The organism is Phenylobacterium sp. (genome assembly GCF_036677185.1).
Lineage (GTDB): Bacteria > Pseudomonadota > Alphaproteobacteria > Caulobacterales > Caulobacteraceae > Phenylobacterium.
Map to the genome: position 1 here is coordinate 110,328 of NZ_JAKFEN010000019.1, position 57,164 is coordinate 167,491.

At 68.8% G+C, this 57,164-nt stretch carries 49 protein-coding genes and 2 tRNA genes (2 of these 51 cut by a window edge); 14 read left to right on the forward strand and 37 right to left on the reverse strand.

What is annotated here, in order from left to right; all coding sequences use genetic code 11:
• A protein-coding gene (locus tag V6M51_RS10050; RefSeq protein ID WP_332766792.1) for a M20/M25/M40 family metallo-hydrolase crosses the window boundary here: on the forward strand, positions 1–433 show its 3' end. It extends 977 nt beyond the left edge of the window; only the last 433 of its 1,410 coding nucleotides appear in the window; the start codon falls outside the window, past its left edge; its stop codon occupies positions 431–433.
• Between the two features lie 62 nt (positions 434–495).
• Here V6M51_RS10050 and V6M51_RS10055 read toward each other — a convergent pair whose 3' ends face one another.
• From V6M51_RS10055 to V6M51_RS10140, 18 genes are all read right to left on the reverse strand, one after another.
• On the reverse strand, positions 496–1,755 hold the full coding sequence (locus tag V6M51_RS10055) for an amino acid permease (RefSeq protein WP_332766794.1): 1,260 nt from the start codon (positions 1,753–1,755) through the stop codon (positions 496–498).
• Entirely contained in the window at positions 1,752–3,362 is a 1,611-nt protein-coding gene (locus tag V6M51_RS10060; protein WP_332766796.1) for a phytoene desaturase family protein, read from the reverse strand. The genes V6M51_RS10055 and V6M51_RS10060 overlap by 4 nt, the downstream gene beginning before the upstream one ends.
• Before the next feature lies 1 nt (position 3,363).
• Positions 3,364–4,491 (reverse strand): aromatic ring-hydroxylating oxygenase subunit alpha, encoded by a 1,128-nt coding sequence (locus V6M51_RS10065; protein ID WP_332766798.1) that lies wholly within the window; start codon positions 4,489–4,491, stop codon positions 3,364–3,366.
• A 60-nt stretch (positions 4,492–4,551) separates the two neighbouring features.
• Positions 4,552–5,247: a transcriptional regulator BetI gene (gene betI, locus V6M51_RS10070; RefSeq protein WP_332766800.1), complete on the reverse strand. Its 696-nt coding sequence runs from the start codon at positions 5,245–5,247 to the stop codon at positions 4,552–4,554.
• Positions 5,163–7,466, reverse strand: a complete 2,304-nt coding sequence (locus V6M51_RS10075; RefSeq protein ID WP_332766802.1) for a TonB-dependent receptor — start codon at positions 7,464–7,466, stop codon at positions 5,163–5,165. Before V6M51_RS10075 ends, betI begins: the two co-directional genes overlap by 85 nt.
• Before the next feature lie 25 nt (positions 7,467–7,491).
• Entirely contained in the window at positions 7,492–9,507 is a 2,016-nt protein-coding gene (locus V6M51_RS10080; protein WP_332766804.1) for a tetratricopeptide repeat-containing sulfotransferase family protein, read from the reverse strand.
• Positions 9,508–9,721: 214 nt separating this feature from the next.
• Positions 9,722–9,797 (reverse strand) — tRNA-Phe (locus V6M51_RS10085).
• A 65-nt stretch (positions 9,798–9,862) separates the two neighbouring features.
• The gene (locus tag V6M51_RS10090) at positions 9,863–10,027 is read right to left on the reverse strand and encodes a DNA gyrase inhibitor YacG (RefSeq protein WP_305674828.1); all 165 of its coding nucleotides are present in this window, start codon (positions 10,025–10,027) and stop codon (positions 9,863–9,865) included.
• On the reverse strand, positions 10,024–11,061 hold the full coding sequence (locus V6M51_RS10095; RefSeq protein WP_332766807.1) for a ribonuclease E/G: 1,038 nt from the start codon (positions 11,059–11,061) through the stop codon (positions 10,024–10,026). The genes V6M51_RS10090 and V6M51_RS10095 overlap by 4 nt, the downstream gene beginning before the upstream one ends.
• Positions 11,058–11,639, reverse strand: a complete 582-nt coding sequence (locus tag V6M51_RS10100; RefSeq protein ID WP_332766809.1) for a Maf family protein — start codon at positions 11,637–11,639, stop codon at positions 11,058–11,060. Before V6M51_RS10100 ends, V6M51_RS10095 begins: the two co-directional genes overlap by 4 nt.
• Positions 11,640–11,655: 16 nt before the next feature.
• Entirely contained in the window at positions 11,656–11,874 is a 219-nt protein-coding gene (gene infA, locus V6M51_RS10105) for a translation initiation factor IF-1 (RefSeq protein WP_305674831.1), read from the reverse strand.
• A 133-nt stretch (positions 11,875–12,007) separates the two neighbouring features.
• On the reverse strand, positions 12,008–12,469 hold the full coding sequence (locus tag V6M51_RS10110) for an arsenate-mycothiol transferase ArsC (protein ID WP_332766811.1): 462 nt from the start codon (positions 12,467–12,469) through the stop codon (positions 12,008–12,010).
• 6 nt (positions 12,470–12,475) lie between these two features.
• Positions 12,476–12,955 (reverse strand): UPF0262 family protein, encoded by a 480-nt coding sequence (locus V6M51_RS10115; RefSeq protein ID WP_305674833.1) that lies wholly within the window; start codon positions 12,953–12,955, stop codon positions 12,476–12,478.
• A 149-nt stretch (positions 12,956–13,104) separates the two neighbouring features.
• Entirely contained in the window at positions 13,105–13,758 is a 654-nt protein-coding gene (locus V6M51_RS10120; protein WP_332766814.1) for an SH3 domain-containing protein, read from the reverse strand.
• Between the two features lie 124 nt (positions 13,759–13,882).
• Positions 13,883–15,166 carry a histidinol dehydrogenase gene (gene hisD, locus V6M51_RS10125; RefSeq protein ID WP_332766816.1) on the reverse strand — a complete coding sequence of 428 codons (1,284 nt, stop codon included), beginning with the start codon at positions 15,164–15,166 and terminating at the stop codon, positions 13,883–13,885.
• 44 nt (positions 15,167–15,210) lie between these two features.
• On the reverse strand, positions 15,211–15,642 hold the full coding sequence (locus V6M51_RS10130; RefSeq protein ID WP_332766818.1) for a DUF2948 family protein: 432 nt from the start codon (positions 15,640–15,642) through the stop codon (positions 15,211–15,213).
• Between the two features lie 2 nt (positions 15,643–15,644).
• Positions 15,645–16,934, reverse strand: a complete 1,290-nt coding sequence (murA, locus tag V6M51_RS10135) for a UDP-N-acetylglucosamine 1-carboxyvinyltransferase (RefSeq protein WP_332766819.1) — start codon at positions 16,932–16,934, stop codon at positions 15,645–15,647.
• Between the two features lie 94 nt (positions 16,935–17,028).
• A complete protein-coding gene (locus tag V6M51_RS10140) occupies positions 17,029–17,169 on the reverse strand; it encodes a hypothetical protein (protein ID WP_332766821.1) in 141 nt (46 codons plus the stop codon).
• Positions 17,170–17,275: 106 nt separating this feature from the next.
• Here V6M51_RS10140 and V6M51_RS10145 point away from each other — a divergent pair.
• A tRNA-Thr gene (locus V6M51_RS10145) sits at positions 17,276–17,350 on the forward strand.
• A 96-nt stretch (positions 17,351–17,446) separates the two neighbouring features.
• Here V6M51_RS10145 and V6M51_RS10150 read toward each other — a convergent pair.
• Positions 17,447–18,559 carry a ferritin-like domain-containing protein gene (locus V6M51_RS10150; RefSeq protein ID WP_332766822.1) on the reverse strand — a complete coding sequence of 371 codons (1,113 nt, stop codon included), beginning with the start codon at positions 18,557–18,559 and terminating at the stop codon, positions 17,447–17,449.
• A gap of 245 nt (positions 18,560–18,804) precedes the next feature.
• Between V6M51_RS10150 and V6M51_RS10155 the strand changes: the two genes are divergently transcribed.
• The 4 genes from V6M51_RS10155 (at position 18,805) to acs (ending at position 24,098) form a co-directional block, all read left to right on the forward strand.
• Positions 18,805–19,770 (forward strand): GAF domain-containing protein, encoded by a 966-nt coding sequence (locus V6M51_RS10155; RefSeq protein WP_332766824.1) that lies wholly within the window; start codon positions 18,805–18,807, stop codon positions 19,768–19,770.
• Between the two features lie 130 nt (positions 19,771–19,900).
• Positions 19,901–21,418 carry an aldehyde dehydrogenase gene (gene adh, locus V6M51_RS10160; RefSeq protein WP_332766826.1) on the forward strand — a complete coding sequence of 506 codons (1,518 nt, stop codon included), beginning with the start codon at positions 19,901–19,903 and terminating at the stop codon, positions 21,416–21,418.
• A gap of 119 nt (positions 21,419–21,537) precedes the next feature.
• A complete protein-coding gene (locus V6M51_RS10165; protein ID WP_332766828.1) occupies positions 21,538–22,212 on the forward strand; it encodes a TorF family putative porin in 675 nt (224 codons plus the stop codon).
• A 2-nt stretch (positions 22,213–22,214) separates the two neighbouring features.
• On the forward strand, positions 22,215–24,098 hold the full coding sequence (gene acs, locus V6M51_RS10170; RefSeq protein ID WP_332766830.1) for an acetate--CoA ligase: 1,884 nt from the start codon (positions 22,215–22,217) through the stop codon (positions 24,096–24,098).
• A gap of 31 nt (positions 24,099–24,129) precedes the next feature.
• On the opposite strand, the gene V6M51_RS10175 is transcribed toward acs, so the two are convergent.
• The 10 genes from V6M51_RS10175 to V6M51_RS10220 form a co-directional block, all read right to left on the reverse strand.
• Positions 24,130–25,404, reverse strand: a complete 1,275-nt coding sequence (locus V6M51_RS10175) for an acyl-CoA dehydrogenase family protein (RefSeq protein WP_332766832.1) — start codon at positions 25,402–25,404, stop codon at positions 24,130–24,132.
• Positions 25,405–25,469: 65 nt separating this feature from the next.
• A complete protein-coding gene (locus V6M51_RS10180; RefSeq protein WP_332766834.1) occupies positions 25,470–26,048 on the reverse strand; it encodes a hemerythrin domain-containing protein in 579 nt (192 codons plus the stop codon).
• Between the two features lie 17 nt (positions 26,049–26,065).
• Positions 26,066–27,253, reverse strand: a complete 1,188-nt coding sequence (locus tag V6M51_RS10185) for a hypothetical protein (RefSeq protein WP_332766836.1) — start codon at positions 27,251–27,253, stop codon at positions 26,066–26,068.
• A gap of 2 nt (positions 27,254–27,255) precedes the next feature.
• On the reverse strand, positions 27,256–28,374 hold the full coding sequence (locus V6M51_RS10190; RefSeq protein ID WP_332766838.1) for a peptidylprolyl isomerase: 1,119 nt from the start codon (positions 28,372–28,374) through the stop codon (positions 27,256–27,258).
• 4 nt (positions 28,375–28,378) lie between these two features.
• A complete protein-coding gene (gene narI, locus V6M51_RS10195; protein WP_332766839.1) occupies positions 28,379–29,170 on the reverse strand; it encodes a respiratory nitrate reductase subunit gamma in 792 nt (263 codons plus the stop codon).
• A gap of 8 nt (positions 29,171–29,178) precedes the next feature.
• Entirely contained in the window at positions 29,179–29,886 is a 708-nt protein-coding gene (narJ, locus tag V6M51_RS10200; RefSeq protein ID WP_332766840.1) for a nitrate reductase molybdenum cofactor assembly chaperone, read from the reverse strand.
• 3 nt (positions 29,887–29,889) lie between these two features.
• Positions 29,890–31,413 carry a nitrate reductase subunit beta gene (gene narH / locus V6M51_RS10205; RefSeq protein WP_332766842.1) on the reverse strand — a complete coding sequence of 508 codons (1,524 nt, stop codon included), beginning with the start codon at positions 31,411–31,413 and terminating at the stop codon, positions 29,890–29,892.
• On the reverse strand, positions 31,410–35,141 hold the full coding sequence (locus tag V6M51_RS10210; RefSeq protein ID WP_332766844.1) for a nitrate reductase subunit alpha: 3,732 nt from the start codon (positions 35,139–35,141) through the stop codon (positions 31,410–31,412). The genes narH and V6M51_RS10210 overlap by 4 nt, the downstream gene beginning before the upstream one ends.
• On the reverse strand, positions 35,138–36,553 hold the full coding sequence (locus V6M51_RS10215) for an MFS transporter (protein WP_332766846.1): 1,416 nt from the start codon (positions 36,551–36,553) through the stop codon (positions 35,138–35,140). The genes V6M51_RS10210 and V6M51_RS10215 overlap by 4 nt, the downstream gene beginning before the upstream one ends.
• A gap of 23 nt (positions 36,554–36,576) precedes the next feature.
• A complete protein-coding gene (locus V6M51_RS10220; protein ID WP_332766848.1) occupies positions 36,577–37,929 on the reverse strand; it encodes an MFS transporter in 1,353 nt (450 codons plus the stop codon).
• A 291-nt stretch (positions 37,930–38,220) separates the two neighbouring features.
• Here V6M51_RS10220 and ftrB point away from each other — a divergent pair, with 291 nt between their 5' ends.
• Positions 38,221–38,991, forward strand: coding sequence for a transcriptional activator FtrB (ftrB, locus tag V6M51_RS10225; RefSeq protein WP_332766850.1), 771 nt, complete (start codon positions 38,221–38,223; stop codon positions 38,989–38,991).
• Positions 38,992–39,028: 37 nt separating this feature from the next.
• Here ftrB and moaA read toward each other — a convergent pair whose 3' ends face one another.
• Genes moaA through V6M51_RS10240 form a run of 3 tightly spaced genes read right to left on the reverse strand, consistent with a single transcriptional unit; the run spans position 39,029 to position 43,488 of the window.
• Entirely contained in the window at positions 39,029–40,006 is a 978-nt protein-coding gene (moaA, locus tag V6M51_RS10230; protein WP_332766852.1) for a GTP 3',8-cyclase MoaA, read from the reverse strand.
• A gap of 41 nt (positions 40,007–40,047) precedes the next feature.
• Positions 40,048–41,223 (reverse strand): NnrS family protein, encoded by a 1,176-nt coding sequence (locus V6M51_RS10235; RefSeq protein ID WP_332766854.1) that lies wholly within the window; start codon positions 41,221–41,223, stop codon positions 40,048–40,050.
• Between the two features lie 54 nt (positions 41,224–41,277).
• Positions 41,278–43,488, reverse strand: a complete 2,211-nt coding sequence (locus V6M51_RS10240) for an adenosylcobalamin-dependent ribonucleoside-diphosphate reductase (RefSeq protein ID WP_332766856.1) — start codon at positions 43,486–43,488, stop codon at positions 41,278–41,280.
• 292 nt (positions 43,489–43,780) lie between these two features.
• Between V6M51_RS10240 and V6M51_RS10245 the strand changes: the two genes are divergently transcribed.
• Positions 43,781–44,218, forward strand: a complete 438-nt coding sequence (locus V6M51_RS10245) for a hemerythrin domain-containing protein (protein ID WP_332766858.1) — start codon at positions 43,781–43,783, stop codon at positions 44,216–44,218.
• A gap of 22 nt (positions 44,219–44,240) precedes the next feature.
• Here the strand turns inward: V6M51_RS10245 and V6M51_RS10250 are convergent, their stop codons facing one another.
• The 3 genes from V6M51_RS10250 to V6M51_RS10260 are packed head-to-tail and all read right to left on the reverse strand — an operon-like array spanning position 44,241 to position 46,142.
• Positions 44,241–45,431 (reverse strand): molybdopterin molybdotransferase MoeA, encoded by a 1,191-nt coding sequence (locus V6M51_RS10250; protein ID WP_332766860.1) that lies wholly within the window; start codon positions 45,429–45,431, stop codon positions 44,241–44,243.
• Complete coding sequence (gene moaB / locus V6M51_RS10255; RefSeq protein WP_332766861.1) at positions 45,428–45,997, reverse strand: molybdenum cofactor biosynthesis protein B; 570 nt, start codon at positions 45,995–45,997, stop codon at positions 45,428–45,430. Before moaB ends, V6M51_RS10250 begins: the two co-directional genes overlap by 4 nt.
• Before the next feature lie 4 nt (positions 45,998–46,001).
• Positions 46,002–46,142, reverse strand: a complete 141-nt coding sequence (locus tag V6M51_RS10260) for a hypothetical protein (protein ID WP_332766863.1) — start codon at positions 46,140–46,142, stop codon at positions 46,002–46,004.
• A gap of 303 nt (positions 46,143–46,445) precedes the next feature.
• Here V6M51_RS10260 and V6M51_RS10265 point away from each other — a divergent pair, with 303 nt between their 5' ends.
• On the forward strand, positions 46,446–47,507 hold the full coding sequence (locus V6M51_RS10265; RefSeq protein WP_332766864.1) for an AI-2E family transporter: 1,062 nt from the start codon (positions 46,446–46,448) through the stop codon (positions 47,505–47,507).
• A gap of 19 nt (positions 47,508–47,526) precedes the next feature.
• Here V6M51_RS10265 and V6M51_RS10270 read toward each other — a convergent pair whose 3' ends face one another.
• A complete protein-coding gene (locus V6M51_RS10270; RefSeq protein ID WP_332766865.1) occupies positions 47,527–48,798 on the reverse strand; it encodes an MgtC/SapB family protein in 1,272 nt (423 codons plus the stop codon).
• Positions 48,799–49,230: 432 nt separating this feature from the next.
• Here V6M51_RS10270 and V6M51_RS10275 point away from each other — a divergent pair, with 432 nt between their 5' ends.
• The 5 genes from V6M51_RS10275 (at position 49,231) to V6M51_RS10295 (ending at position 54,973) form a co-directional block, all read left to right on the forward strand.
• Positions 49,231–49,593, forward strand: coding sequence for a rhodanese-like domain-containing protein (locus V6M51_RS10275; RefSeq protein ID WP_332766867.1), 363 nt, complete (start codon positions 49,231–49,233; stop codon positions 49,591–49,593).
• A gap of 19 nt (positions 49,594–49,612) precedes the next feature.
• Positions 49,613–50,641 carry an efflux RND transporter periplasmic adaptor subunit gene (locus V6M51_RS10280; RefSeq protein WP_332766868.1) on the forward strand — a complete coding sequence of 343 codons (1,029 nt, stop codon included), beginning with the start codon at positions 49,613–49,615 and terminating at the stop codon, positions 50,639–50,641.
• Entirely contained in the window at positions 50,638–53,895 is a 3,258-nt protein-coding gene (locus V6M51_RS10285) for an efflux RND transporter permease subunit (protein ID WP_332766870.1), read from the forward strand. The genes V6M51_RS10280 and V6M51_RS10285 overlap by 4 nt, the downstream gene beginning before the upstream one ends.
• Before the next feature lie 42 nt (positions 53,896–53,937).
• Positions 53,938–54,300 carry an ArsR/SmtB family transcription factor gene (locus V6M51_RS10290; RefSeq protein WP_442957850.1) on the forward strand — a complete coding sequence of 121 codons (363 nt, stop codon included), beginning with the start codon at positions 53,938–53,940 and terminating at the stop codon, positions 54,298–54,300.
• A 148-nt stretch (positions 54,301–54,448) separates the two neighbouring features.
• Positions 54,449–54,973, forward strand: a complete 525-nt coding sequence (locus tag V6M51_RS10295) for a pyridoxamine 5'-phosphate oxidase family protein (RefSeq protein ID WP_332766874.1) — start codon at positions 54,449–54,451, stop codon at positions 54,971–54,973.
• On the opposite strand, the gene V6M51_RS10300 is transcribed toward V6M51_RS10295, so the two are convergent.
• Positions 54,898–57,164 carry the 3' portion of a cation-translocating P-type ATPase gene (locus V6M51_RS10300; RefSeq protein WP_332766876.1) on the reverse strand. Its footprint extends 328 nt past the window's final position, so 2,267 of the gene's 2,595 nt are visible here — the last part of the coding sequence; the start codon falls outside the window, past its right edge; its stop codon occupies positions 54,898–54,900. The two genes, V6M51_RS10295 and V6M51_RS10300, sit on opposite strands and share 76 nt — an antisense overlap.

Sequence of the window (57,164 nt, forward strand, 5' to 3'; positions counted from 1 at the left end):
CCATGCCGAGAACGCCCTGCCCCAGCGCGCCCGGGCGGTCATCCAGTGCCGGATGATCCCCACCGACAGCGAAGCGGTGGTGCGGGCCAAGTTGGTCGAGGTGGTGGCCGATCCCGGAATTGAGATCAGCGTCATCGCCCCGGCCGCCGCAGCGCAGGATTCGCCCTACAATGCCGCGCTGATGGCCCGCTTCACCAAGGTGGTGCAGGGCATGTGGCCCGGTGTGCCGGTGGCGCCGCACATGGACCTGGGCGCGACGGACAGCCTCTATACCCGCGCCGCGGGCATGCCGAGCTATGCGGTGAGCGCGATCTGGGGCGACATAGACGACAACCGCGCCCACGGCCGCGACGAGCGGATATCCGCCAAGGCCTTCAGCGAGGCGGTGGAGTTCGACTATCGGCTGATCAAGAGCGTGGCGGCGGCGCGTTAGGCGCCGACTACCGTTCACCCTCGCCTTCGCGGGGATGAACGGAATTTGGGGAGCATCGCGCCTTAGAGCGAAGCGACGATCATCCAGACGCAGAAGGCCGCGGCCACGAGGCCGATGAGGCGGGTGACCCATCTGCGCGCGGGGTCCTCGATGCCCGACGCGAACCGGGCGAGCGCCAACGCGCAGAGGATATAGACCAGCAGGATCAGCAGGACCGAGGCGTTGATCAGCGCGTTGAACTGCTTGGTCAGGGTCGGCGACAAGGTCGCGAGGGCCGCCAGGGACATGAGCACGGCCACCAGCAGGATGTCGCGAACCGGGGTGGCGCGGACCCCCCGGGTGGAGAGCGCCTTGGGGAGATAGCCGCTGGCGGCGCCCACCCGACCGGCCTCGGCGGCGACCAGCACCCACCCGCCCAGCGTGCCCAGGGTCTTGGCGAGCGCGCAGGCGGCCACCACGGCGCCCGCGATGGGGCCCGCGGCGATGGCGACCATGTCGGCGAAAGGCGCGGTGGAGGCGGCCAGCCGTTCGGCCGGGATCACCCCCATCACCGCGGCGGTAGCGGTGGTGTAGACCAGGGAGGCCAGGGCCACGCCGCCCAGGGCCGCGATCGGCAGGTTGCGGCGGGGATTGTCGACGGCGGCGGCGGCCACGCTGGCGCTCTCCAGCCCCATGAAGGCCCAGAAGATCATCACCAGCGACCCGGGCACCACCTTGCTCAAGGGTTGCCCACTGACGTTCCAGGAGCCCCAGAAGATGTCGGGGTCGAAGTGCAGGACCCCCAGGCCGATGGCGGCGAGGATGGGGATCAGCCCGATCATCAGGGTGGAGGCGGCCAGCCAGACCACCACCCGCGGCCCCCAGAGATTGGCCGCCACCAAGGCCCATATGATGACCAGGGTGGTCACAAGGGTCGCGACCGGCCCGATCAGGCCGGGCAGGAAGACCGCGAGATAGCCGACGGCGGCGATGGCGATGGCGACATTGCCGACCCAGGAGGCCACCCAGTACGAGATCCAGGACACGAAGCCGAAGATCGGATGCAGGCCGTCGGCGGGGTAGCGCACCAGGCCGTTCACGTCCGGCCGCATGATCCCCAGCAGGGCGAAGACCAGGGCCAGGACCAGGCCGCCCACCGAGGCCACGGCCCAGCCGATGACGCTGGCGCTGCCGATGGCGGCCAGCGAGGCCGGCAATAGGAAGACGCCGGAGCCGATCATATTGCCGGCCACCAGGAAGGTCGCCGCGAAGGGGCCGAGGCCACGCGCCGCGGCCGTGTCAGAGGGGGCGTCGGCCGCCACGCCGCCCGCCCGCTGGCTCATGCGGTCCTGAGCCGTCCGCGGCGGGCGTCCCTGACGATCTCGCGCGCGGCGTTGTGGCCGGGCGCCCCGGTGACGCCGCCGCCGGGATGGGTCCCCGCCCCGCACTGGTAGAGGCCGGCGATGGGGGTGCGGTAGTCGCCCGCGCCCAGAACCGGGCGCGCTGAGAACATCTGATCCAGGCTGAGATTGCCGTGCATGATGTCGCCCCCGCTCAGGCCGAAGGTGCGCTCAAGATCGAGCGGCGACAAGACCTGGCGGCCGACCACCGAGGCCGCGAAGCCGGGAGCCTGGGCCTCGACCGTGGCGATCATCAGGTCGGCCACCTCCTCGCGGTGGTCGTCCCAGGAGCGGCCGCCGGAGAGGGTCGGCGCCACGTGCTGGCAGAACAGGCTCGCCACGTGCTGGCCGGCCGGCGCCAGGCTGTCGTCCAGGGTGGACGGGATCAACATCTCGACGATGGGCGCCTTGGACCAGCCGTGGGCGCGGGCGTCGGCATAGGCCTGCTCCATATAGGCCAGGCTGGGGGCGATGATGATACCGGCGGTGAGGTGATCGCCCGGCCCCGGCAGGCAGGAGAAGTCGGGCAGCTTGGAGAGCGCCACGTTCATCCGGAACGTGCCCGAGCCGCTGCGATAGCGGTCGATGCGCTCGGCGAAGTCCACCGGCTGGTACGAGCGGTCCACGAGCTTGCCGAACAGCAGCTTGGGATTGAGGTTGGAGACCACGGCGCGGCCGCGGATGGTCTCGCCCTTCTCGGTGACCACGCCGACGGCCCGGCCCTTCTCCACCAGGATCTCGGCGATGGGGACGTCGGTGCGAATCTCCACGCCGCGCTCGCGGCAGCAGGCGGCCATGGCCTGGGTGATGGCGCCCATGCCGCCGATGGCGTGACCCCAGGCGCCCTTCTTGCCGTTCACCTCGCCAAAGACGTGGTGCAGCAGGACATAGGCCGAGCCCGGCGTGTAGGGACTGGCATAGTTCCCCACCACGCCGTCGAAGCCGTAGACAGCCTTGATCGGGTCGCTCTCGAACCAGCCGTCCAGCCAGTCGCCGGCCGACTGGGCGAACAGGGCCAGCAGGTCGCGCTTGGCGGTCAGGTTCAGGTGGCCCAGCTTGCGGCCGAGACTGGCGCTCTTCAGCAGCTCGGGAATGGCCTGGACCAGACCCCCCTCCACCAGGTTGGGCGGGGTCTGCAGGACCAGGTCGCGCAGGACGTCGGCGATGGCCTCCAGGCGGTCGCCATAGGCGTCGAGACGATCGGCGTCCTTCTGCGAGAACTTGGCGACCTCCGACTTGGTGCGGCCGTCGCCGGTGGCCAGGTAGCCGCCGGGCACGGGCAGGAAGTTCGACACCTTGCGCTCGACGATCTTCAGGCCGTGGCGATGCAGGCCGAGGTCGGCGATGACCTTCGGATTGAGCAGGGAGACGGTGTAGCTGGCCACCGAGTTGCGGAAGCCGGGATGGAATTCCTCGGTCACCGCCGCGCCGCCGACCACGCTCCGGCGCTCCAGCACCGTAACCTTGAGGCCCGCCGCAGCGAGATAGGCCGCGCAGACCAGGCCGTTATGACCGCCGCCGACGATCAGGATGTCGCGTTCGCTCGCCATGTCAGGCCGCCTTGGCAGGAGGATGCGGGAGGCCCGCTTCGGGGATGTCGGCCTTCAGCCGCCGCGCGAAGCTCGCCAGGCAGACCTCATCGGGCGACAGGGGGCCGCTGACATAGGACGAGGAGCCCATGCCGTCCTGGACCCGCTGGATCAGCACCGTGTCCTCGGCGTTGACCTGGCGGTTGATGCGCCAGTTGAGGTAGCGCGCGGCGCGGGCTTCCCGCCGGCTGTCGGGCCGGGCGTAAGAGATCTCGCGGATCAGGGTCTCGGTCGGCGAGACCGGGATGAACTGCATGAAGTCCACCTGATCGGGATAGACGTCGAAGGCGAGGTTCGGCCAGAGCTTGTAGTAGCTCCAGCGACGACGCTGCTCGGCCGGCAGGTGGTCGAACACCGGCATCAGGGCCTGATAGCCGCGCTCGGACCAGTTGGACGACGGCGTCTCGGCGACCTCGCCCCACAGCTTGTCGACCCAGGGCTGGGCCTCCATGGCGTAGCTGGGGCCGAACAGGCGCGTGAGGCCCGGATGGGCCACCGGGATATGTAGGCCGTCGGCATAGTTGTCGGCGACGTTCTTCCAGTTGACCGAACGAGGCCGCAGGGTGACCCGCCCCTGGGGAACCAGGGTCTCGAAGCCGTGGGGCGCTAGTTCGTCCAGATAGGGCGACATCATCTGGGCCACGCTGGGCAGACCGGGCGCGAAGCGGACGAAGACGAAGCCCAGAAAGATCTCTTGCTCCACCGGCGCCAGGCCGTGCTGGCTGAGATCCAGGTCGCCGAAGCCCTGCCAGGGCGGGGTGCGCAGCAGAGCGCCGTCCAGGCCGTAGCTCCAGGCGTGATAGGGGCAGACCAGGCGGTGGCCACAATTGCCGTGCGAGCCGTCGGCCAGCCGCGCGGCGCGGTGACGGCAGGCGTTGTGGAAGCTGCGCACCACGCCGTCGTTCCCGCGCAGGACCAGCACCTGCTCGCCCAGGAAGTCGAGGGTCTGGTAGTCGCCGGCGTTCGGCACGTCGTTGACGTGGCACACCACCTGCCAGGCGCTGCGGAAGACGCTCTCGCGCTCGCGCTCGAAGAAGCCGGGATCGCTGTAGATCCAGGCCGGCAGACTGCGTTCGATCTCAGGACTCATAGCGGCGACCCCACATCGACGTTGCTATACACTCGTATAACAAGAGATGGGACACAAGCGCTAGACCGCGTCTCCGCCCTGGAGGAAGCGCGCGGTCCAGTCGGCGGCCAGCCGGGTGGCCTCGGCCGGGGTGAAGGTGGCGGGATCCAGGCAGAGTTCGAGCCATAAGCCGTCCAGCATGGCCGCCAGGCCAAGCGCGCCGGCGCGCACGTCGACCGCCCTGCCCCGCGCCTCCGCGGCGGCGGCCAGCAGGACTTCGATCCGCCCGCGATAGGCGCCGTAGGTCTCGGCATGCAGGCGCGCGGCCTCGGGATCGGTGCGGACCAGGCCCCAGAAGCCCAGCCAGGCCGAGAGCAGGTCGCGATCGACGATGGTCGGCGAGAAGCTGGCCGCGATGAAAGCCGCCAGCCGGCGATCGGGATCCTCGCCAGCCTCGGCCATTGTGGTGTCGATATGGTCGTCCACCCGCTGGACCACATGGCGGTAGGCCTCCACCAGCAGGGCGCCGAAACTGCCGAAATGATGGCGTACGAGGCCGGGCGAGACGCCGGCGCGGACGGCGACGTCGCGCACCGACACCGCGCCGAGGCCCCGGGCGGCGAGGCTCGCGAGCGTCGCCTCGATCAGCGCCTGACGGCGGACCGGGGCGAGCTCGCGAGAGAACCGTCCGCTCAGAACGACTGGCCGAAACGGAAGCCGATGGTCCGGGGCCGGATCGGGATCGTGTAGACGCGGCTGCAGACCGACGAGGTGCACTGGACGAACTTGTTCAGCGCGCCGTCCTCGTCGAAGAGGTTCTTCACATAGGCCTCGACGCGCCACGAACCCCGCTCGAGACCGGTCGTCAGGTCGACGGTCGTGTAGGACGGGATCTTCCCCACCACCGCGCGGTCGTCGATCGTCAGGTCCGGATAGTTCGATCCGGTATAGGCCAGGGCCCCCTGCACGTGGGCGTCCATCTCGCCGATCGGCCACTCGTAGCGGGCCACGAGGTTGGCCTTGAACTTGGGCGTGATCGGCAGGGTCGTCCCCTTCAGGGCCTCCGGCGGGGCGCTGGGGTCGGGGATGTAGTCCTCGTCCAGCTCGGCCTTGGTATAGGCCGCCGATCCGGTGAGGGTCAGCCCCTCGGTCACGAGCCAGTTGACGTCGGATTCGACGCCGCGCATCTTGGCCTTGCCGGCGTTGCGGATCTCGGTCAGCCCGTTGGCGCCCAGGAACGAGAACTGGAAGTCATCCCATTTCTCGGAATAGACCGCGCCGTTCCAGCGCAACATGCCGCCCAGCCAGGTCGTCTTCCAGCCAGCCTCCAGGTTCTTCAGGTAGTCGGACTTGTACGGGGGAAGCGTGCCGCGCCGATTGATGCCGCCCGGCCGGAAGCCGGTCGAATAGGTCGCGTAGACCATCTTGTCTTCGTCGATCTTGTACTGGGCGTTCACCCGGTAGGTCTCACCGGTCTCCTTGGTGGACTTGTCGACATTGGTGCAGGGTCCGCCCTCGACGATCGCCGGGCCGAAGCAGGCCGCGACGCCGGTGCGTGAGGAATAGCCCGTGCCGAAGCCGAAGAAGCCCTCCAGCGAGTTGTTCGACTTGAAGAAGCGAATGCCACCGGTCACCGACAACTGGTCGGTCACGTCGAAGGTGCCGTCGACGAAGGCGGCGTAGTCGCGGTCGGTGCGAAGCTGCTTGGTCAGCCACAGGGTGTCGGGCCAGCCGGGAACCTCGGTGGCCGTCGCGAGCCGATCGACCCGATAGCGCTGCTGAATGTTGTGGGTCTGCTTCTGGTAGAACAGGCCCGCCACCCCGTGCAGTCGATAATCGGTGGGAGTCGCCAGCCGGAGTTCGTGGCTCTGCTTGGTGTAGTAGTCCTTGCCCTGGATGTACTGCGTCGTGTCGATGAAGTTGCCGCCGTCGTCGGTCAGGTAGGCGCCGTAACCGAACAGGGTGTCGTAGAAGTAGGAGTAGTCCGAATAGTCGGACTCGGTGTCGACCCAGCGCTTCATGTAGGCGCCGGCATAGGTGAGATCGAGATTGGAAACCTTGCCCTCGACGGTCAGCGAGGCCTGGAACCACTTGTCGTCCGATTGTTCAGGCCGGAAGCGGCTGTTCTTGAACTTGCCGAGCGCGGGATTGATGGCGAAACCACCATCGGCCTGGGTCCGTTGCCCCATCAGGGTGGGGGTGACGGTCCAGTTATCATTCAGATCGATCTTCAGCGCCGCCCGGGCGCCGGCCGTGTCGACCTCGTTATAGTTGCCTTCCACAAACGCGGCGTTGTTCACCGTGATGTTGCCGGTCGGATAGGTGAACGACCCGGGGACATTGTCGATATAGCCGCCGTCGTGCACCGCCCAGCCGACCAGGCGCACGGCCGCGCGGTCGCCCAGCGGCTGGTTGACGAAGCCCTCGGCCGAGCTGCCATAGGCGCCGTGGCTCAGGTGGTTGACCTCGAGGTCGTACCCGGCCTCGAAGCCGGCGGCGGACGGCTTGTTGGTGATGATGCGGATGGTGCCGGCCTGGGAGCTGGCGCCATAGAGCGTCCCCTGGGGTCCGGCCAGGACCTCGACCCGGGCGATGTCGTAGACGTGGATGTCGAGCGGGCCGGTGATGGTCGTCACCGGCTGTTCGTCGAGATAGACGCCGACGCTGGGCAGCGGACCGGAGTGGTTGTTGTTCTCGCCCGACGCCACGCCGCGCATGTAGACGGTGCTGAAGCCCGGCCCGCTCGACTTGATGGTCACGCTGGGCAGGAACTTCACATAGTCGGCGAAGTCCGAGACCTGCAGCTCGTCCAGCTTCTCGGTTCCCAGCGCCTGGATGCTGATCGGAACGTCCTGGAGGTTCTCCGACCGCTTCTGGGCGGTGACGACCACCTCCTCCAGGGCTGTCTGCGCGAACGCCGGAGCCGCCAGGCCGGTCAACATGGTCGTGGCCAGCAGGGCCGCCGGCAACGCCCTTGGCGATGTTCTCAGTCTCATGGTCACCCCTCGATTGCCCCGCGCCTCATGGCGCGTGGGGATAGGTTTTCAGCACAGGTCCCAGTTCGGCCTTGAGTGGGCCGAGCCAGGGCTCGTAGTTGCGCCAATGGTCGGTGGCTTCGGCGAAGATCGGCCGGCGGACCTGCTCCGAGCTGGCGGTCCTGACGGCGCGATCATTCTCGTAGAAGCGCAGGCAGCCTTCCTCGAAGGGCAGGCCGCAATGGTCGAGCAGACGGCGGACCTCGCGTTCGGGGTCGGCGACCATCTCCTCGTAGATGACCCGGTGGACGCGGCCCGGCAGGACGGCGTCGAAATGAGCCATCAGCTCCACATAGTCGGCATAGTAGCGGCCGATGTCGGAGAGGCTGTAGGTGAAGCCCTGGCCGCGGGCGAAGTGCTGCTTGAAGCCGGAGAAGCAGCAGCCCAGCGGATGGCGGCGCGCGTCGATGATCTTCGCCTTCGGGAGGATCAGGGCGATCAGGCCGGCATGGGCGAAGTTGTTGGGCATCTTGTCGATGAAGAACGGCCGGCCGAGCTTGCGGTGCACCTGGGTGCGGGCCAGGAACTCCTCGCCCAGGGCCTGGACCTGCGCGGCGTCCAGCTCGGCGAGGCCCTCGGGATAGTGCGGCGACTTGCCCTCGCGGGGTTTGCCTCCGAGGCGCCGGGCCATGGCGATGATGTCGGGTAGTTCCTGGGTGCCCTCGACCTGCGAATGGCTGGCCAGGATCTGCTCGATCAGGGTGGAGCCGGCGCGCGGCAGGCCGACGATGAAGATCGGATCGGGCGCCTGGGCCCCCTGCCCCGCCCGTTCGACGAAGAACTCTTGCGTGAACACCGCCTTGGAGCGGGCCACATGGCGTGAGGTCTCGTCGGGGTCGTAGTCGAGGGCCGCCCGTCGCAGGGCCGCGCCCTGGTCGTAGTGGCCGAAGGACTCCTCGTAGCGCCCCGCGTCCTCCAGCGCCTTGCCCAGGGCGAAATGGAGGTGGAAGCGGTCCTCGTCGGAGATGTCGGTCCGCGCGAGCTGGCCCTGCATGGCCGCCACGTCGGCGTCGGTGAACTGGACCGTCTTGAGGTTGGCCAGGCTCCAATAGGCCTCGCCCAGGCCGGGCTCGATGGCCAAGCTCCGGCGATAGGCCTCGACGGCCTCGGCCTGGCGTCCGACGGTCTTCAGCGAATGGCCGTAGCTCATCCAGACCTTGGGCTGGCCCGGGAAGTCGGCCAGCACCCCGCCGTAGCATTCGATGGCCGCGTCGTACTCGCCGATCCGGCCGAGCGCCGCGGCCTTCAGATTGCGGTGGCCCGGATTGCGCGGATCGTCGACCAGCAACTTGTCGATCTGGGCCACCGCCTGGGCGGCCTTGTTCTGGCGATAGAGCACGGTGGCGTAGTTCTGCCGCGCGGCGGCGAAGCTGGGCGCCAGCTCCAGGGCGCGGGCCAGCAAGGCCTCGGCGTCGTCGTAGCGGCCGAGACGCATGCCGGTCTCGGCCAACATGCGAATCGCGGCCACGTCCGTCGGGTGGACCTTGAGGAAGTCGCGCAGCAGCCGCTCGGCCACCGCCAGCTTGTTTTCGCACAGCGCAGTGGCCGCCTCGATCAGCCGCGGATCGCGGGTGGAGGCCTTGATGTGGCGGGCATAGGCCGCGTCGGCCTCGTCCGTGCGGTCGGCCAGGGTGAGCTGGTCGCCCAGCGCCCGCCAGGCCTGGGCGTGGTCGGGGGCGAGCGCCGTCACCCGCTGCAGGGCCGTGATGGCGCCAGGCCCATCGCCGAGCGACATCCGCGCCAGGGCGGTTTCGAACTGCAGTTGAGCGAGGTCCGGCCGGGCGTCGGTCGCCGGCCCCAGGACCTCGAGCGCCGCGCTCGATCGGCCCTGGCGGCGCAGCGCGGCGGCCAGCAGGGTCACGGCGTCCGGATGCTGCGGCGCGACCTTGAGGATTTCGCGCGACTGCGCCTCGGCCAGATCGGGATTTGACGGCAGGAGACGCGCGGCGTGGGCCAGGGCGGTGGCCAAGGTTCCGACCGGCTCTGCGGGGCGGCTCGTCACCAGAATCCCATTCCTGACGCGTCAAAACGCGATGAAAGGGTGCGCCGAACAGCGTTGTCAATCAGCCGTGACCGGCTTGTTGCACGACCGTATCAGAACGGCCACAGGGTGGGCGGACGCGGCGCCACGGAGGCAAGCAATTCATCAGCCTTCCGACGAAGCGTCACCGCGCCCCGCGCCGCCGGCGAGGAGGTTGGATTGTGTGGGGGAGAAGTGGTGCCTGGGGGCGGATTCGAACCACCGACACGCGGATTTTCAATCCGCTGCTCTACCAACTGAGCTACCCAGGCCTAGGTCCCGCCAACGCGGGAGCCGCGTCTATAGAAGAGGCTTTCGCGGCTGTCCAGCGAGGTCGCTAGTCTTCCGGGTCTCCGTCGTCCGGGTGCTCGTCCTCGTCGCTCACGGGGATGGCGTAGCTGCCCTTCAGCCAACGATGCAGGTCCACGTCGGCGCAACGTTTGGAGCAGAACGGACGGTACTCCGGCTGGACCGGCTTGCCGCAGACGGGACAGGCGCTCATCGGCCGCTCACGTCGAAGCGCTCGCGCGGAGCGGCGGGGTCCGGGCGAATCTCGAAGCGCGCGCCGATCCGGCCCGCCAGCCCCGCCGCGAACGGCTGGGCGGCGGCGGCGATCTCTGGAGCGCAGACGGCGGTCAGCCGCGCGCCTGGCTGGGCCACGCCCTCGGTCTCGATGGCGCGAATCAGCCGCAGGCCCAGGGTCAGGTCGGTGAGCCGGCCCTTGGCGTCGCACAGCAGTTCGGCCACCGGCGGCGCCCGGCGCGGCACGGTCAGCTCCATGGTGCCGAAGCGGCCCACCGGACCGATGGCGACACCGGGATTGTCGGGGGCGAAGGCGGCGCGGGCGGCGGTCATCAGGGCGTTTCCATCGTGGCCACGGCCGACGAGGTCGATGACCACGATGCCGCCGAGGCTCTTCAGGCGCAACAGCCGACCGGCCACCGCCAGGGCGGCGAGATTGGCCTGGCGCGTCACCCGCTTGGCGTCCTGGCCCTTGCGCTCGCCGACGTCGACGTCGATGGCGACCAGGGCGCGGGTGGGTTCGATGGCGAGCGTCCCGCCGCCGGGCAACGGATGGACGATCTCCAGGGCGTCGGCCTCGGCTTCGTCGGCGGCGCGGCGCGCCTCGCGGCCCTCGACGAGCTGGACGTTGCGGGCGAAGCCGGCGAGCTGCTCGGCGATGTCCGGAGCGGCGGTGAGCAGGCGCGGCGCGCCCTCGGCCGGCCCGATGGCGCGCACGGTGGCGAGCTTTCCGGCCCGCGCCTCGGTGCGGATCTCGACTTCCAGCGATTGGCCTTCGACAGGCCGGGCCTCGGGCTTGAAGGACAGCAGGGCCTCGACCCCGCCCAGGTCGACGAAGGCCGAGGCGAAGGCCGGCTCCACCTTGCGGATGCGACCGACCAGGCGCGCGCCGAGCTTGGCCGTCGTCGACCCGCCGTCGCGGGCGATCAGCAGCCGCTCCGGCCGCCCATCGAGCGTCACCACGCCGCGGGTCTCGCCGATCCCACGATCCAGATAGAGGCGCCGCTCGCTCATGGCCTGGAGAACCCAAGGCCGGTGAGCAGGTTCATGGTCTCATAGAGCGGCAGGCCGACCACCGCGGGATAGGAGCCCTGGATCGCCATGACGAAGGCGCCCGCACGGCCCTGGATGGCGTAGCCGCCGGCCTTGCCGACCCCCTCCCCGCCTTGCAGATAAGCCTCGATCTCGGCGGGGAGCAGGCGCTTGAAATGCAGGCGGCTCTCCACGAGACGGCTGGCCATGCGGCCGCCCGGGGCCTGGACCGCGACGCCGGTCAGCACGCGATGCGCGCGGCCCGACAGCAGCTCCAGGCACTTGCGGCCCTGCGCCTCCGTCTCGACCTTGGGCAGGATGCGACTGCCCACCGCCACCACCGTATCGGCCGCCAGCACGAAGGCGTCAGGCTGCTTGGCGGCCACGGCCGCGGCCTTGGCGCAGGCCAGGCGCAGCGCGGTCTGCCGCGGCGTCTCGCTCTTGAAGGGGGTCTCGTCGATCTCGGCGGCGTCCACCGCGTCGGGCGTCAGGCCGATCTGGCGCAGGAGATCAAGCCGTCTGGGACTTGCGGAGGCGAGCACCAGGCGCTGCGGAGTCATGTGTGGCAATCGGGTCCTAGCGGACGCGGAAGGTGATGCGGCCCTTGGAAAGGTCGTACGGCGTCATTTCAACGAGGACCTTGTCGCCGGCCGAGACCCGGATGCGGTTCTTACGCATCTTGCCGGCGGTGTGGGCGATAATCTCGTGTTCGTTTTCAAGTTTCACACGGAATGTGGCGTTGGGCAGAACTTCACTGACCGTGCCCGGAAACTCCAAAAGTTCTTCCTTCGCCATGCAGGCTCCCAAACTGACCGACGACCAAGACGAGCGGTTCGCACGATGAGTCGGGCGAGCCGTAGCGCCAATTATATCGCAGAGCGCTTTACGCGCTCGTCGGATCGATGGCTAGCGCCAGTTCGGCGGGTTCCTAGCGACCGAATCGCTCAGCGATCCGGACCGCCAGGGCGTCGCGAACCTCACGATAGGCGGCCATACGGGCCTCTCGCGAACCGTCCGCCAGGGTGGGATCGAAGATCTGCCAATACTCGATCTCCGCCGCCCGACCGCGGGTCAGCTCGACGGCCCGGTGCTGGGCTTCAGGGGTGAGCGAGACGACCAGGTCGAAGCTGTCGTCCTCAAGGTCGTCGAAGGTCTTGGCGTTGTGCGCGGCCACGTCGCAGGAGATCTCGGCCATCACCGCCGCGACGAACGGATCCACGCTCTCGCCTGCGTCGGTCGCGTCCCGCCGCAGGCCGCAGCTGTCCACATAGATTCGGTCGCCCAACGCGCGCTTCAGCAGCGCCTCGGCCATGGGCGAGCGGACGCGGTTGAAATTGCAGGCGAACAGCACGGCCCCGGGCAGAGGCGCGCGTACAGCGTCGTCGACCATGCGCCCCTAGCCCCGCCAGTGCAGGGCGCAGATCAGGGTGAAGAGCCGCCGGGCGGTGTCCAGGTCGGTCTCGATCTTACCCAGCAGGCGCGTGCGCAGGAGTTCGGAGGCCTCGTTGTGCAGCCCGCGCCGGCCCATGTCCAAGGCCTCGATCTGCTGCGGCGTCGAGTTGCGGATCGCCTGGTAGTAGCTCTCGCAGATCATGAAGTAGTCCTTGATCAGACTACGGAATGGCGAGAGCGACAGGATGTGGCGCTTTTCATAGCCGAGACCCGTGACGTCGAGGACCAGGCGGTTCTCGATCAGGCCCATGCGCAGGTCAAAAGGCCCCGCCTCCGCGCCCTCGGGAAGGAAATGGTTCTCCTCCAACAGGTCGAAGATCGCGATCTGGCGTTCCTGCTCCTGGTCGCGCGAGACGGCGGCGAGGGATTCCTCGTCGATCTCTACGGACTGCAGGCGCTGATTATTGCGATCGTCGGCGGCCATGGGCTCGGTTTGGGGAAGGCTTGCGACGACGTTTATTGCAAACCAACCCCTAACGTCATCCTGCTCCGTGCGAACAGCGGCTTTCAGGCCAAGAAAAAGCCCCCGGCGCTCACGCGCCGGGGGCTGATCGTCGTGTGCGAGGCGCGGGCCTAGTAGCCGTAGCTGGCTTGCTGGTAGCCGGCCGGCTGGACATAGGCGCCGTGGACATAGCCGACGCCGACGCCGCCGCGGCCCACCAGGATCCATTCGCTGCCGCGCACCCGGGCCAGGGCCTGGAAGCTCTCGCCGGCCCGCAGGCTGCCGACCCGAGCCGACGAGGTGGTCGGGGCCGCGCGCAGGTTCAGGGTCGAGGTGGCGACGAAGCCGCCGCCGTCACGCACGAACTTGGCCGGCGCCAGGTTGCCGTTCAGGCGATAGCCGTTCCGAACATAGGTCGCCGGCTGGGCGTAGGCGGCGCCATAGGGCTGGCCGTAGGCGGTCTGGGCCTCGCGGTCGCGCTGCATCTTGCAGCCGACATAGGAGCCGGTCGCCGCGCCGGCCACGGCGCCGATGGCCGTGCCCGTGCCCCGGTCGTTCTTGGCCAGGTTCGAGCCGGCCGCCGCGCCCAGCAGGGCGCCGATCAGGGCGCCGCCAGCCTGCTTGCCGCCCGGCGCGTCGCAGCTGACGATCGAGCCGAGGCCGCCGCCGGTGGGCGCGCGATATTGCTGAGCATTGGCGCTCGAGAACGCGCCGGCCGCCAGGACGCCGGCGAGGCCCGCCACGGCCGCGCCGCGCATCAGTTTCGAGGTGTTGGAATTACGCATGGCTTGGTCTCCGTCCTGTTCGATGTGTCTGTCTCGAGGACCTGCCCCGATGAGAAACACCCTAGACGGGCCTTCCTGAACGGCCTCCGGGACGCCGTTGACAGGAACCGTTCAGCTTCGGGCCTCAGCCCCGGCCGAGGCGAATCGCCGCCGAACGGGCGTGGGCCGGCAGGCCCTCGGCGTCGGCCAGGGCCACGGTCGCCGGGCCCAGCGCGGCGAAGGCCGCCTCATCGCATTTCACGATCGAGGTGCGCTTGATGAAATCATACAGCGACAGGCCAGACGAGAACCGCGCGGCGCGGCTGGTCGGCAGCACGTGGTTGGAGCCGGCCACATAGTCGCCGATGGCCTCCGGCGCGTGGCGGCCCAGGAAGATCGCGCCGGCGTGGCGGACGCGGTCGGCCAGGCGTTCGGGCTCGTCCAGGGCGAACTCGACGTGCTCGGGGGCGATCAGGTCGACGAGACGCGGCGCCTCGTCCAGCGGCGCGATCACCACCGCGCCATGGTCGCGCCAGGAGGCGGCGGCGTCCTCGCCGGTGGCCAGGCTGGTGAGCTGCCGCTCGACGGCGGCGGCGACCTCGTCGGCGAAGGCCGGATCGTCGGTGATCAGGATCGCCTGGGCCGCCGGGTCGTGCTCGGCCTGGGAAAGCAGGTCCGCGGCGATCCATTCGGGATTGTTGGCGCCATTGGCCACGACCACGATCTCGGAGGGACCCGCCAGCGCATCGATGCCCACCGTGCCGTAGACCCGGCGCTTGGCCGCGGTGACATAGGCGTTGCCGGGGCCGACGATCTTGTCCACCGGGCGGATAGGGCCGGCGCCATAGGCCAGGGCGGCGACCGCCTGGGCCCCGCCGACGCGCCAGATCTCGGTGATGCCGGCTTCCTTGGCCGCCGCCAGCACCGCGGGCTGCAGCCGGCCGGGCGGCGTCACCATGGCGATGCGGTCGACGCCGGCCACCGAGGCCGGCACGGCGTTCATCAGCACGGTCGAAGGATAGGCCGCGCGACCGCCGGGAACGTAGATCCCCACCGCCTCGATGGGCGTCCAGCGCCAGCCGAGCTGCACCCCGGCGTCGTCGGTGAACCAGGCGTCGGCCGGGCGCTGACGCTCGTGATAGCTGCGGATCCGGCCCGCGGCGAAGGCGATGGCGTCGCGCACGTCCTGTGGGCACTGGGCGGCGCCGGCCTCGATCTCGTCGATCGTGACACGGATATTGGTCTCGTCGACCTCGGTGCGGTCGAACAGCTTCCCGTAGCGCAGGACGGCGGCCAAGCCCTCGCCGCGCACGGCGGCGAGAACATCGCGGACGGCGAGGTCCACGTCCTCGGGCGTCTCGCGACGCTCTTCGACGAAGGCTGCGAAGGCGGCCTCGAAGCCGGGATCGGAGAATTTGAAACGGCGCATGGCGCGCTCTATTAGCGGGGGAGCCGCCGCAAGGCTATGGCCTGTCAGGCCTCGTGGGTCGGCGTGCGCGGCGTCGGCCAGGGCGCGGAGACGTCGGCCAGGACCGCATCGACGCACTCGACCGTGGCCCGAAGGTCCCCGCCGCCCGCCAAGGTCAGGGTCAGAACGCCGCCGGGCGCCTCTCCGGCCTCGAACGAAACGGTGAGCAGTTCCACCACCGCGGCTTTCGCGGTCCGGCGCAGGTTCCGCGTCTGGACCTTGAGCACCGAGCCGATCTGCAGACCGCTGCGCACCCGCTCGCCGCCCGGCCCTTCCCAGCGATAGCGGTTGAAGCCGAGCGTCAGGCGTCTCGCGTTCGGATCGTAGGCGATGTCGCCGATCTTGCAGATGGCGTCCTGCAAGGCCGCGGCGATCACCGTCAGGTCGTCGGCGTCTTGCGCCAGCAGCCGTAGGCGTGGGACTTCAGCGGTGGTCATCGTCAGGCCTCCGACTCGCCATCGCCGGCGATGCGGCGGATCTGGGCGCCGCAGGCGCCGAGCTTTTCTTCCAGGCGCTCGAAGCCGCGGTCCAGGTGATAGACGCGGTTGACCATGGTCTCGCCGCGGGCCGCCAGGGCCGCGATCACCAGGCTGACCGACGCGCGCAGGTCCGTGGCCATCACCGGCGCGCCCTCCAGGGCCTCGACGCCGCGAACCCGGGCCTCGCCGCCGGACACCGAGATGTCGGCGCCTAGCCGCGCCAGCTCGGGCGCGTGCATGAAGCGGTTCTCGAAGATGGTCTCGCGGATGACGCTCTCGCCGTCGGCCAGGGTCATCAGGGCCATGAACTGCGCCTGCAGATCGGTGGCGAAGCCGGGATAGGGATCGGTCTCGATCTCTACCGCCTGCAGCCGGCCGCCGTTCCGCTTGATGGTGGCGCCGTCCTCGTGGCGGGTCACGCCGACCCCGGCCTCTTCCATCTTGTCCAGCAGGGTGTCGATGAAATCGCTGCGGGTGCGGGTCAAGCGGACCTCGCCCCCGGCCATAGCCGCGGCCAGGGCGAAGGTGCCGGTCTCGATGCGGTCGGGGATCACCGAGTGGGTCGCCCCGGTCAGGCGTGAAACGCCGTCGATGCGGATCGTCGAAGTCCCCGCGCCGGTGACCTTCGCCCCCATCTTGTTGAGGCAGTCGGCCAGGTCGGCGAGCTCAGGCTCGCAGGCGGCGTTGGTCAGCACCGTCTCGCCCCGCGCCAGCACGGCCGCCAGCATGGCGTGCTCCGTGGCGCCGACCGAGACGAAGGGAAAGACGATCTCCGCCCCGATCAGGCCGCGCGGCGCCTGGGCGTAGACGTAGCCCTCATGCAGATCGATGGTCGCGCCCAGGGTCCGCAGCGCCTCCAGGTGCAGGTCCACGGGCCGTGCGCCGATGGTGCAGCCGCCGGGCAGCGACACCTTGGCCTGTCCCGTGCGCGCGATCAGCGGGCCTAGCACGTTGAAGGACGCCCGCATCTGGCGAACCAGGTCATAGGGCGCGATGCCGCTGACGATCTCGCGCGTGTGCAGCAGCGTCTCGGCCCCATCCTCGCCGTCGCGCTCCTCGACCTGCGTCCCCAGTCGCTGGAGCAGATGGCCCAGGAACCGGGTGTCGGCCAGGCGCGGCATATTGGTGAGCCGCAGCGGTTCGTCGGTGAGCAGGCTGGCGGCCATCAGCTTGATGGCGGAGTTCTTGGCGCCGCTGATGGGGATCACACCCTCCAGCCGCGCGCCGCCGATGATGGCGATGCGATCCAAATTCGTCCCTCGAAGGTGGCCGGCGCGCCGCGCGCGCTCGGGGGCCTTTGCCGCTATCTAGCCTGCGCGGCGACCGGCGCAAAGTCGGCCCCGATCACGATGAGGTCTCGGGCTCCTGGGGCTTGGCGGGCGGCGCGACTCGTCCAGCGCTCTTGCGGCGGCGCAGATTGGCGCGCAGCGCCGCGGCGAGTTTGGCCTCGCGCTCCTCGGCGGCCGTCTTCTGCGGTTTTTCCATGCGCGACCGGGGTGCGGCGAGACGGCGACCGCGTCAAGACGCCTTTCGGCGCTTTTGGGCTTCACGCGGGCCCAGGCTTTGGCTATAGCCCCGCCCTCGCCTTTTCGCCGCCGTAGCTCAGTGGTAGAGCGCATCCTTGGTAAGGCTGAGGTCGGCAGTTCAATCCTGCCCGGCGGCACCATGGTCCTCCAAGTGCTCAAGCACTTGGAGGACCACCAAAGGCCCTCCAAGTCATCGACATTCGGCCCGGGGCGCCTCCGGGACCAAAACGTCCGGATCAGGCCGCGATCACGGAATCGCCGCGCATCAGGGGCGCCTCGAGAGTCGCCCATTCGATCTGACCGTCGTGCTTCAGGTTTTCGAACTGCAGCACGCCCAGCGCCTCGAATTTCGGGCGGATCGCGTCGGTGAGCAGGCCGATGCGCTTCAGATTCGGGATCATCCGTTCGAACAGGAAGGTCCGGAACGCCCGCCCGCCCTGGGTGGCGTTGTTGATCTCGATGGCCTCCGCCTCGGTGAACCCGAACTCCTGGGCGACGTTGGTCGAGACGAGGCGGTCGCGCATGACCACGCAGGCTTCATAGGCGAACTGGGCCCGCTCCTCGATCTGGTCCTGCGGCAGGGCCCTGATCCAGTCCTCGAGATAGTTGACCCCGAAGGCCACGTGGCGCCCCTCGTCGCGCATGACCAGCCCCACCACGTCGCGCAGCAGCGGGTCCTCGGTGGTCTGGTGGATGGTCTGGAAGGCGGCCAGCGCCAGGCCCTCGATGAGGATCTGCATGCCGATGAACTTCAGGTCCCAGCGCGGATCGGTGAGCACCTTGTCGAGCAGGAACTTCAGGCTGGGATTGATCGGATAGATCATCCGGCAGCGTTCCATCAGGTACTTGTGGAAGACCTCGACATGGCGCGCCTCGTCGAAGGTCTGGGAGGCCGCATAGAGCTTGGCGTCATGGGTCGGGGCGCAGCTCACGAGTTGCGAGGCGACCATCAACGCGCCCTGCTCGCCGTGCAGGAATTGCGACAGGGTCTGGGCGTTCGAACGGTGCTGGAACTCACGCTTCTGGGCCGGCGTCAGCGCCTCCCACTTCGGATGCCCGGCATAGCCCTCCGGCCCTTCGCTCACCTGGCCCTCCGACCGCACCGGCGCCGGCTGGTTCCAGTCGATGTCGAGCTCGGTGTTCCAGTTGAACCGCTTGCCCAGCTCATAGAGACGCCGGATCTTCGAATTGGCGGTCTCGTAGTCCCAGTTATATGAGCCGGTCAGCGGCGTGTTGAAGATCTCGCGGATGACCTCGACATCGCGGTCCGTCAACCGCTTGGCGAGGTCTTCGTCGTCGAAATACTGCACGGCCGTCGGCGGCCCTTTCACTTCGTGGACCTTCAGCATGGGGCGTCTCCTATCCCGTCTGGATGATCGGGTTGGAGCGACCTTAAAAGATGACGCCTCCGTCATCTTTGATGGAGATCAAGTCACCGCGCGGATAGATCAAGCGGCGCGCGGCCGCCACCGCGTCTCTCTGATCTCTCCGCGAATTTGATTTCTGTCACGGCGAACCGGGCTGAGCGAGCGTTGGCTCGATCCAACGGGGGCGATACAGTCCACGAACGCTGGAAGGAAACGATAAGGAAACGATGACGTACGGTCGTACCCGTCATCATGCCGAACGCGTCTTCGCCGTCGCCACGGACAGCTCGGCCGCCGCGCGATCGGCGATCGCCGCCTCGTGGGTCCGTTCGCTGAACGACTACGGCCTGGACCCCGAGAGCCCCCGCCGACCAGAGCGGGTCGAGCAGGCCCGGCTCGACGAGGCGCGCGACCGCTTCGCCCTGATGCTGCAGGCCGCCGAGCCCGCGCTGGACCGCCTGTTCGAGGCGGTCGGGAACTCAGGTTGCTGCATCCTGCTCACGGACCACGAGGCCATTCCGCTGGCGCGGCGCGGCGCGCCGTCCGACGACGATGGGTTCCAGCGCGCCGGCCTCTGGACCGGGATGGTCTGGGACGAGGCGCGCGAGGGCACCAACGGCATCGGCACGGCGCTGGCCGAGAGCCGCGCGCTCACCATCCACCGCGACCAGCACTTCTTCACCCAGAACACCAACCTCACCTGCACCGCCGCACCCGTCTACGATCACGAGGGTCGGCTGGCCGGGGTGCTGGACGTCTCGTCCTACCGGCGCGATCTGGACAGCGCCATGGTGTCGCTGATCGGCAACGCCGTGGGCGAGGCGGCGCGGCGCATCGAGGCGGCGCACTTCCGGCGCATGTTCAACGGCGCGCGCATCCTGTTGGGACCGGAGCCCGACCGCGACGCCGGCGCCCTGCTGGCGGTCGATCACGACGACCTGGTGATAGGCGCCACCCGCGCCGCGCGGCGGCTCTACGGGATCTCCGGCGACCGCCTGGCCGCGGGCCTGCCGGCCTGTACAATCCTGAACGACGCCCAGGAAGAGGACTTCCTGGCGGCCGAGCGCGGGGTGGTGCAGCGCGCGCTGGCCCGCGCCGACCACAACGTCTCCAAGGCCGCCAGGAGCCTGGGCCTGAGCCGCGCGACCCTCCATCGGAAGATGAACCGCCTCGGTTTGCGCAAGTCCGACTGATCGCGACCGCAAACTGTCGCACTTCTGCGACACATCGGTGAACGACGTTCGACGAGAGGACTGACTCTCCGGCCCACCGGGCGAATCCTGATCGCCAAGCGACCGAATACGGCGCGATCAGGAGGAAATCATGACCAAGCTTGAATTGCAGCGCACCGCCAAACCGCCCTTCAAGGCGCGCTATGGCAACTTCATCGGCGGCCGCTGGGCCGAGCCGATCTCCGGCCGCTACTTCGAGAACACCTCACCGGTGAACGGCCAGGTCCTATGCGAGGTCGCCCGATCTGACGCCAGGGACGTCGAGGACGCCCTCGACGCCGCCCACGCCGCCAAAGACGCCTGGGGCCGCACCAGCGCAGCAGAGCGCGCGGTGATCCTGAACGCCATCGCTCAGCGGATGGAGGAAAACCTCGACCTCCTGGCCGCGGCCGAGACCTGGGACAACGGCAAGCCGATCCGCGAGACCACGGCCGCCGACTTGCCGCTGGCCGTCGACCACTTCCGCTATTTCGCCGGCTGCATCCGCGCTCAGGAAGGCGGGGTCTCCGAGATCGACCGTGAGACCATCGCCTACCACTTCCACGAGCCGCTGGGCGTGGTGGGCCAGATCATCCCCTGGAACTTCCCGCTGCTGATGGCCTGTTGGAAGCTGGCCCCAGCCCTGGCCGCCGGCAATTGCGTGGTGCTGAAGCCGGCCGAGCAGACCCCCGCCTCCATCCTGCTCTGGGCGGACCTGATCGGCGACCTGCTGCCGCCTGGGACCCTCAACATCGTCAATGGCTATGGCCTGGAGGCCGGCAAGCCGCTGGCCTCAAGCCCGCGCATCGCCAAGATCGCCTTCACCGGCGAGACCACGACGGGGCGGCTGATCATGCAATACGCCAGCCAGAACCTGATCCCGGTGACCCTGGAGCTGGGCGGCAAGAGCCCCAACATCTTTTTCGAGGACGTGGCCGACGCGGACGACGACTATTTCGACAAGGCCATCGAGGGCTTCGTGATGTTCGCCTTGAACCAGGGCGAAGTGTGCACCTGTCCCAGCCGCGCGCTGATCCATGAGTCCATCTACGAGCGCTTCATGGAACGCGCCCTGAAGCGCGTCGAGGCCATCGTCCAGGGCGACCCGCTGGATCCGGCCACCATGCTCGGCGCCCAGGCCTCCGGCGAGCAACTGGAGAAGATCATGGGCTACATCGCCATCGGCCGCGAGGAAGGCGCCGAGGTTCTGACCGGCGGCGACCGCGCCCTGCTGGCGGGTGACCTGGCCGGCGGCTTCTACGTGCAGCCAACTGTGTTCAAGGGTCACAACAAGATGAGGATCTTCCAGGAGGAGATCTTCGGCCCGGTGGTTTCGGTGACCACCTTCAAGGATGACGACGAGGCTTTGGCGATCGCCAATGACACCCTCTATGGCCTGGGCGCCGGCGTCTGGAGCCGCGACATCAACCGCTGCTACCGGTTCGGCCGGGAGATACAGGCGGGCCGTGTCTGGACCAACTGCTACCACGCCTATCCCGCCCACGCGGCGTTCGGCGGCTACAAGCAGTCCGGCATCGGCCGTGAGACCCACCGGATGATGCTCGACCACTACCAGCAGACCAAGAACCTGCTGGTCAGCTACAGCCCCAAGAAGCTCGGCTTCTTCTGAGCCGCCTCGGCCGGCGCGCAAGCCGCGCCGGCCCCGCCTCACCTCTCGCCTCTTCAACCCGGCCCGCACAGCGGCCGGCTGCGGTCGCGCACGCGCCGCCAACAACAAGGAAACGTCCCATGCCAAGCCGGCGCCTCATCCCGCTCCTCGCCCTCGCCGCCCTCGCCGCGGCGGGGACCGCCCAGGCCCAGAAGCTCTCCGTCACCGTCGGCGGAGCCAGCGACTACGTCTTCCGCGGCGTGAGCCAGACCGATTCCAAGCCGTTCGCCTTCGCCGCCCTGAACCTCTCGGCCGGGCAGTTCTACGCCGGCGCCGGGGCGGAGAACGTCGACTTCGGCAACTCGATCGACGCCGAGTACGACCTCTACGCGGGCTGGAAGCCCAAGCTGGCCGGCGTCGACCTGGACTTCGGCGTGGTCCGCTACGGCTATGTGAACCAGCCGCGCCACATCGACATCGACACCGTCGAGCTGAAGGCCGGCGCCAGCGTTCCCGTCTCCGGCGCGCGCCTCGGCGGGCTGGTCGCCTGGACGCCGGACTATTGGGGCTCGGGCAAGGCCGGAACCTATGTGGAAGCCAACGCCTCGGCGCCGCCGCTCGCCGGCTGGAGCCTGGCCGGCGGGGTCGGGCGCCAGGACATGACGGCCGGCGGCGACTACTGGACCTGGAACCTGGGCGCCAGCCGTGCCTTCGGCCGCGTCGTGGTCGACCTGCGCTACCACGACACCGACGTCCACGGCCGTGGCGACCGCTTCAAGTCCCGCGCGGTGGCCACCCTCAAGGCGAGCTTCTGACCATGGCCCCCGCCGCCTACGCGCGCGCCGTCCAGGCCGTCCGGGAGGACCCCGACCGCTTCTGGGGCGAGGCCGCCCAGCGGCTGGATTGGATGGTCCCGTTCACGACCGTGAAGGACGTCAGCTTCCGCCGCGAGGACTTCCGTATCCGCTGGTTCGCCGACGGGATTCTGAACGCCTGCGCCAACTGTGTCGACCGTCACCTGCCGGCGCGCGCCGACCAGACGGCGCTGATCTGGGAGGCCGATGACCCCGCCCTGTCGCGGCGGATCACCTATGCCGAGCTGCACGCCGAGGTCTGCCGGATGGCCAACGTGCTCAGGGCCCACGGCGTGGGCAAGGGCGACCGGGTAGCGGTCTACCTCCCGATGATCCCGGAAGCCGCGGTCGCCATGCTGGCCTGCGCGCGCATCGGGGCGGTGCATTCTGTGGTGTTCGGCGGGTTCTCGCCCGAGAGCCTCGCCGGACGGATCGAGGACTGCGGGGCGCGAGTGGTGATCACCGCCGACGAGGGCGTTCGCGGCGGTCGGCGAGTCGCCCTGAAGGCCAATGTCGACGCCGCTCTCGAGCGGTGTCCCGACGTCGCCAGCGTGCTGGTGGTGCGGCGCACCGGCGCGGCGGCGGCCATGCGCGCGGATCGGGACCACGACTACGCGGTCGAGGCGGCCAAGGTCCCCGCCGACTGCCCGCTTGAGCCGATGGCTGCGGAAGATCCGCTGTTCATCCTCTACACCTCGGGCTCGACCGGAAAGCCGAAGGGCGTGGTGCACACCACCGGCGGCTATCTCTTCTGGGCGGCCTGGACCCACGGGCTGGTGTTCGGCTGCCAGCCGGGCGAGGTGTTCTGGTGCACCGCCGACGTGGGCTGGATCACCGGGCACAGCTACCTGGTCTACGGCCCCCTCGCCAACGGCGGGACCAGCCTGATCTTCGAGGGTGTGCCCACCTGGCCGGACGAGGGGCGCTTCTGGCAGGTGATCGACAAGCACCAGGTGGAGGTGTTCTACACCGCGCCCACCGCGCTTCGGACCCTGATGCGCGAGGGCGATGCGCCGGTGAAGGCCGCCTCGCGGGCCAGCCTGCGCCTGCTGGGCTCGGTGGGCGAGCCGATCAATCCCGAGGTCTGGCGCTGGTATCACGAGGTGGTGGGCGACGGCCGCTGCCCGATCGTCGACACCTGGTGGCAGACCGAAACCGGCGGCATCCTGATCTCGCCGCTGCCGGGCGCGGCTCCGCCCAAGCCCGGTTCGGCCACCCAGCCCCTGCCGGGCGTCGAGCTGGAGCTGCTCGACGCGAATGGCCAGGTCCTGACCGGCCCCGCCGAGGGCGCGCTCTGCCTCTCCGACAGCTGGCCTGGGCAGGCGCGCAGCATCTGGGGCGATCCCGAGCGGTTCTTCGAGACCTATTTCTCGACCTTCCCGAGACGGTACTTCACCGGCGACGGCGCCCGCCGCGACGCGGACGGCGACTACTGGATCACCGGCCGGATCGATGACGTGATCAACGTCTCGGGCCATCGGCTGGGCTCGGCCGAGCTGGAGTCCGCCCTGGTGGCCCACCCGGCGATCGCCGAGGCGGCCGTGGTCGGCTTCCCGCACGACCTGAAGGGCCAGGGCATCTACGCCTATGTCACCGTGACGGCCGAGGCGGTCGCGGACGAGCGCCTGCGCGCCGAACTGGTGGCCTGGGTGCGGCGCGAGATCGGCCCCATCGCCACGCCCGACGTGATCCAATGGGCGCCCGGCATGCCGAAGACCCGCTCCGGCAAGATCATGCGCCGCATCCTGCGCAAGATCGCCGAGAACCGGCTCGACGACCTGGGCGACACGTCAACCCTCGCGGACCCCGCGGTGGTCGACCACCTGGTCGCCAACCGCGCGCGGTGACCGCGACGGCGTTGGCCATGCCGTCAATCGGCTAGGCGACCGGCGTGGCCACGGCCCCCTCGCGCCAGGCACGCATCCGTGCGCCGTGGCGTCCGATCTCGAGCTTCGAGATGGCGCGCAGATGCACCTCGTCGGGGCCGTCCGCGATGCGCAGCGACCGCATGCCGGCGTAGGCGCGGGCAAGGCCGAAGTCCTCGGACATCCCGCCGCCGCCATGGGCCTGCATCGCGTCATCCAGCACCTTGAGGGCGGTCCGGGGCGCGGCGACCTTGATCATCGCGATTTCGAGCTGGGCGGCCTTGTTGCCGACCTTGTCCATCATGTCGGCGGCCTTCAGGCACAGGAGCCGGGTCATCTCGATGTCGAGCCGCGCCTCGCCGATGCGCTGTTCCCATACCGACTGGTCCGCCAGTCGTTTTCCGAAGGCGACGCGCGACAGCAGCCGGTCGACCATCTTCTCCAGGGCGACCTCGGTGGCCCCCAGCGCGCGCATGCAATGGTGGATGCGGCCGGGCCCCAGGCGGCCCTGGGCGATCTCGAAGCCCCGCCCCTCCCCCAAGATGAGATTCTCGGCGGGCACCCGGACGTCGCGCAGAAGCACCTCGGCGTGGCCGTGCGGCGCGTCATCGTAGCCGAACACCGGCAGCATGCGCACGACCTCGAACCCAGGCGCGTCGGTGGGCACCAGGATCTGGGACTGCTGGGCGTGTTTGGCCCCGTCCGGATCGGTCTTGCCCATCAGGATCGCGACCTTGCAGCGCGGATCGCCGACGCCGGAGGACCACCACTTGCGACCGTTGATGACATAGCTGTCGCCATCGCGGCGGATCGAGGTCTGGATATTGGTGGCATCCGAAGAGGCCACGTCCGGCTCGGTCATCAGGAAAGCGGAGCGGATCTCGCCCGCCATCAGCGGGCGCAGCCACTGGGCCTTCTGGGCCGCCGAGCCGTAGTTTCGCAGCACCTCCATGTTGCCGGTGTCGGGCGCCGAGCAGTTGAACACCTCGGAGGCGAAGCCGACGCGGCCCATCTCCTCGGCGCAGAGCGCGTATTCGAGATTGCTCAGGCCGGGTCCCTGATCCTCGACCTCATCATGCTCAGACGGGGCGAGGAACAGGTTCCACAGGCCTTCGGAATAGGCCCGGGCCTTCAGTTCCTCGACGATCGGGATGATCCGCCAGCGCGCGGCGCCCTCCACCGCCATCTGCTGCTGGTAGATCGGAACGGCCGGATAGACGTGGGCGGCCATGAAGGCGCGCACGTGATCGCGCCAGTGGGTCTCGCGCTCGGTGAAATTGAAATCCATGGCAGCGCTCCTTCAGGGGCTTGGGTGGGTGAATAGGCTGCGGTCGGCCCGCGCCAGGGCCCGGCTCACCGCCGTGCCGCCTTAGCCGCGCCGGCGCGTTTGGCCGGACGCCTGGCGATGCCCCGACGCGTCGCCAGCCGGTTTGAGAGATCCACGAGGTCGCGCTCGGTGAGACGCAGTCGGGCGATCGGCAGGACGACCGCGTTCTCAAGCGCCAGATGGCTGCGCTCCTGGATGGCGAAGCTTTCCAGGGCCCGGCGGCGTACATTGTTGCGGCTGATGGGGACCTGCTGGCGCAGGCAGGTTTCCAGGTGTTGGCGGACCGCCGCGGCCCGGGTGAGATCCTTGGCGTGCTCGCCGGACAGGCGCTTCAACACCTTGTCGAGGTCGTCCTCCGGCTGGGCCCGGGCCCGCATCAGGGGAAACAGGTCCTCTTCCTCGTCCAGCACATGCAAGGCCAGCTCGTGGACCACGAAATCCAGGAGCCAGCGCAGCACCTCCTCGTCATAGGTCGTCGCCATCGACATCCGCTGCATGAGATCGCAGAACTGACGGTGACGTTGGTGCTCGGCGAAGAACCAGGCGATGGGATCGGACAGCAGGTCGTCCGGCGTTTCCGCGACCCTGGCTCGGTTCGGCGCCATGGCGTCCCCTCCTCCGCCTAGTACTTGGCTTCGAGGGTCAGCCACACCTTGTGGCGATCCGCGAACCCCGGCCGCGCGCCTTCGAAGAAAGCCGCCCTGACCTCCGCGCTCAGGATCTTGGTGAGGGGCACGCTGGCCATGAAGTCGACCTCGCGCCCGTAGCGCCGCGAACCGTCGTCGTCGGCGAAGTCGTGGGCGACCGCCTGCAGCTTCACCGGCAGCGACTTCGACCCCATCTCGATGGTCGTCCCGGCACGCAGATTGAGATCGCGCACGCCGCCCGGAGGCGTCGTGAGAAAGACGTCGGCCCAGCCCTGATAGGCGAACAGCGTCGCCAGCGGCGTCTGAAAACCGCGGCGGCCGTCGCCGCCCAGGCGTTCGAAGCCAACCGTGGCCCAGTGGACCGGGCCCTTCAGGCCGACGCCGAGATCCAAGTAGTCGAGCGTGAAATCCGTCGGGCTGTTGCGATGGTCCGTCTGCCGCGCGAACTCCGCCTCGTAAGTGACTGCGAGGCCTGGGTGAAACGGTTGCGCGCCCGCGAAGCGGGCGCCCCAGGTGGCGTTGGACTGGGTGGGCGCGTTGTCGAAGTCGAGCAGGTAGCCGTAGCCGGTCACCTGCCCCGCGCCCGTCTTGAGCTCCGCCTGGACGAGATGACTGTCGCTGTCCCACTCGCCCTGGACGCTGTGGTGGCCGAACACCCGATGGACCCGGTCGACATAGGCGTAGGTGACGGCGAGCTCCTTGGTCGGCCGAACCACCGCCTTCAGGGCGTCGTAGGTCTGCTCATTCTGCCGGAAGCCGACATTGCCGACGAAGCGGGCGTTGCCGAAGACGATCCGTTGCCGGCCCGCCACCAACTCCGCCTGCTTGCCGGCCCAGGAGACCTGGGCGCGGTTGAGTTCGGTGACTTCCGGGTCGGCGACGACGGGATGGCCGAGCTTGCCGTTGGTGGTGCTGTTGTAGCCCTCGTCGAGGGCGGTGACGTTCTCGACCTCGGCCAGGGCCTTGAACCCCCGCCAGGCCGGCGTCTCGTAGCCCAGGCGGGTGCGCAGGGTCAGCGCCTGGGCGTCCTTGGCGAACCCGTCCTGCGAGACCGCCTCATAGCGCAGGCGCGCGTCGAGGATGATGTCGCCGGGCGGGGCGTCGGCCGCCGCCGCCAAGGACGGAAAGGCCAGGGCCGCGAGGAGCAATGGGACAAGGCGCAACCCTATCTCCTCTTGATGATCGTGTAGGTGTGGGCGTGGGCCTTGGGCGTCAGCTTGGTCTTCAGGATCGAGGCCATCGCCGCGACCGCCGGGTCGGCGCTCCCTTGCGAGGCCGAGATCAGCTGGGTCCAGCCTTCGTCGTCGGCGTGGTCCACGAAATGGCGCGCGGCGCGGCGCACGAAGGTGGCGACCTCGAGGTCCTCCGCCTTGGCGGCGTCGCGCACGCGGCCCGCCAGCGCTGGGTCGCTGGCCTCGAGCCAGGCCTCCAGGCGCGCGGCCGATGCGCCGTCGGCCAGCATCTCGCCCAGGGACAGGGAGCCCTCGGCGAAGCGGCCGTCACGGGTCAGGCTGAAGGCGACGCCCTGGGCGCGGGCGCGATCGGCGAGTTCGGACACGTAGCGCGTCGCCGCCGCGGCCCAGGCGCGGCTTTCCAGATGCAGGCGGATCTTCTCCTCGACGTATTCGAAGGGCAGCACCCTGCCCTCGATGCGCCGCTCCAGCTTGAGCACGTGCCAGCCGAAGCGCGAACGCACGGGGTTCGCCAGGATCTCGCTCGGCTCGAGACCGGCGAGCGCGCGCTCGACCTCGCCCACCACATCGCCGGGGCCTAGCTGGCCGAGCGAGCCGCCGACCTCGCCGGAGGGACAGGCCGACACCGACTTGGCGAGTTCGGCGAACTGGGTGGGCCGTCGGATGAGCTGGTCCAGCGTGGCCTGGGCGGTCCGGCGCGCATCGTCCCAGCCTTCGGCGTCGTCCGTCTGGGGCTCGATCAGGATATGGGCCGCTTCGGTCAGGACCGGCGTCGAGAACCGCGCGCGTTGCGCCTCATAGACGCGGCGGCATTCGGCCTCCCCCGGCGGATCGATATCGACCTCGGCGTCGAGGGTGGCGCGGATCAGCGCCTCCTCGACCGTCTCCTCGCGGCCGTCTTCGTCGGTCAGCGGCTGGGCGACGAGGCCGAGCTCGTCGGCGCGGTGCAGCAGGAGCGCCTTGACGGCCAGCGCCTTGCCCGCAGCCGTGCGGGCCTCGAGCGGGTTCGCACTCGGATGATGCTGGACTTCCTCGGCGATGAGGAATTCCGGGATCTCGACGCCTTCGACAACGACGGTGGCGGTGGTCATGCGGCTACTCCGCGGCCTTGAGGGCGTCGGGCCGGACGGCCTCGACGGTGTCGCGGGGGAGCTTGGCGACGGCGGCATAGGTGGGCGCGGCCGTCTCGCGCCGTAGCGGCATGGCCCGCCTGGTGCGCACCAACTGCCAGCCGCGCCGGTTCAGGTACCAGACCGGCGCCGAGAGCATGTGGACGAGGCGCGTGAACGGGAAGACCAGCAGGATGGTCATGCCCAGGACCAGGTGCGCCTTGAAGATCGGGTGCACGTCCGCCACCAGGTCGGCGATCCCCGGCCGGAACGTGAAGACCCCCTGCGCCCAGGTCATGAACTTGAGCATTTCGTGGCCGTCGAGGTGGCCCGCCGAGACCGGAATGGTCGCCAGGCCGAGGATGAGCTGGGTCATCAGCAGGATGAGGATGGCTGTGTCGCCGAAGCTGGAGGTGGCCCGGATCCGCGGATCGAACAGCCGGCGATGGAGAAGCATCATGCCGCCGACCAAGCACAGGACGCCGGCGACGCCACCGGCGGCCATGGCCAGGATCTGCTTGGCGCCGTGCGGGACGCCCAGGGCGTCGAACACCCATATCGGGGTCAGCAGGCCCACGAAATGGCCGGCGAAGATGGTCAGGACTCCCACGTGGAAGAGCACCGAGCCCATCACCAGCTGTTTGCGGCGCAGGAGCTGGGAGGAGCCGGAGCGCCAGGTGTACTGCTCGCGGTCGAACCGGATCACCGACCCCAGGGCGAGCACGGACAGAGCGATGTAGGGATAGATCCCGAACAGGATTTGGTTGAGGAGTTGCATGGCGAACCTCAGGCGCTGGCGGCGGCGCGGCGCGGCTGACGACCCGGCTCGGCCATCATGGCGTCGACCAGGGCGCTGGCCTTGGGGCAGCCGACATCGGACGGACCGAAGGTGACCGCGGTCTCCGCCCAGGCCTTGTCGATGGCGTCCAGGTCGTTGGGGTCCTCATCGGGCTCGCTCAGCAGGGCGGCCAGGGCTCCCGGATCGGCGGCCTGCGAAGCCAGTTTCGCGAGAGCCCCGAAGATCGCGCGATAGGCGCTGCCCCGGGTCTTCAGCCGCTCGCCCATGGCGTCGAGCACATGGGTGGCCTCGCCCAGCAGGGACGCGGCCTGCGCCGGCGGCAGGGTGGACAGGAATTCCAGGAACACCGGCAGGAAGTCCGGCAATTCGTTGACCGACAGGTGCAGGTCGTGGGCGCGATAGAGCTCGGCCAGGGCGACCATGGCCTCGCCGCGGTCACGGCTCTCGCCGTGCACGTGCTCATAGAGGTTGAGCGAGAGGGACCGGGTGCGGTCAAAGAGCTCGGTATAGGCCTCCTGCAGATCGTAGATGTCGCCACCGGTGATCTCGGCGACCAGCCGGCGCAGGGCCTGGCGGATGGTCCTCGGGACCAGCGCTTCGGCCTCGATCAGCGCCAGGGCCTCGGGGGCGAGCCGCTGCAGGTCGGGCGTCGGATAGGTGAGCAGGTGCGCAAGAGCCTGGTAGGTTCGGGCCATGGGTCAGGCCTCCATCGGGGTTTTGGCGCGGCTGCGCTTGTTGGGGCCGAACAGCCCGAGTTCCGTGCGCCCGCCCGAGCAGCCGTTGCCGAACGAGAAGCCGCAGGAGCCGCGCATGTCGTAGGCGTCCTCGGCCACCTCGCGGTGGGCGGACGGGATGACGAAACGGTCCTCGTAGTTGGCGATCGCCAGGTAGCGGTACATCTCGTCGATCTGGGCGGCGGTGAGATCGACGCTTCCCGCCAGCTTGTGGTCGACGAGGCCCTCCACAGTCTTGGCGCGCATGTAGCCGCGCATGGCCAGCATGCGTCTCAGCGCCAGCTCGATGGGCGCCTCGCGGCCGGCGGTCAGCAGGTTCGCCAGATACTTGACCGGGATGCGCAGCGAATGGACGTCGGGCATTTCGCCGTCCATCTCGATGGCCCCGGCCGCCGCCGCGTTCTGGATCGGCGAGAGCGGCGGCACATACCAGACCATGGGCAGGGTCCGGTATTCCGGGTGCAGCGGGAAGGCGATCTTCCAGTCGATCGCCATCTTGTAGACTGGGCTCTTGCGGGCCGCGTCCAGCCAGGCTTCCGGCACGCCGTCGGCGCGGGCCTGGGCGATCACCGCCGGGTCGGAGGGGTCGAGGAAGACGTCGAGCTGGGCCTGGTAGAGGTCCTGGTCGTCAGGGGTGCTGGCGGCGGCCTCGATGCGGTCGGCATCGTAAAGCAGCACGCCGAGATAGCGGATCCGTCCGACGCAGGTTTCCGAGCAAACGGTCGGCTGGCCGACCTCGATGCGAGGGAAGCAGAAGGTGCACTTCTCCGACTTTCCGGATTCCCAGTTGTAGTAGATTTTCTTGTAGGGGCACGCCGAGACGCACATACGCCAGCCGCGGCACTTGTCCTGGTCGATCAGGACGATGCCGTCCTCCTCCCGCTTGTAGATCGCGCCGGAAGGGCACGCGGCCACGCAGGTGGGGTTGAGGCAGTGCTCGCACAGCCTCGGCAGGTACATCATGAAGGTGTTCTCGAACTGGCCGTAGATCTCCTTCTCGACGCCCTCGAAATTGTAGTCGGCCGAGCGCTTGGCGAACTCGCCGCCCAGGATCTCTTCCCAGTTCGGGCCGCGCTCGATCTTCTCCATCCGATGGCCGGTGATCTTCGAACGCGGCCGTGCGGTCGGGAACGCCTTCATCTCCGGCGCGGTCTGCAGGTGGCCGTAGTCGAAATCGAAGGGCTCGTAGTAGTCGTCGATCTCCGGCAGGTCGGGATTGGCGAAGATCTTGGCCAGAATCCGCCACTTGGCGCCCATCTTGGGCTCGATCTTGCCGTTGGCCTTGCGGGTCCAGCCGCCGTTCCAGCGCTTCTGGTTCTCCCAGTCGCGAGGGAAGCCGACGCCGGGCTTGGTCTCGACGTTGTTGAACCAGGCGTATTCAACGCCTTCGCGGTTGGTCCACACGTTTTTGCAGGTCACTGAGCAGGTGTGACACCCGATGCACTTGTCGAGATTCAGCACCATGCCGATCTGGGCGCGGACCTTCATTGGGCGAAATCCTTGGCGTTGAGGGGTTCTTCGAGCCAGTCGACCTTGGTCATCTTGCGAAGCACGACGAACTCGTCGCGGTTCGAGCCGACGGTGCCGTAGTAGTTGAAGCCATAGGCGAGCTGGGCGTAGCCGCCGATCATGTGGGTCGGCTTCAGCACCGTGCGGGTCACGGAGTTGTGGATGCCGCCGCGCTTGCCGGTGATCTGCGATCCCGGCGTATTCACGATCTTTTCCTGCGCGTGGTACATGAAGGTCGTACCCTCACGGATGCGCTGGGAGACCACGACGCGCGCCGTCAGCGCCCCGTTGGCGTTGAAGGCCTCGACCCAGTCGTTGTCGACCAGGCCCGCCTTCCTGGCGTCCACCTCGGAGACCCAGATGACCGGACCGCCCCGGTTCAGGGTCAGCATCATCAGGTTGTCTGAGTAGGTGGAGTGGATGCCCCATTTCTGGTGCGGCGTGATGAAGTTGAGGACGATCTCCTTCTCGCCGTTGGGCTTCTGGCCCTGGACGTAGGTGGTCTTGAGATCGATCGGCGGGCGGTAGACGCAGAGCGCCTCGCCGAAGGCCCGCATCCACTCATGGTCCTGGTAGAGCTGCTGGCGCCCGGTCAGGGTCCGCCAGGGGATCAGCTCGTGGACATTGGTCCAGCCGGCCGTGTAGCAGACCTTCTCGCTCTCGATGCCAGACCAGGTCGGCGAGGTGATGATCTTGCGCGGCTGGGCCAGCAGGTCGCGGAAGCGGATCTTCTCGTCTTCCTTGGGCAGGGCCAGATGGATGTGCTCGCGGCCGGTCTGCTTCTCGAGGGCTTCCCAGGCCTTGACCGCGACCTCGCCGTTGGTTTCCGGCGCCAGCACCAGGATGGTCTCGCAAGCGTCGATATCGGTTTCGATGCGGGCCAGGCCCTTGGTCTGGCCTTCCTCCAGCACCGCGCCGTTCAGGGCGGTGAGCAGGTCGACCTCGTGGTCGGTCTTCCAGCCGATGCCCTTGCCGCCGTTGCCGGAGGCCTTGAGCAGCGGACCGAGCGCCGTGAACCGCCTGAAGGTGTTGGGATAGTCGCGCTCGACCACGGTGATCTGCGGCATGGTCTTGCCGGGGATCGCCTCGCACTCGCCCTTGGACCAGTCGCGGACATCGAACGGCTGGGCCAGTTCGGCGGCGCTGTCGTGCTGGATCGGGGTGAGGACGACGTCCTTCTCGACCCCCAGCACCTCCGGCGCCACGGCCGAGAAGGTCTTGGCGATGGCCTTGAAGATCTCCCAGTCCGACTTCGACTCCCACGCAGGGTCCACCGCCGCCGAGAGCGGATGGATGAAGGGGTGCATGTCGGAGGTGTTGAGGTCGTTCTTCTCGTACCAGGTGGCGGTCGGAAGCACGATGTCTGAATAGACCGCCGTCGTGGACATCCGGAAGTCGAGCGTGACCAGCAGGTCGAGCTTTCCCTCCGGCGCCTGCTCATGCCAGGCCACGTCGTTGGGCTTGCGCCGCCCGTCCTCGCCCAGGTTCTTGCCCTGGACGCCATGGCTCGCGCCCAGCAGATGCTTGAGGAAGTACTCGTGGCCCTTGCCAGAAGAGCCCAGAAGGTTGGAGCGCCAGATGAACATGTTGCGCGGCCAGTTGGCCGGGTCGTCCGGGTCCATGCAGGACATCTCGAGCTCGCCGCTCTTCAGCTGGGCGAGCGCGTAGGCCTTGGGGTCCTGGCCCGCGGCGGCCGCCGCCTTGGCCACCTCAAGCGGATTGGTCTTCAAGGCCGGCGCCGAGGGCAGCCAGCCCATCCGTTCGGCCTTGGCGTTGAAGTCGATCATCGCCCCGTCCCAGACGCCTTGCGGGGCGGTGGGCGAGAGGATTTCGCTCATCTCGACGGTCTCATAGCGCCACTGGTCGGAGTGGGCGTAGAAGAACGAGGTCGAGTTCTGCTGCCGGGGCGGCTTGATCCAGTCGGTGGCGAAGGCCAGCGGCGCCCAGCCGGTCTGCGGCCTGAGTTTCTCCTGGCCGACATAGTGCGCCCAGCCGCCGCCGGTCTGGCCGACGCACCCGCACATCACCAGCATGTTGATGACGGCGCGGTAGTTCATGTCCATGTGGAACCAGTGGTTCATCGCCGCGCCGATGATCACCATCGACTTGCCGTCGGTCTTCTCGGCGTTGCCGGCGAAGCCGCGGGCGACGGCGATGATCTGATCCTTCGGCACCGAAGTGATGGCTTCCGCCCACGCCGGCGAGTAGGGCTCGACCTCGTCGTAGCTGGCCGGCATGTGGGCGCCGCCGAAGCCCTGGTCGACGCCGTAGTTGGCGAGGAATAGGTCGTAGACGCAGGCCACCAGGGTCTCGCCCTCCGGCAGCATCATGCGCTTGACCGGCACGTTGCGGACCAGCACGTCCGGGTGGTCGGTCATGGCGAAGCCGTTGGTGGCGGCGCCGCCGAAATAGGGGAAGCGTACGGCGGCGACCTCGTCGTGGACGCCTTTTAGACCCAGGCGCAGGGAGGTCTCGCGACCGGCCCCGTCCTTCTCCTCGAGGTTCCACTTGCCGTCCTCGCCCCAGCGGAAGCCGATGGAGCCGTTCGGCACGATGACCTCGCCGGTGGCCTCGTCGACGGCGACGGTCTTCCAGTCGGGGTTGTTGGTTTCGCCCAGGGCCTGGTCGAACTCGGCGGCCCGCAACAGGCGCTCGGGCACATAGGCGCCGTCCTGCGGAACCAGGCGGACCAGCATCGGCAGGTCGGAATATTTCCGCAGGTATTCCCGGAAATACGGCACCTGCCGGTCGACGTGAAACTCCTTGAGGATCACATGGCCGAACGCCATGCCGAGCGCCGCGTCGGTCCCCTGCTTCACGGCCAGCCACAGGTCGGAGAACTTCGAGGCCTCGGAGTAGTCCGGGCAGATCACCACCGACTTCGCGCCGCGATAGCGGGCCTCGGTGTAGAAGTGGGCGTCGGGCGTCCGCGTCTGCGGGACGTTGGAGCCCCACAGCATGATGAAACCGGAGTTGAACCAGTCCGCGCTCTCGGCGACGTCGGTCTGCTCGCCCCAGGTCTGGGGCGAGGCCGGCGGCAGGTCGCAATACCAGTCGTAGAACGACCCGCAGACCCCGCCGATCAGCTGCAAGTAGCGCGCGCCGGCCGCGTAGGAGACCATCGACATGGCCGGGATCGGCGAGAAGCCGAAGATCCGATCCGGACCCCAGGCCTTGATGGTGTGCGCGTTGGCCGCCGCGATGATCTCGGTGACCTCGTCCCAGGTGGCGCGAATGAAGCCGCCGGCGCCGCGCATGGTCACATAGGACGCACGCTGGACCGGGTCGGCCTGGATCGAGGCCCAGGCGGCGACCGGGCTGCGCGTCGCGCGCGCCGCGCGCCACAGCTTCAGCAGGCGCGAGCGGATCAGCGGATACTTCACCCGGTTCGCGGAATAGAGGTACCAGCTGTAGCTGGCGCCCCGCGCGCAGCCGCGCGGCTCGTGGTTGGGCAGGTCCGGCCGGGTCCGGGGATAGTCGGTCTGCTGGGTCTCCCAGGTGACGATCCCGCCCTTGACGTAGATCTTCCACGAGCACGAGCCCGTGCAGTTCACCCCGTGGGTGGAGCGCACGACCTTGTCGTGCTGCCAGCGGTCCCGGTAGGCCTGCTCCCAGGTGCGGTCGTCGTCGTTGAGCACGCCGTGGCCGTTCGAGAACAGCTCGGTCTTGCGCGTGAAGAACGCCAGGCGGTCAAGGGTATGGCTCATGCCGCGAGTTCCATTTTCGACGATTGCGACGGGGCGTGCAGCAGGGAGGTCTTGCGGCCGTAGAAGGCCCAGTTCACCGCGACGCAGCTGAGATAGAAGGCGAGGAACACGACGAGCGCCGTCGCGGGACCGCCGGTGGCCTTCATGGAGTTGCCGAACGCCAGCGGAATGAAGAAGCCCCCGAAGGCGCCGATGGCGGAGCTGAAGCCGACGATCGCGGCGGACTCCATTTCGGCCGTCTTCAGGCGCGTCGGGCCGTCGGTATCCGGCAGCAGGCGCGGCATGTCCGCCCGCACGATCGCGGGGATCATCTGGAAGGTCGAGGCGTTGCCGACCCCGGTCCAGAAGAACAGCCACATGAAACTGGCGAAGAAGAGCGGGAAGGACGACGGGGCGCCAAGGCCGCCCACGCTGTGCAGCACGCCAAGCACGCCCGCGGCCAGGGCCAGGAACACCCAGTGGGTGACGTTCTGGCCGCCGCACTTGTCGGACACCCACCCGGTGAGCGCCCGGGAGGCCGCGCCGACCAGCGGGCCGAGGAACACCAGCTGCATGACAGGCACGCTGGGGAACAGGGTCTTCATCAGCAGGGGGAAGGCCGCCGAAAAGCCGATGAACGAGCCGAAGGTGCCCAGGTAGAGCCAGCAGATGACCCAGTTGTGCTTGCGCTTGAACACCACCGCCTGCTCGGCGAAGGAAGCGCGGGCCGAGGCGATATCGTTCATGCCAGCCCAGGCGGCGACCGCCGCGGCGATGATGAACGGGACCCAGACGAAGCCGGCGTTCTGCAGCCAGACCTGCGTCTCGACGCCCTTCTCCACGGCCACCTGCGGCGCGCCGACCACCGGGGCGAAGGCGCCCAGCGTGACCACGAGCGGCACCACGAATTGCATGACGCTGACGCCGAGGTTACCGAAGCCGGCGTTGATGGCGAGCGCGTTGCCCTTCCCGCTCTTCGGGAAGAAGAAGGAGATGTTGGCCATCGACGACGCGAAATTGCCGCCGCCGAGGCCGCAGCCCAGGGCCAGGGCCACGAACACCCAATAGGGCGTCTGCGGGTTCTGCACGGCCAGGCCGATGCCGATCGCCGGGATCAGCAACGACAGAGTCGAGATCGTGGTCCACAACCGCCCGCCCAGGATCGGGACCAGGAAGCTGTAAAAGATCCGCAGCGTCGCGCCGGAAAGCGCCGGGAGGGCGGTAAGCCAGAAGAGCTGGTCCGTGGTGAAGGTGAAGCCGACGAGCTTCAGCTTCGCCACGACCATCGACCAGACCATCCAAACCGAGAAGGCCAGCAGCAGGTTCGGGACCGAGATCCAAAGATTGCGGCTGGCGATGGACTTGCCGGTCTGCGACCAGAACGCCGGATCTTCCGGGCGCCAGTCGGTCAACACTCGACCTGATTTGGCCATGGGGACGTGTCTCCCTTGAGGGGTCATTCGGCCGCCTTAAGCGCCGCCGCGGCGCGCGCGGGCGTCGGGTTCGGTTGAAGGCCAGCCATCTCGGGCAGCTCGGGCAGGTCGCGCAGGCTGGGCGTGCGGGCGCGCTCCATCCGGCCGATGGCCAGGTGCATCCAGGCGAGCGCTCCGGCCACCAGCAGGAAGAGCAGCATGAAGCAGCTGGTCCAGACATGGGTCAGGTCGTTCAGCGCGCCAAAGGCGATCGGCAGGACGAAGCCGCCCAGGCCGCCGATCATCCCGACCAGGCCGCCGACCGATCCGATGGTTTCCGGGTAGTAGACCGGGATGTGCTTGTAGACCGCCGCCTTGCCCAGGCTCATGGCGAACCCGAGGCAGAACAGCAGGATGACGAACGGGACCAAGCCCAGCGAGAGCCGGAAGGTGATCGGGCCGTCGATGCCATCGACGATGTAGGTCGTCGCCGGATAGGACAGCAGGAAGGTGCAGACGACGCTGACGCCGAAGGTGATGTACATCACCCGACGCGCGCCGATCCGATCGGACAGCCAGCCGCCGAACACCCGGAACAGCGACCCCGGGATCGAATAGGCCGCCGCCAGTATGCCGGCCGCGATCAGCGGCAGATGGTAGACGGCCACGAGGTAGTGCGGCAGCCACAGCGACAGGGCCACGAAGGCGCCGAAGCAGAAGAAGTAGTAGAGCGCGAAGCGCCAGACCTGCAGCTTGCGTAGCGGCTCGAGTTGCATCAGCGCCGGGGTGGCCTTGGCGCCGCTGACGCGGCGCGCCACCAGGTCCGGGTCGTCGCGCGTCGTAACGAAATAGACGAGCGCGATGACGGCCAGGGCGCTCGCCCAGACCTGCGCCACGGACTGCCATCCGAAGGCCAACATCACGAAGGGAGCGGCGAACTTGGTGACGGCCGCGCCGACGTTACCGGCGCCGAAGACGCCCAGGGCCGTACCCTGCCGGGCCTTGGAGAAGAACTTCGAGACGTAGGCCACGCCCACCGAGAAGCTGCCGCCCGCCAGGCCCACCCCGAGCGCCGCCAGCAGGAACTGCGGATAAGTCTCGGCGTAAGAGAGCAGCCAGGTCGCGAGCGCGGCGGAAAGCATCAGGGCGAGGTTCACGATCCGGCCGCCCATCTGGTCGGCCCAGATGCCCAGCGGCACACGGATCAGCGATCCGGTCAGGATCGGTGTGCCGGCCAGGAGACCGAACTCGGCTTCCGTGAGGCCCAGCTCCCGCTTGATCTGGATCCCGATGATCGAGAACACGGTCCAGACCGCGAAGCAGGCGGTGAACGCGAAGGTGCTCATGCCGAGGGCGGCGTTGGCGCCAGGGTGAGACGAGGGCGAAGCGTTTGTCACGGGGATCTCAAACCTGAGGGCGGAGCCCGATGGCGCCACTTCTCCCCGTCAGTGCAGCAGTCGACGCCGTGAGCGTTTGATGATGATCAATCGCCTCATGAAAACGGTGAAATTTTCACAGAAATAACGGCCCGTTGCGGCGGAGCCTTAAGTAGAATTGCGTATTGGTGGACTTGGATCATTTGCCCGCTTGACGCACATCAAGCGCATTTGCCGATTGACGCAAATCAAGGCGCGCCCCGCGGCGACACGGCATCTGAGCCCAAACTGGCATCATTGGGGCGCGCGGAGATGAGGGACGGCGATCTGGATCGGGTCAGGGCCTTACCCCTGTTCTCCGGATGCTCAAGCGACACATTCCGGACGCTCACCGGAGGCGCCTTCCTGCAGCGGTTCCCCGCCGGCACCACCCTGCTCCTCGAGGGCGACCAAGTCGATTTTCTCTATGTGCTGCTGGACGGCATCGTCGAGCTTGAGGGCAGCTGGAACGACAAGGAGACGACACTGGCGATCCTGCGGCCCGTGTCGACCTTCATCCTCGCCGCCGTCGTGCTGGACGCCGACGGCCTGATGAGCGCGCGCACGGTCGAACGATCGGACATCCTGATGCTGTCCGGGGCCGCGATCCGGCGGGTCATGTCGGAGGATGCGCGCTTCGCGGTCGCGGTGGCCGAGGAGATGGCGGGGTGCTATCGCGGACTGGTGCGGAGCCTGAAAAATCAGAAGCTGCGCGGCGGACTGGAACGGCTCGCCAACTACCTGATCACGCAGCGGCATCGCCAGGGTGCGGACCTTACCTTCACCCTACCCCACGAGAAGCGCACGCTCGCGTCCCTGCTCGGCATGACACCGGAAAACCTTTCGCGCTCGCTGGCCGCCCTAGCCGACTACGGGGTCGAGGTCCACGGGCCATCCGTGACCATCACCCGGCCCGCGGCGCTGGAGCGGCTCGCCAAGCCCGATCCGTTGATCGACAATCACCAGCCCGTCTCGGACGGGGTCACCGGCAAGGCGCAGCGCGAGCGTTGGCCGCTCGGCGACGGCCGATCCCGAGCCGCCTGACACGGCGCCCGCGCTCGTCAGGCTCCCCGCCGGCCGCCTAGCCGCCGAACTGCGCCAGTTGGCGAGTGTCGCCGCTATCGCCTTCGTGCAGCCGGTGGCCGGCCGGCTTGCCGGCCAGCGCCGACAGGATCCTCGCGCGAAGCGCCTCCGGCTCGTCGACGTCCAGCAAATCCTTGAGACCGACCCCGAGTTCGCCGAACAGGCAAAGCCGCAGCTGACCCCGCGCGGTGATCCGCAGTCGGTTGCAGCTGTCGCAAAAGCCCCGGGCATAGGGCGCGATCAGGCCGATTCGGCCGGCATGGTCGGGGTGAACCATTTCCACCGCCGGGCCGTCATCGAAGGCGCGTGGGCGAGGAGACCAGCCGCGCGCCGCAAGCCAGTCGGTCAGGACGCTTTCCGGCACGTGCTGGTCGGCGAAATACTCGGCGTTGTCGCCCGTGCGCATCAGTTCGATGAACCGCACCGCCACCGGCCGGGTCCGGACGAATGCGGTGAAGGCCTCGAACCCCGCCTCGACAGTGTCGCGGATCAGGACGCCGTTGACCTTCACGTTCGGCACGCCAAGCGACAGCGCCCGATCGAGCCCGGCGACCACCGACGGCAACCGGTCATGGCCCGTGATCCGGCGGAACGTCTCCCGGTCGAGGCTGTCGATACTGACATTCAGGTTGGTGAGGCCCGCGTCGCGCCAACCCGCGACCTGGCGGTCCAGGTTCCAGCCGTTGGTGGTGATGCAAACCTTGGCGACGCCCGGCATGGCGGCCGTCCGCGCGATGATCTCGGGCAGGTCGCGCCGCACGCTCGGCTCCCCGCCGGTCAGCCGGATCTTGGAGACGCCCAACTCGGCGAAGGCCCGCACGACGCGCTCGCATTCCAGCGGCGTCAGGAAGGTCAGCGGGGCCGACTTCTTGAAGCCGTCCGGCAGACAATAGGTGCAACGGAAGTTGCAGACCTCGGTGACCGAGAGACGCAGATAGTGGAAACGGCGACCGAAGCCGTCGACGAGATCGTCCAAACTTGGCTCCTTTCCAAGCGCGGGAGGCGCCTTGACCCAGATCAGGCCGCGCTGGGGCGCGGCAGGACGAGCATCCGTCCGTAGGCCACCGCGAAGCCGCCGAACGCCAATGACCAGACCAGGCCCGAGGCCGTGAGCAGGAGGGGCTGGCTTGCACCGGCGAACGTGGCGGCGACGCGCAGCAGCGCCGCGGCGTTGATCGCCAGGTAGATCACCGTCGTGCCGGTGTCCGCCGCGAGCGGGCGTCCCGTATGACCGCGCGTCGCGCGCGTCATCACCGCCAGGGTCATCACGCCGACGGCGCCCGCCGTCAGGGCGTGGATACCCGCGGAGCGGGGCACGAGATCAGGATCGAGCGAGGCGCCGCCGATAAGCAGCAGCGACGCTCCAAGCCAGCCGTAGCCCAGGTGCAGGATCCAGACGAGCGGCTCGGCGGCCGCGCGCCAGCCGCGCCACCGCGCGAGGCGGACGAAATGGGCGGCGCCGGCGAGCACGAGGGCGGCGCCGGTCGCCGGCGCCTGCGGTGCGGCCACCCAGAGACCCGCGCCGACGACCGTCAAGCCGAGCGCGACCCTATCGACGGTTCCAAAAGTCGACGGCTCGGGCGCAAAGGACCGCGACTTCATCCAGTTGCGCGTGAAGCTCGGGACGATCCGTCCGCCGATCAGCCCGATCAGCAGGGTCGCGGCCCCCAGGGCGAGGCGAACCCCGACGTCGGCGGCGGCTTCGACCGGCAGGTGAAATGCGACGTTGGACAGGGCGAACAGCGTGATCAGTCCGCAAACCGGCAGGTTGCGCCAGTTGCGGCCCGCGAGCACCTCGCGCCAGATCACGGCGGCGAAGGCCAGGAGGAAGAGGCTGTCGGCCACCGCCGCCGCGGGCCCCAGGCTGTCCTGGAACAGCATCGCCACCCGCCCCAGGACCCAGAGCGACACCAGCCCGGCGAGCGGCGCGCCGATGACCGGCATCCGGCCGGTCCAGTTGGGCACCGCCGTGGTGAGGAAGCCCGCAATGACCGCGCCGAGAAAGCCGAAGATCATCTCGTGGATGTGCCACTCGCGGGTCAAGGCGGCCGATCCGCCATGGAAGTAGCTAAACAGCCAAAGCGGTACGACCAGCGCGCTCCAGATGGCGCCGAGGAAGAAGAACGGGCGGAAGCCGAAGCTGAAGAGCGCCGGCCCTGCATAGGCGCGGCGGGCGGCGGTGGTGCTGATCATGCCGGCGGCTCTAGCCGGAAACCGCGCCGGACGCCTTGACCCTGGTCAATCGCCCTACCCGCACTTGGAGTAGCCGCAGGACAGGCAGCTGTCGCAGCCCTCCTTACGGATCAGTTCCAATCCGCCACACCGCGGACAGCTGGCCGATCCGGGCCGGCCAGCGGCGGCCTCCGGCTTCACGGCGCGCGCCAGACCCGCGTCCGGGCCGCCGAGATGACGCTCGATCACGCCGCCGATCGCCGCCAGCAACGAGGGCACGTAACGCCCGCCGAGCCAGGCCCCGCCGCGAGGATCGAACACAGCCTTCAGCTCTTCAGCCACGAACCCGACATCACCGCCGCGCCGGAACACCGCCGAGATCATTCGGGTGAGACCCAGGGTCCAGGCGTAGTGGTCCATGTTCTTGGAGTTGATGAAGATCTCGAAGGGCCGGCGAACACCGCCCTCCTCGACGTCGTTCAAAGTGACATAGACGGCGTGCGCGCTCTCCGGCCAGACCAGTTTGTAGGTCGCGCCGTCAAGCGCCTCGGGACGGGGCGTCAACACCGGCCCGTCGGAGGGCCCGGGCCCGACGTCCACCGACAGGATCGAGCCTGTGATGGCGTTTGGCCGGTAGGTGGTCATCCCCTTGCAACCGCTGCGCCAGCCCAGCAGGTAGACGTCGCTGAAGTCCGCGAAGCCGATATCCGCCGGGCAGTTGACGGTCTTGGAGATCGAGCTGTCCACATGGGCCTGGGCGGCGGCCTGCATGCGGACATGGTCCTGGGGCGTGAGCGTCTGGGCGCTGACAAAGGTGGCCTCCGGCGGCGGGGCCTCGCCGTGCAGCCGCTTCCAGACCGCCAGGGCGTAGTCCTCCACCGGCTCTTCGCGCTGCGAGCCGTCGGGCTGGCGCACCTTGCGGACGTAGGCGTAGGCGAACACCGGTTCGATACCTGACGACACATTGCCCGCCAGCAGCGACGTGGTGCCGGTCGGCGCGATGGAGGTCAGGCAGCCGTTGCGCAGCCCGTGCTCCGCGATCAGCTCGCGGGTCTCCGAGTCCAGGCTCGCCAGGTTGGGCCGGTCCAGGATGGCGGGGTCGTAGAGCGGGAAGACGCCCTTCTCGGCGGCGAGTTCGGCCGAGGCCCGATAGGCCTCCCGCTTGATCGTCGCGAGCCATTGGCCCGTCAGCTCGACCGCCCGGTCGCTGCCGTAGGCGACGCCGCAGAACACCAGGGCGTCCGCCAACCCAGTGACACCCAGGCCGATCCGCCGCTTGGCCTTCGCCTCGAGCGCCTGAGCCTCAAGGGGGTAACGCGAAACATCGATGACGTCGTCGAGCATCCGCACCGCGGTGCGCGTGAGCGCCGAGAGCGCCGCCATATCCAGGTCCGCGCCGTCCTGGAAGGGCGTCGCCACCAGCCGCGCCAGGTTGATGGAGCCCAGCAGGCAGGCCCCGTACGGCGGCAGCATCTGCTCGCCACAAGGGTTGCTGGCGAGGATCGTCTCGCAATAGCCGAGATTGTTCTGGGCGTTCACCCGGTCGATGAAGATCACGCCAGGTTCGGCGGCGTCGTAGGTCGCACGCATGAGGCGGTTCCAGAGCGCCGACGCCCGGACCGATCCCATCACCTGGCCCTCGAACACCAACGGCCAGTCGGCGTCCGCCGCCAGGGCCGCCATGAAGTTGTCGGTCACGAGGACCGAGAGGTTGAAGTTGCGCAGCCGCGCGCCATCCCGCTTTGCGTCGATAAAGGCTTCGATGTCCGGGTGGTCGATCCGCAAGCAGCCCATCATGGCCCCTCGGCGCTGGCCCGCGGAGAGAATCGTGCGGCACATGGCGTCCCAGACGTCCATGAAGCTCAAGGGTCCCGAGGCGTCGGCGTCGACCCCCTTCACCGGCGCGCCGGCCGGGCGGATCGAGGAGAAGTCCATGCCGACGCCGCCGCCCTGCTGCAGGGTGATGGCCGCCTCCCTGACATGGGCGAATATCTCGCTGAGGTCGTCCGGAATGCGCCCCATGACGAAGCAGTTGAAAAGGGTCACGGCCCGCGCCGTTCCTGCCCCGGCGAGGATCCGGCCAGCGGGCAGGAAGCGATGATCGCGCAAGGCTTCCTCGAAGCGTTCGCGCATCTCGGAGCGGACCGCCGGGGCCTCCGCCTCGGCGAGCGCGGCGGCGACCCGAGACCATGTGCCCTCCACCGTGTCATCTCCTGCCGCGCCGGCCGGATTGAAGCGGTATTTGGTCGACCAGATCTCGCTCGCCAGCGGATTGTCGAACGCCATGGTCATCGTCTCCTGGAAAGGACGCGAGCCTGAGCGATTCGACCGCCTTCTTGTTTGAGCGAGCGCAATGCGGAACCCCCGGGTCGGCAAGCGCTAGCTTGTCGAACATCAAGCGGCGCCCGGGTTCCCCTCAAGGAGCGCGCCGCGCACTGCGCCTAAGGTGCGCGCAGGAGGATGTTCCATGCTCGACGACGCAGGCCTTTCTCGGAGCGAACGAGGGGTCGACCTCCCGCCCCTCCGATGCGCTCTAATCACGCCCACGCCCCGGGCTGAACCTCATCCCGACGCGGCGGTGCTGATTTCGCACATCGTGGAGCGCTATCACGACACCCACCGCCAGGACTTTCCCGAGGCCATGGCCCTGGCGCGGAAGGTCGAGGCGGCGCACGTGGCCGAGCCCGAGTGCCCCCGCGGCCTGCACGACCTGTTGGCCGTCATGTTCGATGATCTCGAGAGCCACCAGCAAAGGGAGGAGCAGGTGTTGTTTCCCCTGATCCTCGCCGGCGGCAGTCCGATGGTGCGATTTCCGATCGCCCGGATGATGGCCGAGCACCTCGATGTGCAGGAGCAGCTGATCCGCCTGCGGACCCTGACCCACGACTACGCCAGTCCGCCCGAGGCTTGTGACAGCTGGCGAGCCTTGATGCGGATTTGCCGAAAGCTAGACGCCGATCTGCGCGAACACATGCGGCTCGAAAACGAGGAACTCTTCGCGCCGCTCCTGGACTGACGCCCGAGGGCGATCCGACCGCTCAGAACACCAGCACCTCGACAAGTTCGCCGGCCGCCAGCGGGCGCGCCGCGGGCCGGCCGCGGATCAGGAGGTCGGCCATCGCCAAGTCCTTCTGGGCGCTGGAGTCCTGGTTGCCTACCGACCGCACGCCATCGAAAGTGCTGCGCCCGCGATGGAAGCAGTCACGATCGCCGCAGGCTCCCAGGGGCGACGCCAAGGCGGCCGCGCGCCAGGCCAGGGCTTCCTCTGGACGAGCGCCGCCCAGGCCCGCCAGGATCGGCGCCAGGAACAGCCGGGCCGTGACCATCGCCGCCGAGGGATTGCCGGGCAGGCCGACGACGATCCGCGCGCCGACCCGGCCGACCCACACCGGCTTACCCGGCTTGATCGCCACCTTCTCGAATTCCAGGCGCAGGCCGAGCTCCTGGAACATCGCCTTCGAGAAATCGCGCTCACCGACCGACGCACCGCCGGTCACGACGATCACATCGGCGGTGTCCAAGGCGAGCCCCGCGGCCCGCACCAGACTGGGAAGATCGTCGCGCAGACGCTGCCGGCAGACCACCTCGCCGCCCCAGGCGCGGGCGAGCGCGGCGACGCCAAAGGAGACGCTTTCGGGAATCGTCCCGGGTGGGTTGGCCGCCTGGCCAGGCTCGACCAACTCATCGCCCGTGCTCAGCACGGCGACGCGAGGACGGACAAAGACCTCGACCGTGTCCAGATCCGCGGCGGCGACCGCCACCAGGGCCTGCGGCGTCAGCCTGGTCCCCGTCTTCAACAGCGCCTCACCTGCGGCGAAGTCCGAACCCGCCGCCCGCACGTGTCGCGCAGGCGAGGGTCGCTCCGCGAACATCACCGCCTCACCCTCGCGTTGAACAACCTCCTGCACGACCACCCGGTCAGCGCCGGCCGGCATGGGGGCGCCGGTGAAGATGCGCACGCAGGCGCCGGCCTCCAACTGCGGGCCGCCATGTGGCGAGCCGGCGAACGACGTCCCGACGAGCCGAAGACGGGTCGGGCCGGCCGCCAGGTCCGCCTCTCGCACCGCGTATCCGTCCATGGCCGACACAGCGGTCTCGGGCGCTGAACGACGGGCGATGACGGGGGCCGCGAGAACGCGGTTCCAGGCCAGGTCGAGGGCGATCCGCTCGGCGCCCAAGGGCGCGGCGATGGCGACGACCCGCCGGCAGGCTTCGTCGAAGCCGATCATGCGCAGACCCCTCGGTACCGGGGGATCTGGCCGACCAGCGAGCACGGCTTGAACCGGCTGTCGAATTCCAGCGCCAGCACCAGGTCCCAGGCGTCTCGGCAGGCCCCGGTGGAGCCCGGAACACAGAAGATGAAGGTCTCGTCGATCTGCCCGGCGAGCGCCCGCGATTGCAGGGTCGAGATACCCACCGTGGTCTGGCTGACCTGGTGGAACACCACGGAAAAGCCATCCATCACGCGGGCCAGCAAGGGGCGCACGGCTTCCGGCGTCACATCGCGCGGCGCGAAGCCCGTGCCCCCGGTGGTCAGAATCACTTCGATCGCCGGGTCGGCGACCCAGGCGCGTACCTGGGCCTGAATGGCCTCGACCTCGTCCGACACGATGGCCTTGGCGGCCAGCTGGTGGCCCGCGCCGCGCAACCGCTCAGCCAGGAGTCCGCCGGAGGTGTCGGTCTGTTCCGTCCGGGTATCCGAAATCGTCAGGACCGCGATCGATAGCGGATAGAACGGCAGGTCGGGGTTGATCCCGGGCGCCTTGCGGCCCTTGGCGGCGAGAGCGAGGCTCAATGGATTATCCTCCCGAGAATGCAGACAGAAAGGCCACTTCCTGGCCGGGCGACGCCCAAGGGTCATCGATCGCCATGACCTGACCGATCGCCACGCGAACGCTGGGATCGCCCAGCGCCGCCATCGCTTCATTGATCGCGGTCAAGGCGCGGCAATCCTGCCGGCCGATTGACGTTCCTCAAAGCCGCCGGGCGTGCGTTCGGCTTGGCTGTCAACGTCCCGCGGTCCTGGCGAAGAGCCAGGCTGCTCCTGGCGTCCTCACCGGCGCAAATCGAGACCCAGCTGGAGACCCTCCCATGGCTCGACAAATCGCGATCCCGACCGACCACACCCTAAGGATGGCCTTGTTTCTCTTGCTGGCGGCGGCGGCGCTGGCGCTGTTGCCGTCGCGGCTCCAGTGAGGCGCGGCGACCCCGCCGCGCCGGTGACGTCGGCCGCCGCCCGGCCGATGTCCCTCACAGCTTTCCTGCAGCGGCTCGCCCTGACCGTTGCGGCGGTGGTCGGCATCGTCCTGGTGGTCCGGCTCGCCGACGTGTTGCTGCTGGTCTTCGGCGCCATTCTCGTAGCAGTCCTGCTGCACGCGGTCGCAGCCCCGCTGCGCGACCGCACCCCGCTCGGCCGCACCGCGCTGGGCCGCACGGCGAGCCTCGTCGTCGCCGTGGTCGTCTGCGGCGCGGTGATCGCCGCCGCGGTCTGGGCGTTCGGCCATCAGCTTGAGATGCAGCTGGCGAATCTCGCCGGCCTGCTCCCGAACGCCTGGGCCGAATTGGAGGCGCGGCTCGCACGCTCGGCGCTTGGCGATCTGCTGCTGCAGGAGGCCGGGCGACTCTCCGGCCCGGATGGCGGCTGGCTTAGCCTGGCGCCGAAATTCGCCGCGAACGCCGCGACGGCGATGGCCGCGACCTTGATCGTCATCTTCGCGGGACTCTATCTGGCGTTCCATCCCAGGGCCTACGCCGAGGGTTTGGTTCGACTCTTCCCACGGCCGGGTCGCGCCCAGGCCACGGAGGTCCTGGACGCGACCAACGAGGCCTTGAAACGCTGGCTGATCGGTCAGCTCCTGTCGATGGGCCTGGTGGGGGCCACGACGACTCTCGGCCTCTGGCTGGTTGGCGTGCCCTCCCCGATCGGCTTGGGAGTCCTGGCTGGTGTCGGCCAGTTCGTGCCCGTGGTCGGTCCGATGGCCGCCGCCGTTCCCGGGCTCCTGGTCGCCTTGGCCGCGGGCCCGCAGACCTTGGTCCTGGCGGGCGCGGTCTATCTTGCCGCAGCGCAGCTCGAGGCCAATCTCGTAACCCCGCTAATGCTCCGCCGGATGGCCGAGCTGCCCATGGCGGTGACCCTGTTCGCGGTTCTCGGAATGGGGGTGCTGCTCGGCCCGCTCGGGGTGCTGTTCGCAACGCCGCTGGCTGTCGTCGCCTATGTGATCGTCGGAAAGGTCTATGTCGAGGGCGTGCTGGGCGATCCGCCGGAGCCCATGGCCCGGGCTCGGCGCAGGGACCGGCCGGGCTAGTCCTTGCCGGCCGCCTCGCTCAGGCCGGCGCGCCACCCCACCAGAACGCCACGGCCGCGGCGGCGGCGGCCAGCAGGGTTCCGGCCGCGAACAGGCCTCCGAACCGGACGCCGCCGACGAAGGTGGCGATCGCCGCCTTCGACGCGCTGTCGACCGCCGCCGTCAACAGGACGGCATAGGCGCCAAGACCGAGGTCCAACCCTTCCTGGGTTGTCATCCGGGCCACGGCCAGCGTCACCGCGTCGGCGTCGGCGAGGCCAGCCAGGGCGGCGACGGGCAAGAGGCCTTGCGCGCCATAGAGCGCCGACAGGACCCGGGCGGCGGCCATGACCGCGCCGAGCACCAGGGCGAACTTGAAGACGAGCTCGAAATCGAATGGGCTCTTCATGGGCGAGGCGCTCGCCGCCTCCGCTGGCCCCGAGGCGCGCGCCAGGGCGCCGGCCAGGCCCAGGATCGTCGACACCGTCGCGAAGGCGCCAAGCGGCAGGACCAGGCGTTGAAACAGGGCGGGCGCGATCATGGCCGTAATGACGCTCAGCCGTACGGCCATGACCGCGCCGGCCAGGAGCGCGGCGGCGGCGTGCATGACCAGCGCGCCCGGCGCCTGTCTGTTGAGCCGCGCCAGGTTGAGGGTCGTGGCGGTCGAGGAGACCGCCGCGCCGGCCACGCTGGCGACCATCAGGCCGCGCGACGGACCGAAGATCTTGATCGCCGCATAGGCCACGAAGGACACCCCAGCCATCGCGATGGTCAGGAGCCAGAGTTCGTAAGGATTGACGCTTTCATAGGGGCCAAAACCCCGGTTCGGCAGCAATGGCAGGGCGACCAGGCTCATCGCCAAGAGGATCAAGGCGCTACGCAATTCCGGCCAGGTGAGCCGCGCGAGCCAGCTGTGGAGAAGACTCTTGAAGGCCAGCAGGGCGGTGGCGACCACGGCCGCCGCCGCGGCGACACGCCCGTCACCGATGGCCGCATAGGCGCCGAGGGCGAAGACCAGGAGCGCGGCGACAATAGCCGTCACCGAATAGTCGCCCTCCTCCTCCTGCTCGCGATGTTTGAAGAGGATGAAGGCCGCGGCGAACGGCAGGCCCAGGGCGGCGAAGGCCCAGCCTCCAAGCGCCAGGCTCAGCAAGCCGGCGACCCCGCCCAGCAGGCCGGTCAGGGCGTAGGTGCGGATCCCGGCCGTGCGACCGCCCTCGGCGACGTCGCGCGCCCGCCAGCCGCGCTCGACGCCGACCAGGAAGCCGATCGCCAGGGCCAGTCCCAGGCGGTTGAACAGGTCCAGGGGCATGATGTCCGACCGGTGCGATCTTCGCCAAAGCAGCGACGCGCCGATCATTCCCCAGGCGGCCGGCGACTGTCTTGAGCCATGTCAACGCCGCGGCGACCGCCGCCAAGGCGCCGCAGCAGGCCGAGAGAGGCAAGTTCCACGGCGACAGAAGAGCGGCAAGCGGGTTCATTGCTGGCGGGCGGCGGCCGATCTCGACCTGGCCGCGTTCCGGAACACCACCCTCGAACTCGAATGGCCGAAGGGATCGGGCGCCGGCGCGCTCCTGGCCCGATTGAATTTATCCTGCGCCGTCCCCGACCCAGCTCATTGACTGGCGTCAAGGCAGGTCAGGCCGCCGCGCCGCACCGTCCTCAAGCCTTGAATTGGCGCATAACATTCGTATATGCGCATATATGAATGTTATGCGCCAACAGTTCGCTGCGAGGACGGCCGATGCCCCGAACGGAAACGATCCAAGGCCTGACGCCCGCTGAGGTGAAGGAGTTGCTCGACCAGCGCGCGATCGTGCTGGTCGACGTGCGCGAGCCAAGCGAATACGGCGCTGAACGCATCCATGGCGCCTTGAATTTTCCGCTCAGCACCTTCGACCCCGCCGCCCTGCCGGGTGGCGGTCGCCGACCCGTGGTGCTCCATTGCGGCTCGGGCAAGCGCTCGGCCGGGGCGATCGAGCGCTGCCGGACCGCCGGCGTGAATATCGGAGTCCATCTTGCCGGCGGCATCGGCGCCTGGCGCGACGCGGGCCTGCCGACCATCCGCTTCGATCCCGAGACCGGCGCCGTCGTCGACGCGCGCTGATCGCTGAAGGAGGATGTCGATGCGCCGCCAGCAGACCCACAGCCTGATCATCGCCCTCACCCTCGCCCTGGCGGCCTGCGGCGGGGCCCCGAAGCCAACGGCGCGGCCCGCCGCTGTGTCCGGCGAGCGGCTGGTCGTGCGCGAGAGCGTGATGGGGGACTTCAAGCCCGTCGCCGCAACCGTCACGACCAAGGACATGGGCGAAGCCCGCGCGCGCATCGGCGGCACCTTGACCCAGCTCTTCGTCAAGGAGGGCGACGTGGTTCGGAAGGGGCAACTCGTGGGTCGCGTCCAGGACCAGCGCCTGGCCTTCGAGACCAGCGCCTACGACGCGCAGGTGGTGGCCGCCACCGCCGAGGCCAGCCGCGCCCGGGCCGAGTTGGCGCGGATCAACGCCCTCTACGAAAAGGGCATCTACGCAAAGGCCCGGCTAGAGCAGTCGCAGGCCTCCGCTCGCGCCGCCGACGGCCAGGCCGCCGCCGCTCGCGCCCAGCGCGCGGCAAGCGCCGAATTGAGCGCCCAGGGCGCCGTGTTGGCGCCGACGTCCGGCCGAGTGTTGCGCGCCGATGCGCCCGCCGGTTCCGTCGTATCGGCTGGACAGTCCATCGCCACGATCACCGCGGGCGAGCCCCTGCTGCGTTTGGAAATCCCCGAGGCCCAGGCCCGCGCACTGCGCGCCGGCGATCTGGTCTCCCTGGTGACCGAGGATCTGCCGGGGATACAGCCGACCGGCGTGATCGCCCAGGTCTATCCCGCCGTAACGGCGGGGCGGGTGATGGCGGACATCTCGGTCTCCGGGCTGCGCGCGAACCTGGTCGGCCAGAGGGTGCGGGTGCGTATCAAGGTGGGCGAACGAAGGGCTCTGGCGGTCCCTGCCCGCTTCGTCGCCACCCGCCACGGCCTCGATTTCGTGCGCGTGCTCGGCGCCGGGGGCCAGGCAAGCGACGTGGCGGTCCAGATCACCGCCGCCCCCGCGCCGGGTCAGGTGGAGGTGCTGTCGGGCCTGTCGCCCGGCGATACGATCCTTGCCCAGGGTCCGGCCCGATGAACCTGGGACTCTCCGGACGGCTGACCCGGGCGACCATCAGCTCGCCGCTGACGCCGCTTTTCCTCCTGGCGGCCATCGCCATGGGATCGCTGGCGCTGGTCTCGATCCCCCGTGAGGAAGAGCCGCAGATCAGCGTGCCCATGGTCGACATCATGGTCCAGGCGCCTGGGCTGCGTGCGCAGGATGCGGCCGAGCTGGTCGCCAAGCCCCTCGAGACAATCGTCAAGAGCGTCGACGCCGTGGACCACGTCTATACCCAAGTCGAGGACGATCGGGTCATGGTCACCGCCAGGTTCGACGTCGGCGAAGACCCCGACGACGCCGCGGTGCGCATCCACGAGAAGGTCCGCGCCAACTACGACAAGATCCCCGTCGGCATCCCGGAGCCGATGATCGTCACCCGCGGCGTCAACGACGTCCCCGCCGTGGTGCTGACCCTGTCGCCCAAGCCCGGCGTCGCCGGCAGATGGTCCGACCAGGCGCTGTACGACATCGCCGGCAAGCTGCGCACCGAGGTAGCCAAGGTCGAGGATGTGGGGCTCACCTTCATCGTCGGCGGGCGTCCGGACGAAATCCGCATCGAGCCGGATCCCGAGCGCCTGGCGCTTCGGGGCGTGCCGTTGAGCGCAGTGATCGACAGCGTGCGCCAGGCCAATCGCAGCTTTCCTGCGGGCGCGATCCGCGAGGGCGGCCAGGCCGTCGACGTCGCCGCCGGCGCCACCCTGGCCTCGGCCCGCGACGTGGGCCTGCTGAGCGTCGCTTCCGTGGATGGCGACCCGGTCTACCTGCGCGACGTCGCCCGGGTGATTCAGGCGCCGCGGGAGGATCAGGCCCGGGTGTGGCGCTACGCGCGGGCGGGACAGAACTGGTCGCAGGCCCCCGCCGTCAGCCTGGCCATCGCCAAACGCAAGGGCGCCAACGCGGTCGTCGTTTCCGAGCAGGTTCTGGAAAGGGTCGAAGGGCTGAAGGGCTCGCTCATCCCCGCCGGGCTAGAGGTTTCCGTGACCCGCAACTACGGCGAGACGGCCAATGAGAAGGCCAACGAACTCCTCTTCCACCTGGGCCTCGCCACCCTTTCCATCGTCGTCCTGATCGGCTTCGCCATCGGCTGGCGGGAGGCGGGCGTGACCGCCGTGGTCATCCCGACGACGATCCTGCTGACCCTCTTCGCCTCCAACCTGATGGGCTACACCATCAACCGGGTCAGCCTCTTCGCCCTGATCTTCTCCATCGGCATCCTGGTGGACGACGCCATCGTGGTCATCGAGAACATCGCCCGGCATTGGGCCATGAACGATGGCCGGTCCCGATTGCAGGGCGCCACCGAGGCGGTGGCGGAGGTCGGCAACCCCACGATCGTGGCGACCCTCGCCGTCGTGACGGCCCTGCTCCCGATGCTGTTCGTGTCCGGCCTCATGGGCCCCTACATGGCGCCTATCCCGGTCAACGCCTCGGCGGCCATGGTGTTCTCGTTCTTCGTCGCCGTCGTGATCGCCCCTTGGCTTATGGTCCGTTTCGCACGCAAATCCCTGGCGCACGGTCATGGCTCCGACGCGCAGGGCGGCCGTCTGGGACGCGCCTATCGCGCGCTGGCGAGCCGGGTGATCGCCACCCGCCGCAGCGCCTGGATCTTCCTGATCGGCGTGGGCGTCGCGACCCTGGTCGCCATGGCCATGTTCGCCACCAAGACCGTGACGGTGAAGCTCCTGCCCTTCGACAACAAGGCGGAGCTGCAGGTGGTGGTCGACATGCCCGAGGGGACCAGCCTGGAGGCCACGCAGCGGATTCTAGGCGCCGCAGCCGCGGTGACCCAGACGGCGCCCGAAGTGGTCTCCCTGGAGGCCTATGCCGGCGCCGCCTCGCCGTTCAATTTCAACGGCCTGGTCCGCCACTATTTCCTCCGGGCGCGTCCGGAGATGGGCGACCTGGCCGTGGCCCTGTCGCACAAGTCCGAGCGCAAGCGCGCCAGCCACGCGGTCGCGCTCGACCTGCGCGACCGCCTCGGCGAGCTCCCGCTTCCCAAGGGCGCTTCGATCAAGGTGGTGGAAGCCCCGCCCGGCCCGCCAGTGTTGGCTACGCTCCTGGCGGAGATATACGGACCCGACGCCGAGACCCGGCGCGCGGTGGCCGCCGAGGTGAAGACCCTGTTCAAGAGCGTGCCCTACATCGTCGATATCGATGACAGTTACGGCGAACCCCGGCCACGGCTGCGCCTGGTCCCCAATCGCGAGCAGCTGGAGTTCTTCGGTCTCTCGGAGGGCGAGGTCTTCGACTCCATCGGCGCGGTGATGGGTGGCGCCACCGTCGGCTACGCCCATCGCGGCCAGGGCCGCACGCCGCTGGAGATCGCCATTCGGCTCCCGCAGTCGGACCGCACCTGGAACGAACGGCTCGCTGCTACGCCTGTCGGCGTGTCCCAGACCTCGGATGGGCGCAGGCTCGTCGAATTGGGCGAAATCGTCGAGGCGACACGGGAGGCCGGGTCATACCCGATCTACCGCCGCGACGGACGCGACGCCGAAATGGTCACCGCCGAACTGGCCGGCCAGTACGAGGCGCCGATCTACGGCATGCTCGCCGTCAACGAGGCCATCGCGCGACATGACTGGAAGTCGCTGCCCAAGCCCGAGATCCGGCTGAACGGCCAGCCGAACGACGAGAGCCGCCCCACTTTGCTGTGGGACGGCGAGTGGGAGATCACCTGGGTCACCTTCCGCGACATGGGCGCCGCCTTCGGCGTGGCGATCCTGGGCATCTATGTCCTGGTGGTCGCGCAGTTCAGAAGCTTCCGCCTGCCATTGGTGATCCTGACGCCCATCCCGCTCACCCTGGTGGGCATCGTCATTGGCCACATCCTGTTTCGCGCGCCCTTCACCGCCACATCGATGATCGGCTTCATCGCACTCGCCGGGATCATCGTGCGCAATTCCATCCTGCTGGTGGACTTCATCCGCCACAGCCAGGGGGACGGACGGCCGCTGAGGGAGGTCTTGCTGGAGGCCGGTGCGATCCGCTTCAAGCCGATCCTATTGACCGCGCTGGCGGCCATGATCGGCGCCGCGGTGATCCTGTTCGATCCGATCTTCCAGGGGCTGGCGATCTCGCTGCTGTTCGGCCTGGCGTCTTCGACCCTGCTGACCTTGCTGGTGATCCCAGCCATCTACATCGCTTTGCGCGACGACGGGCGTCCCCTGCCCGCGACATCCGACGCCGCCTTGCGCCCGCCCGCGGAGCCGTTTCGCCAGGCGTCGTGAGATTGAACGACCATTTGGGACAGCTACACTGGACAGATGACCATGAGCTCCGCCGCGGCGACCAAGACCCTGCCCAAGTCGGCCGAGCTGGCCGAGCTCGAAGCGCATGCCGCCGCAGCCGCCCGGCTGATGAAGCTGATGGCCAGCGAGCCGCGGCTCATTCTCCTCTGCCGGCTGGCCCAGGGCGAGTGCTCCGTCGGCGAGATCGCGACCCATGCGGGCCTGGCCCAGACCGCCGCGTCGCAACACCTGGCCAAGCTTCGGGCCGAGGGTCTTGTGGCGACCCGGCGGGAGGGACAGACCATCCACTATCGGCTGATCGACCCGGCCGCCGCGCAGATTATCGAAACGCTCTGCAAGATTTTCCGCGATCGAGCCGGCGGGATTGGGACGCGCGAGCCTTAACCCGACCCGACCCCACAACCCTGTTCCGCGCGGCAATGCGCCGTCAGCTCGTCGCAGGATCGGCCGCCCGGCCTTGACTGCCGTCAACGGCGCGCCGACCGTGCAAGTCCATATTCAGTTCGCCCCGGCACCCCACATGGAGGTGGCCATGTCAGCGAAAAGCGTCAGCGCGCCCGTTGAGATCGATGGCGCCGACGAACACGAAATCCAGCGCCTGATCATCGATATCCTGGACGAGAACCGGCTGATGAGCCTGGGCGTCAATCGCGAAGACGGTTGGCCTCAGGTGACGATGGTGAACTACCTCCGGCAGGGTCGGGCCCTCTATTTCGTGGTGGCCCGCGACAGCCAGAAGTTCGCCAACATCAGCCGCGACTCGCGGGTGTCCATCGCCATCGGCGGCGGGGCCGGCCAAAAGGCCCCGGTTCGCGGCCTGTCGATGGCCGCGCGCGTCAGCGAACTCCTCGAACCCCAGCGGATCACGGAACTCAACAAGCTGATCTGGAGCCGCCCGGCGGAAGCGGCGTTCACCCCCCACCCCAGCTCAGCGAATGTGGCGGTGCTGGAAGCCCGGCCGCAGATCGTCTCGGTGATCGACTACACCACCCCGCCCGGTCGCCGGGTCCTGGTGCGGGTCATTGATGACTGGCGCGTCGAGCGCGTCCCTGCGTGACCTGACGGGTTGCGGGTTCGCGGGCGAGGCGTCAAGCCGAGCCAGCCGCCGCTCACCACGGCGACCAGCAGGGCCAGGATCAGCAGCCGAGCATCCGGAAGCGCCATGCTGAACACCTTGGCCAGGGCCGGGACGGTCAGGACCAGGGCCAGGACGCTCGAGGCGCCCGTGACAATCGACCAGTAGGCCCAGCGATGCGTCGCGAGGAGCCGCCCGCCGACCGAAACCGTATCGGCGAGCGCGAGGACGAGGTTGCCGCCGACGAGTGCGACAAAGGCCGCTCCCCGGGCCTGCGGTTCGGAATAGACTTCCAGAGCCCAGGCGTAGACGCCGAATACGCCCAACAGCACCCCTCCGCCCTGGGCCAAGGCCAGGCCGAGCTGGGCTGGCCCGAACAGCGCCTCGTCGGGGCGCCGCGGCGGACGGGTCATGGCGTCAGCCGCGCTGGGCTCGCCTTCGAAGACCAAGGCGCACATCGGGTCGATGACCAATTCCAGCAGCACCACGTGCATGGGGAACAGCAGCGGCGGCATGCCCAGGACGATCGGCCCCAGCGCCAGGCCGGCGATCGGCACGTGGATGGCGGTGACATAGGTCAGGGCCTTGCGCAGGTTGATGAAGATACGCCGACCCAGCCGCACCCCGCCGACAATCGCGACGAAGCTATCGTCCAGCAGAACGAGATCCGCCGCCTCGCGGGCGACATCGGTTCCCCTCTTCCCCATGGCGACGCCGATATGGGCCGCCTCCAGCGCCGGGGCGTCGTTGACCCCGTCGCCGGTCATGGCGACGATCTCGCCGTTGGCCTTGAGCGCCTCTACGAGGCGGAGTTTCTGCTCCGGAATCATACGCGCGAAGACCCGTGCGGTCCGAAGCCGCTCGCGGAGCGCGGGCGTCAACATCGCAGCGACCTCGTGCCCTGTGAGCACACCCGCCGAAGTGTCGATCCCGGCGGCCTCGGCGATCGCCCGAGCCGTGGCCGGATGGTCGCCGGTGATCATCACCACCGCGATCCCGGCGGCGTGCGCCTCGCGCAAGGCGCCGGGCACGTCGGCGCGGACCGGATCGAGGAAGCCGACCAGGCCCGCGAACTGGAACTCCGTCGACTGGGGATCGTCGGGAAAGGCGCCTTCGACCTGCGCGGAGGCGACGCCCAGCACCCGCAGGCCCTGGCCGGCGAAGTCGTCGACCACGGTGTGGAGGCGCGCTATTTCGGAGGCGGACAGCCTGCAGAGGCGGAAGATCGCTTCCGGCGCGCCCTTGGCCGCGGCGACCCGCACCGCGCCGTTCTTGCGCCAAGCCTGGATGACCGCCATCCGGTCGGGCCGCAGCGGCCAGCAACGTTCGGGTTCAGCGGCTTCCAGTTTCGGTTCGGATGTCAAGCGCCGCAGCCGTTCGCGGATCGCCCGGTCCATGGGATCGACCGGGCGGACGGCGGAGGCGAGGGCGGCCAGCCGCAGCAGCCGCGCGGTTTCATTGGGGAGCGCCTCGGCGCCTCGCGTCGCGATGTCGCCAGCCTCGGTCCACAGCCGCGCGACCTCCATGCGGTTCTCAGTGAGCGTGCCGGTCTTGTCCACGCAGAGCACGGTCGCCCCGCCCAGGGTCTCGATCACCGCGCTTCGGCGGACCAGCACTCGGTGGGTGGCCAGCCTCCAGGCGCCCACGGCGAGGAAGACCGCCAGCACCATTGGGAACTCTTCCGGGACCAGAGCGATAGCCGCGGTCACGCCGGCCAGCACGCCGCCCACCCAATCCTCGCGGATCAGTCCGTAGGCGACGGCGACCAGAACGCAGTAGCCGAGCGCCAGCACACCGAGCAGACCGACGAGCCGGCCGGCCTTGCGCTGCAGGGGCGTGGGTTCCTGGCCGATCGCGGCGAGCGAGGCGCCGATGCGGCCGAGCGCCGTGTCGACGCCCGTCCGGGTGACCCGCGCCACCCCCTGCCCTCGCACCACAAGCGCGCCGGCGAACAGGTGCGGCCCCAGCTCGGCCCCGGGCGCCGCATCGCTGGCGAGCGTCTCTCCCGCCTCCGCCCATCGCTTCGATACCGGCGCGGACTCACCCGTCAGCGCCGATTCATCGACGCTCAGCATGTCCCCCGCCACCAAAACGCCATCGGCCGGCAGCCGCTCGCCCTCTCCCACCAGAAGGATGTCGCCAACCACCAATTCGCGGGCTGGAATCCGTCGCT

Bases quoted from the DNA above. Each gene is read 5' to 3' on its own strand.
- V6M51_RS10055 (WP_332766794.1), bottom strand. From the start codon at position 1,755: ATGAGCCAGCGGGCGGGCGGCGTGGCGGCCGACGCCCCCTCTGACACG.
- V6M51_RS10060 (WP_332766796.1), bottom strand. From the start codon at position 3,362: ATGGCGAGCGAACGCGACATCCTGATCGTCGGCGGCGGTCATAACGGC.
- V6M51_RS10065 (WP_332766798.1), bottom strand. From the start codon at position 4,491: ATGAGTCCTGAGATCGAACGCAGTCTGCCGGCCTGGATCTACAGCGAT.
- V6M51_RS10075 (WP_332766802.1), bottom strand. From the start codon at position 7,466: ATGAGACTGAGAACATCGCCAAGGGCGTTGCCGGCGGCCCTGCTGGCC.
- V6M51_RS10090 (WP_305674828.1), bottom strand. From the start codon at position 10,027: ATGAGCGCCTGTCCCGTCTGCGGCAAGCCGGTCCAGCCGGAGTACCGT.
- V6M51_RS10095 (WP_332766807.1), bottom strand. From the start codon at position 11,061: ATGAGCGAGCGGCGCCTCTATCTGGATCGTGGGATCGGCGAGACCCGC.
- V6M51_RS10100 (WP_332766809.1), bottom strand. From the start codon at position 11,639: ATGACTCCGCAGCGCCTGGTGCTCGCCTCCGCAAGTCCCAGACGGCTT.
- infA (WP_305674831.1), bottom strand. From the start codon at position 11,874: ATGGCGAAGGAAGAACTTTTGGAGTTTCCGGGCACGGTCAGTGAAGTT.
- V6M51_RS10110 (WP_332766811.1), bottom strand. From the start codon at position 12,469: ATGGTCGACGACGCTGTACGCGCGCCTCTGCCCGGGGCCGTGCTGTTC.
- V6M51_RS10115 (WP_305674833.1), bottom strand. From the start codon at position 12,955: ATGGCCGCCGACGATCGCAATAATCAGCGCCTGCAGTCCGTAGAGATC.
- V6M51_RS10120 (WP_332766814.1), bottom strand. From the start codon at position 13,758: ATGCGTAATTCCAACACCTCGAAACTGATGCGCGGCGCGGCCGTGGCG.
- hisD (WP_332766816.1), bottom strand. From the start codon at position 15,166: ATGCGCCGTTTCAAATTCTCCGATCCCGGCTTCGAGGCCGCCTTCGCA.
- V6M51_RS10130 (WP_332766818.1), bottom strand. From the start codon at position 15,642: ATGACCACCGCTGAAGTCCCACGCCTACGGCTGCTGGCGCAAGACGCC.
- V6M51_RS10140 (WP_332766821.1), bottom strand. From the start codon at position 17,169: ATGGAAAAACCGCAGAAGACGGCCGCCGAGGAGCGCGAGGCCAAACTC.
- V6M51_RS10150 (WP_332766822.1), bottom strand. From the start codon at position 18,559: ATGCTGAAGGTCCACGAAGTGAAAGGGCCGCCGACGGCCGTGCAGTAT.
- V6M51_RS10155 (WP_332766824.1), top strand. From the start codon at position 18,805: ATGACGTACGGTCGTACCCGTCATCATGCCGAACGCGTCTTCGCCGTC.
- adh (WP_332766826.1), top strand. From the start codon at position 19,901: ATGACCAAGCTTGAATTGCAGCGCACCGCCAAACCGCCCTTCAAGGCG.
- V6M51_RS10165 (WP_332766828.1), top strand. From the start codon at position 21,538: ATGCCAAGCCGGCGCCTCATCCCGCTCCTCGCCCTCGCCGCCCTCGCC.
- acs (WP_332766830.1), top strand. From the start codon at position 22,215: ATGGCCCCCGCCGCCTACGCGCGCGCCGTCCAGGCCGTCCGGGAGGAC.
- V6M51_RS10175 (WP_332766832.1), bottom strand. From the start codon at position 25,404: ATGGATTTCAATTTCACCGAGCGCGAGACCCACTGGCGCGATCACGTG.
- V6M51_RS10180 (WP_332766834.1), bottom strand. From the start codon at position 26,048: ATGGCGCCGAACCGAGCCAGGGTCGCGGAAACGCCGGACGACCTGCTG.
- V6M51_RS10190 (WP_332766838.1), bottom strand. From the start codon at position 28,374: ATGACCACCGCCACCGTCGTTGTCGAAGGCGTCGAGATCCCGGAATTC.
- narI (WP_332766839.1), bottom strand. From the start codon at position 29,170: ATGCAACTCCTCAACCAAATCCTGTTCGGGATCTATCCCTACATCGCT.
- narJ (WP_332766840.1), bottom strand. From the start codon at position 29,886: ATGGCCCGAACCTACCAGGCTCTTGCGCACCTGCTCACCTATCCGACG.
- narH (WP_332766842.1), bottom strand. From the start codon at position 31,413: ATGAAGGTCCGCGCCCAGATCGGCATGGTGCTGAATCTCGACAAGTGC.
- V6M51_RS10210 (WP_332766844.1), bottom strand. From the start codon at position 35,141: ATGAGCCATACCCTTGACCGCCTGGCGTTCTTCACGCGCAAGACCGAG.
- V6M51_RS10215 (WP_332766846.1), bottom strand. From the start codon at position 36,553: ATGGCCAAATCAGGTCGAGTGTTGACCGACTGGCGCCCGGAAGATCCG.
- ftrB (WP_332766850.1), top strand. From the start codon at position 38,221: ATGAGGGACGGCGATCTGGATCGGGTCAGGGCCTTACCCCTGTTCTCC.
- V6M51_RS10235 (WP_332766854.1), bottom strand. From the start codon at position 41,223: ATGATCAGCACCACCGCCGCCCGCCGCGCCTATGCAGGGCCGGCGCTC.
- V6M51_RS10240 (WP_332766856.1), bottom strand. From the start codon at position 43,488: ATGGCGTTCGACAATCCGCTGGCGAGCGAGATCTGGTCGACCAAATAC.
- V6M51_RS10250 (WP_332766860.1), bottom strand. From the start codon at position 45,431: ATGATCGGCTTCGACGAAGCCTGCCGGCGGGTCGTCGCCATCGCCGCG.
- V6M51_RS10265 (WP_332766864.1), top strand. From the start codon at position 46,446: ATGTCCCTCACAGCTTTCCTGCAGCGGCTCGCCCTGACCGTTGCGGCG.
- V6M51_RS10270 (WP_332766865.1), bottom strand. From the start codon at position 48,798: ATGCCCCTGGACCTGTTCAACCGCCTGGGACTGGCCCTGGCGATCGGC.
- V6M51_RS10275 (WP_332766867.1), top strand. From the start codon at position 49,231: ATGCCCCGAACGGAAACGATCCAAGGCCTGACGCCCGCTGAGGTGAAG.
- V6M51_RS10280 (WP_332766868.1), top strand. From the start codon at position 49,613: ATGCGCCGCCAGCAGACCCACAGCCTGATCATCGCCCTCACCCTCGCC.
- V6M51_RS10285 (WP_332766870.1), top strand. From the start codon at position 50,638: ATGAACCTGGGACTCTCCGGACGGCTGACCCGGGCGACCATCAGCTCG.
- V6M51_RS10290 (WP_442957850.1), top strand. From the start codon at position 53,938: ATGAGCTCCGCCGCGGCGACCAAGACCCTGCCCAAGTCGGCCGAGCTG.
- V6M51_RS10295 (WP_332766874.1), top strand. From the start codon at position 54,449: ATGTCAGCGAAAAGCGTCAGCGCGCCCGTTGAGATCGATGGCGCCGAC.